The organism is Arcicella sp. BE140 (genome assembly GCF_031456255.1).
GTDB classification, from domain to species: Bacteria; Bacteroidota; Bacteroidia; order Cytophagales; family Spirosomataceae; genus Arcicella; species Arcicella aquatica.
On sequence record NZ_JAVDUE010000023.1, the window covers coordinates 1 to 57,671 of the forward strand.

Annotated in this window: 53 protein-coding genes (1 of these 53 running past the window's edge); 22 read left to right on the forward strand and 31 right to left on the reverse strand. The window is 34.9% G+C overall.

Annotated features, from left to right (window positions below):
- Positions 1-303 precede the first annotated feature (303 nt).
- Both J2Y60_RS22925 and J2Y60_RS22930 read left to right on the forward strand, forming a co-directional pair.
- On the forward strand, positions 304-3,207 hold the full coding sequence (locus J2Y60_RS22925) for a response regulator (RefSeq protein ID WP_309924115.1): 2,904 nt from the start codon (positions 304-306) through the stop codon (positions 3,205-3,207).
- Between the two features lie 98 nt (positions 3,208-3,305).
- A complete protein-coding gene (locus J2Y60_RS22930; protein WP_309924117.1) occupies positions 3,306-5,492 on the forward strand; it encodes a TonB-dependent receptor domain-containing protein in 2,187 nt (728 codons plus the stop codon).
- Positions 5,493-5,572: 80 nt separating this feature from the next.
- Here J2Y60_RS22930 and namA read toward each other — a convergent pair whose 3' ends face one another.
- Positions 5,573-6,643, reverse strand: coding sequence for an NADPH dehydrogenase NamA (gene namA / locus J2Y60_RS22935; protein ID WP_309924120.1), 1,071 nt, complete (start codon positions 6,641-6,643; stop codon positions 5,573-5,575).
- A 567-nt stretch (positions 6,644-7,210) separates the two neighbouring features.
- Here namA and J2Y60_RS22940 point away from each other — a divergent pair.
- Entirely contained in the window at positions 7,211-7,981 is a 771-nt protein-coding gene (locus J2Y60_RS22940) for a glucose 1-dehydrogenase (RefSeq protein ID WP_309924122.1), read from the forward strand.
- A 168-nt stretch (positions 7,982-8,149) separates the two neighbouring features.
- Positions 8,150-9,286, forward strand: coding sequence for a hypothetical protein (locus J2Y60_RS22945; protein WP_309924124.1), 1,137 nt, complete (start codon positions 8,150-8,152; stop codon positions 9,284-9,286).
- Positions 9,287-9,336: 50 nt separating this feature from the next.
- On the opposite strand, the gene J2Y60_RS22950 is transcribed toward J2Y60_RS22945, so the two are convergent.
- The 9 genes from J2Y60_RS22950 to yiaA form a co-directional block, all read right to left on the reverse strand.
- Positions 9,337-9,888 carry a DNA-3-methyladenine glycosylase I gene (locus J2Y60_RS22950; protein WP_309924126.1) on the reverse strand — a complete coding sequence of 184 codons (552 nt, stop codon included), beginning with the start codon at positions 9,886-9,888 and terminating at the stop codon, positions 9,337-9,339.
- A gap of 4 nt (positions 9,889-9,892) precedes the next feature.
- On the reverse strand, positions 9,893-10,810 hold the full coding sequence (locus J2Y60_RS22955) for an AraC family transcriptional regulator (RefSeq protein WP_309924127.1): 918 nt from the start codon (positions 10,808-10,810) through the stop codon (positions 9,893-9,895).
- A 127-nt stretch (positions 10,811-10,937) separates the two neighbouring features.
- Positions 10,938-11,738 (reverse strand): SDR family oxidoreductase, encoded by an 801-nt coding sequence (locus tag J2Y60_RS22960; protein ID WP_309924129.1) that lies wholly within the window; start codon positions 11,736-11,738, stop codon positions 10,938-10,940.
- A gap of 103 nt (positions 11,739-11,841) precedes the next feature.
- On the reverse strand, positions 11,842-12,723 hold the full coding sequence (locus J2Y60_RS22965) for a DMT family transporter (protein WP_309924131.1): 882 nt from the start codon (positions 12,721-12,723) through the stop codon (positions 11,842-11,844).
- Between the two features lie 4 nt (positions 12,724-12,727).
- Positions 12,728-13,231, reverse strand: coding sequence for a 2'-5' RNA ligase family protein (locus J2Y60_RS22970; protein WP_309924134.1), 504 nt, complete (start codon positions 13,229-13,231; stop codon positions 12,728-12,730).
- 8 nt (positions 13,232-13,239) lie between these two features.
- Positions 13,240-14,142 carry a class A beta-lactamase, subclass A2 gene (gene bla, locus J2Y60_RS22975; RefSeq protein ID WP_309924136.1) on the reverse strand — a complete coding sequence of 301 codons (903 nt, stop codon included), beginning with the start codon at positions 14,140-14,142 and terminating at the stop codon, positions 13,240-13,242.
- A 112-nt stretch (positions 14,143-14,254) separates the two neighbouring features.
- Positions 14,255-15,103: a prolyl oligopeptidase family serine peptidase gene (locus J2Y60_RS22980; protein ID WP_309924138.1), complete on the reverse strand. Its 849-nt coding sequence runs from the start codon at positions 15,101-15,103 to the stop codon at positions 14,255-14,257.
- A gap of 26 nt (positions 15,104-15,129) precedes the next feature.
- On the reverse strand, positions 15,130-15,744 hold the full coding sequence (locus tag J2Y60_RS22985; protein ID WP_309924140.1) for a hypothetical protein: 615 nt from the start codon (positions 15,742-15,744) through the stop codon (positions 15,130-15,132).
- Between the two features lie 84 nt (positions 15,745-15,828).
- Positions 15,829-16,227: an inner membrane protein YiaA gene (yiaA, locus tag J2Y60_RS22990; protein WP_309924142.1), complete on the reverse strand. Its 399-nt coding sequence runs from the start codon at positions 16,225-16,227 to the stop codon at positions 15,829-15,831.
- A gap of 284 nt (positions 16,228-16,511) precedes the next feature.
- Here yiaA and J2Y60_RS22995 point away from each other — a divergent pair, with 284 nt between their 5' ends.
- Positions 16,512-17,630, forward strand: a complete 1,119-nt coding sequence (locus J2Y60_RS22995) for a DUF2891 domain-containing protein (protein ID WP_309924145.1) — start codon at positions 16,512-16,514, stop codon at positions 17,628-17,630.
- A gap of 105 nt (positions 17,631-17,735) precedes the next feature.
- Here the strand turns inward: J2Y60_RS22995 and J2Y60_RS23000 are convergent, their stop codons facing one another.
- The 3 genes from J2Y60_RS23000 to J2Y60_RS23010 all read right to left on the reverse strand — a co-directional run bounded on the left by J2Y60_RS23000 (position 17,736) and on the right by J2Y60_RS23010 (position 21,865).
- Positions 17,736-18,767 carry a macro domain-containing protein gene (locus J2Y60_RS23000; RefSeq protein ID WP_309924146.1) on the reverse strand — a complete coding sequence of 344 codons (1,032 nt, stop codon included), beginning with the start codon at positions 18,765-18,767 and terminating at the stop codon, positions 17,736-17,738.
- A gap of 12 nt (positions 18,768-18,779) precedes the next feature.
- Positions 18,780-19,436 carry a DUF4433 domain-containing protein gene (locus tag J2Y60_RS23005; protein ID WP_309924148.1) on the reverse strand — a complete coding sequence of 219 codons (657 nt, stop codon included), beginning with the start codon at positions 19,434-19,436 and terminating at the stop codon, positions 18,780-18,782.
- A 104-nt stretch (positions 19,437-19,540) separates the two neighbouring features.
- Positions 19,541-21,865, reverse strand: a complete 2,325-nt coding sequence (locus tag J2Y60_RS23010) for a TonB-dependent receptor domain-containing protein (protein WP_309924151.1) — start codon at positions 21,863-21,865, stop codon at positions 19,541-19,543.
- A gap of 361 nt (positions 21,866-22,226) precedes the next feature.
- Here J2Y60_RS23010 and J2Y60_RS23015 point away from each other — a divergent pair, with 361 nt between their 5' ends.
- The 6 genes from J2Y60_RS23015 (at position 22,227) to typA (ending at position 30,112) form a co-directional block, all read left to right on the forward strand.
- Complete coding sequence (locus tag J2Y60_RS23015) at positions 22,227-22,733, forward strand: RNA polymerase sigma factor (protein WP_309924153.1); 507 nt, start codon at positions 22,227-22,229, stop codon at positions 22,731-22,733.
- Positions 22,734-22,996: 263 nt separating this feature from the next.
- Positions 22,997-24,466 carry a phytoene desaturase family protein gene (locus tag J2Y60_RS23020; RefSeq protein WP_309924155.1) on the forward strand — a complete coding sequence of 490 codons (1,470 nt, stop codon included), beginning with the start codon at positions 22,997-22,999 and terminating at the stop codon, positions 24,464-24,466.
- A 34-nt stretch (positions 24,467-24,500) separates the two neighbouring features.
- Complete coding sequence (locus J2Y60_RS23025) at positions 24,501-25,343, forward strand: phytoene/squalene synthase family protein (protein WP_309924157.1); 843 nt, start codon at positions 24,501-24,503, stop codon at positions 25,341-25,343.
- Positions 25,344-25,510: 167 nt separating this feature from the next.
- On the forward strand, positions 25,511-26,008 hold the full coding sequence (locus J2Y60_RS23030; RefSeq protein ID WP_309924159.1) for a hypothetical protein: 498 nt from the start codon (positions 25,511-25,513) through the stop codon (positions 26,006-26,008).
- A gap of 125 nt (positions 26,009-26,133) precedes the next feature.
- Positions 26,134-27,972, forward strand: coding sequence for a 7TM diverse intracellular signaling domain-containing protein (locus J2Y60_RS23035; RefSeq protein ID WP_309924162.1), 1,839 nt, complete (start codon positions 26,134-26,136; stop codon positions 27,970-27,972).
- Between the two features lie 331 nt (positions 27,973-28,303).
- Positions 28,304-30,112, forward strand: coding sequence for a translational GTPase TypA (gene typA / locus J2Y60_RS23040; RefSeq protein ID WP_309924164.1), 1,809 nt, complete (start codon positions 28,304-28,306; stop codon positions 30,110-30,112).
- Between the two features lie 491 nt (positions 30,113-30,603).
- Here typA and J2Y60_RS23045 read toward each other — a convergent pair whose 3' ends face one another.
- Positions 30,604-32,334, reverse strand: coding sequence for a hypothetical protein (locus tag J2Y60_RS23045; protein ID WP_309924166.1), 1,731 nt, complete (start codon positions 32,332-32,334; stop codon positions 30,604-30,606).
- A 362-nt stretch (positions 32,335-32,696) separates the two neighbouring features.
- Between J2Y60_RS23045 and panB the strand changes: the two genes are divergently transcribed.
- Positions 32,697-33,512 (forward strand): 3-methyl-2-oxobutanoate hydroxymethyltransferase, encoded by an 816-nt coding sequence (gene panB, locus J2Y60_RS23050; RefSeq protein ID WP_309924261.1) that lies wholly within the window; start codon positions 32,697-32,699, stop codon positions 33,510-33,512.
- Between the two features lie 51 nt (positions 33,513-33,563).
- Positions 33,564-34,289 (forward strand): RluA family pseudouridine synthase, encoded by a 726-nt coding sequence (locus J2Y60_RS23055; RefSeq protein WP_309924168.1) that lies wholly within the window; start codon positions 33,564-33,566, stop codon positions 34,287-34,289.
- On the opposite strand, the gene J2Y60_RS23060 is transcribed toward J2Y60_RS23055, so the two are convergent.
- A complete protein-coding gene (locus J2Y60_RS23060) occupies positions 34,255-34,440 on the reverse strand; it encodes a hypothetical protein (RefSeq protein ID WP_309924170.1) in 186 nt (61 codons plus the stop codon). The genes J2Y60_RS23055 and J2Y60_RS23060 overlap by 35 nt on opposite strands.
- A gap of 264 nt (positions 34,441-34,704) precedes the next feature.
- Positions 34,705-35,115, reverse strand: a complete 411-nt coding sequence (locus J2Y60_RS23065; RefSeq protein WP_309924172.1) for an Rrf2 family transcriptional regulator — start codon at positions 35,113-35,115, stop codon at positions 34,705-34,707.
- A 593-nt stretch (positions 35,116-35,708) separates the two neighbouring features.
- Between J2Y60_RS23065 and J2Y60_RS23070 the strand changes: the two genes are divergently transcribed.
- The 3 genes from J2Y60_RS23070 (at position 35,709) to J2Y60_RS23080 (ending at position 38,880) form a co-directional block, all read left to right on the forward strand.
- Entirely contained in the window at positions 35,709-36,788 is a 1,080-nt protein-coding gene (locus J2Y60_RS23070) for an LptF/LptG family permease (protein WP_309924174.1), read from the forward strand.
- A 111-nt stretch (positions 36,789-36,899) separates the two neighbouring features.
- Positions 36,900-37,790, forward strand: coding sequence for a DMT family transporter (locus tag J2Y60_RS23075; RefSeq protein WP_309924176.1), 891 nt, complete (start codon positions 36,900-36,902; stop codon positions 37,788-37,790).
- Positions 37,791-37,932: 142 nt separating this feature from the next.
- A complete protein-coding gene (locus J2Y60_RS23080; RefSeq protein WP_309924178.1) occupies positions 37,933-38,880 on the forward strand; it encodes a glycosyltransferase family 2 protein in 948 nt (315 codons plus the stop codon).
- A 50-nt stretch (positions 38,881-38,930) separates the two neighbouring features.
- On the opposite strand, the gene J2Y60_RS23085 is transcribed toward J2Y60_RS23080, so the two are convergent.
- The 3 genes from J2Y60_RS23085 to J2Y60_RS23095 form a co-directional block, all read right to left on the reverse strand.
- Positions 38,931-39,890, reverse strand: coding sequence for a MoxR family ATPase (locus tag J2Y60_RS23085; protein ID WP_309924180.1), 960 nt, complete (start codon positions 39,888-39,890; stop codon positions 38,931-38,933).
- Positions 39,891-40,203: 313 nt separating this feature from the next.
- The gene (locus J2Y60_RS23090; protein ID WP_309924182.1) at positions 40,204-41,412 is read right to left on the reverse strand and encodes a GTP-binding protein; all 1,209 of its coding nucleotides are present in this window, start codon (positions 41,410-41,412) and stop codon (positions 40,204-40,206) included.
- Positions 41,379-41,786, reverse strand: a complete 408-nt coding sequence (locus J2Y60_RS23095; protein WP_309924184.1) for a MerC domain-containing protein — start codon at positions 41,784-41,786, stop codon at positions 41,379-41,381. The genes J2Y60_RS23090 and J2Y60_RS23095 overlap by 34 nt, the downstream gene beginning before the upstream one ends.
- Before the next feature lie 117 nt (positions 41,787-41,903).
- Here J2Y60_RS23095 and J2Y60_RS23100 point away from each other — a divergent pair, with 117 nt between their 5' ends.
- The gene (locus J2Y60_RS23100; protein WP_309924186.1) at positions 41,904-42,455 is read left to right on the forward strand and encodes a hypothetical protein; all 552 of its coding nucleotides are present in this window, start codon (positions 41,904-41,906) and stop codon (positions 42,453-42,455) included.
- Between the two features lie 231 nt (positions 42,456-42,686).
- Here the strand turns inward: J2Y60_RS23100 and J2Y60_RS23105 are convergent, their stop codons facing one another.
- On the reverse strand, positions 42,687-43,196 hold the full coding sequence (locus tag J2Y60_RS23105; protein WP_309924188.1) for a DUF192 domain-containing protein: 510 nt from the start codon (positions 43,194-43,196) through the stop codon (positions 42,687-42,689).
- Between the two features lie 314 nt (positions 43,197-43,510).
- Between J2Y60_RS23105 and J2Y60_RS23110 the strand changes: the two genes are divergently transcribed.
- The 3 genes from J2Y60_RS23110 to J2Y60_RS23120 are packed head-to-tail and all read left to right on the forward strand — an operon-like array spanning position 43,511 to position 44,974.
- Positions 43,511-44,131 (forward strand): DedA family protein, encoded by a 621-nt coding sequence (locus J2Y60_RS23110; RefSeq protein ID WP_309924190.1) that lies wholly within the window; start codon positions 43,511-43,513, stop codon positions 44,129-44,131.
- Positions 44,132-44,148: 17 nt separating this feature from the next.
- Positions 44,149-44,616, forward strand: coding sequence for an NADH-quinone oxidoreductase subunit A (locus J2Y60_RS23115; protein ID WP_309924263.1), 468 nt, complete (start codon positions 44,149-44,151; stop codon positions 44,614-44,616).
- A gap of 10 nt (positions 44,617-44,626) precedes the next feature.
- Positions 44,627-44,974 carry a hypothetical protein gene (locus tag J2Y60_RS23120; protein WP_309924193.1) on the forward strand — a complete coding sequence of 116 codons (348 nt, stop codon included), beginning with the start codon at positions 44,627-44,629 and terminating at the stop codon, positions 44,972-44,974.
- A gap of 7 nt (positions 44,975-44,981) precedes the next feature.
- Here J2Y60_RS23120 and J2Y60_RS23125 read toward each other — a convergent pair whose 3' ends face one another.
- Entirely contained in the window at positions 44,982-46,013 is a 1,032-nt protein-coding gene (locus tag J2Y60_RS23125; RefSeq protein ID WP_309924194.1) for a type IX secretion system membrane protein PorP/SprF, read from the reverse strand.
- 521 nt (positions 46,014-46,534) lie between these two features.
- On the opposite strand from J2Y60_RS23125, the gene bshC reads away from it, so the two are divergent.
- Complete coding sequence (gene bshC, locus J2Y60_RS23130; RefSeq protein ID WP_309924197.1) at positions 46,535-48,082, forward strand: bacillithiol biosynthesis cysteine-adding enzyme BshC; 1,548 nt, start codon at positions 46,535-46,537, stop codon at positions 48,080-48,082.
- A gap of 84 nt (positions 48,083-48,166) precedes the next feature.
- Here bshC and J2Y60_RS23135 read toward each other — a convergent pair whose 3' ends face one another.
- Together J2Y60_RS23135 and J2Y60_RS23140 are read right to left on the reverse strand one after the other, a co-directional pair.
- A complete protein-coding gene (locus tag J2Y60_RS23135; protein WP_309924199.1) occupies positions 48,167-48,634 on the reverse strand; it encodes an Lrp/AsnC family transcriptional regulator in 468 nt (155 codons plus the stop codon).
- Positions 48,635-48,929: 295 nt separating this feature from the next.
- Positions 48,930-49,214, reverse strand: a complete 285-nt coding sequence (locus J2Y60_RS23140) for a TIGR03643 family protein (RefSeq protein ID WP_309924201.1) — start codon at positions 49,212-49,214, stop codon at positions 48,930-48,932.
- 335 nt (positions 49,215-49,549) lie between these two features.
- Between J2Y60_RS23140 and J2Y60_RS23145 the strand changes: the two genes are divergently transcribed.
- Positions 49,550-51,223 (forward strand): glutamine--tRNA ligase/YqeY domain fusion protein, encoded by a 1,674-nt coding sequence (locus J2Y60_RS23145; protein WP_309924203.1) that lies wholly within the window; start codon positions 49,550-49,552, stop codon positions 51,221-51,223.
- Between the two features lie 74 nt (positions 51,224-51,297).
- On the opposite strand, the gene J2Y60_RS23150 is transcribed toward J2Y60_RS23145, so the two are convergent.
- From J2Y60_RS23150 to J2Y60_RS23185, 8 genes are all read right to left on the reverse strand, one after another.
- Positions 51,298-51,855, reverse strand: coding sequence for a carboxypeptidase regulatory-like domain-containing protein (locus J2Y60_RS23150; RefSeq protein WP_309924205.1), 558 nt, complete (start codon positions 51,853-51,855; stop codon positions 51,298-51,300).
- A gap of 8 nt (positions 51,856-51,863) precedes the next feature.
- Complete coding sequence (ftsY, locus tag J2Y60_RS23155; RefSeq protein ID WP_309924208.1) at positions 51,864-52,835, reverse strand: signal recognition particle-docking protein FtsY; 972 nt, start codon at positions 52,833-52,835, stop codon at positions 51,864-51,866.
- A gap of 196 nt (positions 52,836-53,031) precedes the next feature.
- Positions 53,032-53,184 carry a DUF4295 domain-containing protein gene (locus J2Y60_RS23160; RefSeq protein ID WP_309924211.1) on the reverse strand — a complete coding sequence of 51 codons (153 nt, stop codon included), beginning with the start codon at positions 53,182-53,184 and terminating at the stop codon, positions 53,032-53,034.
- Between the two features lie 121 nt (positions 53,185-53,305).
- Positions 53,306-53,488, reverse strand: a complete 183-nt coding sequence (gene rpmG / locus J2Y60_RS23165; protein WP_109742450.1) for a 50S ribosomal protein L33 — start codon at positions 53,486-53,488, stop codon at positions 53,306-53,308.
- Positions 53,489-53,797: 309 nt separating this feature from the next.
- Positions 53,798-55,417 carry a carboxyl transferase domain-containing protein gene (locus J2Y60_RS23170; protein ID WP_309924213.1) on the reverse strand — a complete coding sequence of 540 codons (1,620 nt, stop codon included), beginning with the start codon at positions 55,415-55,417 and terminating at the stop codon, positions 53,798-53,800.
- Between the two features lie 304 nt (positions 55,418-55,721).
- Positions 55,722-56,189, reverse strand: coding sequence for a DUF3299 domain-containing protein (locus J2Y60_RS23175; protein ID WP_407654643.1), 468 nt, complete (start codon positions 56,187-56,189; stop codon positions 55,722-55,724).
- A gap of 170 nt (positions 56,190-56,359) precedes the next feature.
- Positions 56,360-57,619, reverse strand: coding sequence for an ABC transporter permease (locus J2Y60_RS23180; protein ID WP_309924215.1), 1,260 nt, complete (start codon positions 57,617-57,619; stop codon positions 56,360-56,362).
- Positions 57,620-57,622: 3 nt separating this feature from the next.
- Positions 57,623-57,671 carry the 3' portion of an ATP-binding cassette domain-containing protein gene (locus J2Y60_RS23185; RefSeq protein WP_309924219.1) on the reverse strand. 578 nt of this gene lie beyond the right edge of the window, so only the last 49 of its 627 coding nucleotides appear in the window; its start codon lies beyond the right edge, outside the window; its stop codon occupies positions 57,623-57,625.

Genomic DNA, 57,671 nt, shown 5'->3' on the forward strand with positions numbered 1-57,671 from the left:
CCTCTTCCCATCTCGAACAGAGAAGTTAAGCCCAGTTCCGTTGATGATACTGCAATCACATGCGGGAAAGTAAATAAACCCCAAAAATATTAGAACACCCCTTATTAATTAAATAATAAGGGGTGTTTTTGCATTTAGAGACTAGCCTGAATTATTGTGTCATTTATCAATTTTCATTATTGATTATTTATACTAATTAATAATGAAAATAACTTTGTACAAAACAATTATTTCATATTCTTTTGTAACGGAATTAAGCGCTTTGATTTTAGTTCTAATATCAATAATTAATCAAGTATTCTGATGAAAAACTTCTTTTTAGAAATTCAAAATTATCAGTACTTGCAAAAACAAAATAAAAACATGAATCAACAAATGTATTATTTTGTTTTTGAGAAATATAATGTGAAATATAGCCTCCTTGCTTTTACTACTTTCTTCCTATCTTTCATCACTTCACCTTTATTGGCAACGGAATATCATGCTAATAATGGGATTTTGGATTTAAGACAACATAACTTTAAAAAAGATAATACAGAGTTAAGAGGTCCTTGGGCATTTTATTGGAACCAACTATTAACTCCTCAGATGCTCGCTACAAAGCCTAAACCAAGTTATTATACCGATTTAACCAAAGTTTGGAATAAGCATGAGCAATTAAATATGCCTTATAAAGCTTTTGGGGTGGCTACTTATTCATTAGATTTGGTGATTGACCACAGTAGAAATCCTTCTTTAGCCTTCTTTCTGCCTGCTACTTACTGTACTTTTAACTTTTGGGTGAACGGAGAACTATTTGCTGTTAATGGAGTAGTTGCTAAAAATAAAGAACAGTATAAACCGCAATGGTTGCCCATCCTTAGGAATTACTATGCCAAAACGGATACGTTGAAGTTAGTCTTACAGATTGCTAATTTTGAACATTACAAGGGTGGAATTTCTCAAATGATTGTGTTGGGTGATTCCGAAATAATGCATGAGCAAAGAGAAAGAGAAATTGCCTCTGATTTGTTACTCGCAGGCGTATTGTTTATGGGTAGTCTGTTCTTTTTTGGACTTTACTTCATGGGGCAACGCGACCGCGAAATTCTTTATTTTGCCCTCTTTTGCTTATTTTTTATTTATAGGATTGTTGGTGTAGATAAACAATATTATTTGCATCATATCCTGCCTAACTTAAATTGGTATTTTTCAATCCATGTTGAATATTTTGCGATATTCTTCTGCATTTTTATTTTTACATTATTTCTTAAAGACTTATATCCTGACGAAACCAAAGATTGTTTTATCAAATTTGTAAGCTTTTCAAGCATATTTTATATCCTTATATTAATGCTGACGCCAATTTCTTTTTTTACGTTGGCCTCTCAGTTATTCCTTTTTATTGTATTATTCTTTATCGTATATAGTTTTTATGTAGCGATTAGGGCAGTAATTAATAAACGGGTAGGCTCGAAATATGCTTTTTTAAGTTTTTTATCGTTAGGAATTGCTATTGGACTCACCATTCTTAGTTACCTAAAAGTATTAGATGCGTCACCATTTTACTTCATTTTTGGTTTTTTAGGCTTTATATTTTTTCAAAACCTGATTCTATCTTACCGATTTGCCTTTTCTTTGCGAAAAGCTAAAGAACAAGCAGAACAAGGAGGACGAGCAAAATCTGAATTCTTGGCTAATATGAGCCATGAAATCAGAACGCCTTTGAATGGCGTAATTGGTTTTGTGGATTTATTGATGAAGACCAAACTAGACAATACACAGAAACAGTATATGTCTACGGTTTTCCAATCTGCCAACTCTCTATTAGATATTATCAATGATATTCTTGATTTCTCGAAAATTGAAGCGGGAAAACTAGAGCTGTCGATTGAACAATATGATTTATACAAACTGGGCGAACAAGTAGTGGATATTATAAGCTATCAGGCGAATGATAAAAAACTGGAAGTGTTGCTTAATATTCAGTCAGATATTCCTCGTTTTATTTGGGTAGATTCTATTCGCTTACGCCAAGTATTGGTAAATCTTTTAGGAAATGCTGTGAAATTCACAAAGGCGGGAGAGATAGAATTGAAAATTATGCTACTGAAAAGTGACTTGAGTGGTCATGCTAAATTTAGATTTTCAGTAAGAGATACAGGCGTTGGGATTGATCCTAAAAATCAAAAAAAGATATTTACAGCTTTCTCTCAAGAAGACGCTTCGACAACCCGAAAATTTGGCGGAACAGGCTTAGGCTTGACGATTTCAAATAAATTGTTGGGTTTGATGGGAAGTAAACTGCAAGTAGAAAGCCAAATGGACGTAGGTAGTACTTTTTTCTTCGATATTTCACTGAAAGCAGTAGAAGGCGATGCTGTAGAGTGGGATGCATCTTTGGAGAGTATTAAAAATGTGTTGATAGTAGATGATAATGCTAATAACCGTATCATTCTGAAAGAAATGTTGGCATTGAAATCTATTCCTTCAGAACAGGTAGTAAGTGGCCAAGAGTGTATTGACTTATTGAGTGCTGGAAATCGTTATGATGCTATTTTGATGGATTACAAAATGCCTGAGATGAATGGTATTCAAGCTGCAAGAAAAATTAGAGAACAACTAAGATTATCTCCAGAGACTCAGCCAATCATGCTATTGTATAGCTCATCAGATGATTATGAAATTACGAAGGCATGCGAAGAGTTAGGAATAAAACAGCAATTAGTAAAGCCTATTAAAATACAACAATTATACAATGCATTGCATGAATTAATTAATAGAGCAGAACCCGTAGAAGCGATTCAAATAGAAGAGCAACCCCCTGTTAAAATAGGAAATAGGCTAAATAATATAACCATCCTTATCGCAGAAGATAATCCAATAAATATGTTATTGGCTAGAACAATTTTTAGTAGATTGTTCCCTGAGGCTAAAGTAGTGGAAGCAGTTAATGGAAAAATTGCGATAGAAAAGTACAAGGAGAGTAATCCAGATATTATATTTATGGACGTTCAGATGCCAGAGATAGGTGGCTATGAAGCTACAAAAATTATAAGGGCATTGGAAAAACAAGAAAGGAGAGTACCGATTATTGCTTTAACTGCGGAAACGATTGTGGGTGAGAAAGAAAGATGTATGGAAGCAGGAATGGACGATTATATCACAAAACCTGTATTAAAAGCAACGATAGAAAAAACAGTTTTGAAATGGCTTCTAAAAGATTAAACTAGACTAATTAAAAATTGCGTTCCGTATTGTTGGATAAAATTGTAAATTTCCATAATTTTGGAAAAATTATAAGTAGATTAATTTTAGCCATCAATATGAAACATATTTTATTACCATTCTTATTACTTCCTTCGTTGGCATTTAGCCAAAAGACCACTATTGATTCAAGTAAGGTTAAGCATCTCGATGAAGTAGAAGTAAAAGCCTTTAAACGTGATGAAAATAGCTTATTGCCTTTAAACGACGTACATAATTCCTATATTTTCTCGGGTAAAAAGCATGAAGTAATTTCTGTTCAAAGTTTAAATGCAAATATATCCGAAAAAACTGGAAGACAAATTTTTGCGAAAGTAGCAGGTGCCTTTGTATATGATATGGATGGTTCAGGAAACCAGATGAATATATCAACACGTGGACTAGACCCACACCGTAGTTGGGAATATAATGTTCGTCAGAACGGAATAATGACGAATAGTGATATTTATGGCTATCCCGCAAGTCATTATAGTGCGCCAATGGAATCTATTCAAAAGATAGAAATTGTACGTGGTACTGCTTCTTTACAATATGGAGCACAGTTTGGTGGAATGATAAATTATGTAACCAAACAGGCTGATACGACTAAAAAAATATCTTTTGAAAGTATCAACTCAGTAGGTTCGTATGGGTTATTTAGTTCTTATAATGCGATTGGTGGTAAAGTCGGGAAATTGAAATATTATGGATATTTTCAGAAAAGAGTTTCAGATGGCTATCGTAAAAATGCACAATCTGATGCCCAATCGCAGTTTCTAGCCTTAGAATATGAGTTTTCATCTAAATTAAAAGCAAAAGCTGAAATCGGAAGAAGCCAATATGTTTTTCATATACCCGGCCCATTGACAGACGATATGTTTTATCAAGACCCACGTCAGTCAACCCGTAGCAGAAATTACTTTAGCCCAGACATCGTTGTCCCTTCATTATCATTTGATTGGAGAATTAATGAGAGTACGCAATTGCAATGGATAAACTCAGCCGTATTAGGAACTAGAAATAGTGTACAAATAGTAGCTTTAGCAAACGTTCCAGATGCCATTGACCCAGCGACAAACCAATATAAAAACCGTCAGGTTGATATTGACCATTTCAATAGTTATTCATCTGAATTGCGTTTAACGAAGTATTATAACATTGGCAACTTTAAAAATACTTTAGTCGGCGGGCTTCGTTATATCAATAATGATTTGAATCGTCAGCAATTAGGTAAAGGAACTACGGGTTCAGATTATGATTTAACATTGGTTGACCCAGCTTGGGGAAGAGATTTGCATTATAAAACACAAAATGTAGCGGTATTTGTAGAGAATATATTTTATGTAACACCAAAGTTTAATATTTCGCCTGCGTTTCGTTTAGAAAGTGGTACAACTAAAATGTCTGGATATATTAAATACTTGGCATCTGATAAAGTGCCTAACGAGATTAAACATTCTTTCCCTCTTTTTGGTGTTAATTCGCAATACAAGATTAACAATAATCTTAAGGTTTATGGAGGTTGGTCTCAGGCGTATAGACCTGTTATTTTCTCGGATATTATACCACCAACCGCATTGGACGTTACTGACCAAAATCTTAAAGATGCTTCGGGCTATAATGCTGAAATAGGTATCAGAGGAAATCACAAACAGATTTTGCATTTTGATATTACTTATTTCCAGATTCAGTATGATAATAGAATTGGAAGTTTGATTTTACCAGATGCGTCAGGAAATAACTTCGTCTATAAAACGAATGTAGGAAGTAGCCTGACCAAAGGGTTAGAAGTATTTGTTGAAGCAAAACCAATTAGAACAAAAGCTACTGAAGTATCTGTTTTCACGGCTACTTCGTACTTTGATGCAAGTTATATAAAAGGGTCTGTTACATTAAGTGGTGAAAACAAAAGCATTGTAGGCAATCGTTTAGAGACTGTACCAAGATGGATTAGTAGAAATGGTGTAACGGTTTCGCATAAAATTGTAAGTGCTACGTTGCAGTATAGTTATGTAGCAGATAGTTATTCAGATGCTCTTAATACTGAAAAGCCTAGTGCAGATGGTTCAAAAGGATTAGTACCATCTTATGGTATTTTAGACCTTAATACTTCTTTAAAAATAGCGCCAAGCTATACTTTAAAACTAGGTATCAACAATATTACTAACGAACAATATTTTACAAAACGCCCAACGGGTTATCCTGGTGTTGGTGTTTGGAGCTCAGATGGAAGAAGTATTGTAGCAACTTTGCAGTTTAAGATTTAGACATTGAGTTTTTAAATTAATAAGGCGGGAATTAATTCCCGCCTTATTTTATTTTGACGAGTTGAAAACTCGTTCTACTATTATCTAAATTTTCCTCTCTCATATTGTACGGGCCATTGTACATCTTTTTGTCCTAATTCAGCCGCTGCTCTTAATGGGAAATATGGGTCACGGAGTAGTTCTCGTGCTAAAAAGATTAAATCAGCTTGACCTGTTACAAGGATTGATTCTATCTGAGTCGAGCTAGTTAACAAACCTACTGCACCTGTAAGAATGCCCGTTTCTTTTTTGATATTTTCAGCAAAAGTCACTTGATAAGCAGGGCCTACTGGAATTTTAGCAGTATAGATATTTCCCCCTGTTGAGCAATCGATTAAATCAATACCCACATTTTTAAGAATAGCTGAAAGTTTAATAGCATCCTCTTGATTCCAACCTCCTTCTGCCCATTCTGTAGCCGAAATTCTTACGAATAAAGGTAAAGTATCTGGCCAAACAGTTTTTACGGCTTCAACGACTTCCAACAAAAAACGTATTCTATTCTCAAAACTTCCTCCGTATTCATCTGTACGTTGATTACTCAACGGAGATAAAAACTGATGAATCAGGTAGCCATGTGCCGCATGAATTTCAACAACGCTAAATCCTGCTTTCGAGGCTCTTTCAGCAGCGTTTTTAAAATCTATCACAATTTGTTGGATTTCAGCTTTTGTTAAAGCTTTTGGTAATCCATAAGCATCATTAAAAGGAATTTCGCTTGGTGCTACTACTTGCCAACCACCCTCGTCTATCGGCACCAATTTACTTCCTTTCCATTGCGAGGCAGTGCTTGCTTTTCTGCCAGCATGGGCTAACTGAATACCTGCTTCTGCACCATTTGCTTTGATGAAGGTCGTTATTCTCTGTAGGCCTTCTATATGTTCATCTTTCCAAATGCCTAAATCATCGGGTGAAATTCTGCCTTCTGGTGAAGTAGCGGCAGCTTCAGTAATGACTAACCCTGCTCCGCCAACGGCTCTACTTCCTAAATGGACAAAGTGCCAATCGTTTGCAAAACCATCTATGGAGGAATATTGGCACATCGGAGAAACGACGATACGATTCTTTAAAGTAAGCTCCTTAATTTTTATCGAACTAAATAATTGTGACATAAGTAATTGAACGGTTTTAGAATGATGAATGAGTATGAAACTCTTTAATCATAATGTTCAATCGTGTTTCATAGTTCAAATTATGGTTGAAATTCGACTAAAGTTTAATCTTCAAAAACTTAAACCCAATAATTATTAACCAAATCAGCCATAGCGTACTTCCGATAAATCTTGCCAACGTAACTACTGGAAAAGTAGGAATGACTGTCGCAAATAATTCTGTTTGGGCATTACCTTCATTAACTGCAAAGCAGAGGAAATAAACCCTAAGTGTTTACTTATTTTGTCTTCTTTGATAAAATATTCATCCCTTTTGAATTCTTTTAAGCAAAAAGAATTCATGATAAGCTCTAAATCTTCTTCCGAGAATCCTACGCACTGAAAATAGTGCTTTAAATTTTCCCAAATAAAATTCGTTAAATAAGTACTGATTTTATTTTATGAAAATACAAGATTAAAATTTAATCCTAGTATGGAAATATGTTTTTTAACGAAGGATTTTGACTATTTTTATGAAAATACAAGCAGTTTATTTTAAAATTATATCAACTAAACTTACAAAATACCATGTCAAGATTCTCAGGGAAAGTAGCTTTAATAACAGGTAGTAGTAAAGGGATTGGTCGGGCGATAGCCGTTCGCTTTGCAAAAGAAGGAGCAAACGTAGTAATTAATAGCAGAAATGATGATGAGCACGTAGCCGAAACCAAGCGACAAATAGAAGCCACAGGGGCAAAAGTACATTTTATACAAAGTGATATTTCGAAAGTGGAAGTAGTATATGCCATGATTAAAGAAAGTGTGGAGGTATTTGGGAAACTAGATATTTTGGTAAACAATGCAGGCGTAGAGATTAATGCACCTTTCTGGGAGGTAACCGAAAAAGACTATGATACAGTAATGAATATCAACTTGAAAGGTATGTTTTTCCTGACACAAGCTTTTGTGCGTTATATGAGAGAAAACAACGTAGTGGGTGTAATTGTGAATAATAGTTCTGTACACGAAGAGTTACCTTTCCCAAATTTCACGGCTTATTGTGCCAGCAAAGGAGCCATGCAAATGGTCATGAGGAATTTAGCGGTTGAATTAGGCCCTATGAATGTTAGAATTAACAATGTGGCTCCCGGTGCTATTCGTACACCGATAAATGCAGATTTATTGAGCAAGCCAGAATTGCTAGGAATACTACAAAACAATATTTCATTACGCCGTTTGGGTGAGCCCGAAGATGTAGCAGGAGTAGTAGCATTTTTAGCATCTGATGATGCAAAATATGTAACAGGCTCTACTTATTATGTGGATGGCGGACTTACTTTCCATTATACAGAGCAGTAAATAGATGAGTTCATTGTTATAAATAGTCTAAGCCTAAGGTTTAGACTATTTTTTTAATTAAAGCTTCCTCACAAACTAATTGATAGACACGTATGCTTCATAAGAGGAAATAAGCTATTTTTGCCAAAATTGATAGATATCATCTAAAATCCTAGAAATAAATAAAGCATGCAAGAAAACATTACAAGACTTATAGAAGAGGTGAAATCAAACACACTTCATAATAAAACAATATGGTGGATTGTATTTAGCTTTTTTTTATTTGTTTGGACAGTACAATTAAATCCGCCTATTAACACAGGAGATTTACACACAGGCTTGTGGGGAGTAATGTTGATGCAAGCAAAGGATATTACTAATAATGATTATTTAGGGAATGTGTTATATGGCTATAATAGGGCATTGAGGCTGACAGTACCTGTTATTATGAAACTTCTCTCTATCAGTAGCACTAAGCAAATGTATCTTATCCAATTACTGATAAGTTTTGTTTTTCAGCTTCTTTTTGTAAAATTAGTGTATCGAATAAACAAAGGACACATTATCAATACTGCCTTGTTTTGTATCGCTTGTACGTATTGTTATTTCAGTAATACTGCCACAGGCGATACCTTCGGTCATGCAGATACCTTTGCCTTCTTGTTTATATTAATCTCAATTTATAGCACCCAACCAATTATCGTTGCTTTTAGCTTGTTCTGTGCCATTTTTGCCAATGAACGAACATTAATTATAACCGTACCAGCCGTATGGTTTTGGTGGTTTTTAAAAGACCAAAAAAACAAAAAACTGATGATATATGGTGCCGTTCCATTGGCTGTGATTGGCTATTTTATTGGAAAATACACGCTGTTAAGTCTGCCAAACTTTAAAACAAGCTTGCCAGACGACTTTAGCCTTGGCTACTTGTTGGGTCAGCATTCTTTTTTCAGTATATTCATCTTTACATTCAAAGGACTATGGCTATTTGTTTTTCTACTAATAGTTAGATTGAAAAAGATTCCTTTTTATTTAATCGTATGCTTGGTTTTTTCTGCGGCTGCTTTTGTTGTTGCCGACCAAACAAGGGGTATTTCTTTCCTTTTCCCATTGTTTTTACTGGTATTAAGCCAGCTTAATAAATTTGTGGATAAAGAAGAAATAAGTAAAATCACTATTTATTGCCTGATTGCGTGTGTTGCTATTCCTAATATTGTATTCTATGGGCATTATGAATTAAGACCTTCATTTTTCTATATCATGCTTGAGAAAGTAATATTTATTCCCATTCAAGATATTGTAGCCAGTTTAGTCAACCATCCATAATGAGAAAGCAGGATGCAGAGATTTTTATAATAATCTCTGCGATATAATCTTTAAATCGTTTTTAACCACATTGGTTTAGACTCAATTATCTTTTGATGAATAGCACAACTTTCAGAATGTGCGCCTAATAAATAGCCTGTACTCATTAGAAATTCATTGACAATCTCGCCACCTGTGAATTTAAAGGTCTTCTTAAATATTTTTACCCATTCTTCTTTTGTTTTTGGATGGTGGTGTTCCAACCATTTTTCGAATGAACCATATTCTTTTTGAAGTACTAAAATCGTTTTGGCATTTTCTATGGCAGCATTTATTTTTAGGCGATTGCGAATAATTCCTGCATCCGCCAATAGTCTTTCGCGGTCAGCTTCTGTATAGGCTGCCACCATTTCGATATTAAAATTATCATAAGCCTTTCTGAAAGAGGCTTCTTTTTTTAAAACAGTTTCCCAACTCAATCCTGCCTGATTTATTTCAAGCACTAGTCGACAAAATAGCTCGTTATCATCGTGTATAGGGAAACCATATAGTTTGTCGTGATAGGCTTTGTGTAAAGCTTTTCTATCTTCCGACATAAATTCTATTGCATTACAATATGACATAGTATTAGTTGAATGATTGCTTAAAAGCAATCGGTGTAAGGTTAGTTTTTTGTTTGAATATTTTATTAAACGACTGTGGATGTTCAAACCCCAACTGATAGGCTACTTCCGCCACTGTCAGATTACTAGTCGATAATATCTCTTTTGCTTTTTCAATCAAATGATGGTGAATATGCTGTTGTGCATTCTGACCCGTTAATGCACGCAACATATCGCTTAAATAGCGTGAAGATACATTTAATTTTTCAGAGAGGTATTGAACAGTAGGTAAGCCATGTTCAATACCCGTTTTATGATTGAAATAATCATTCAATAAACTTTCTAATTGGGCTAGTAAGTCATTATTAACCGCCTTTCTTGTAATAAATTGCCTTTTATAAAAACGATTACTATAATTTAATAAAACTTCAATGTGGGCTATCATTACATCCTGACTAAAATCATCTATGGTAGCCGTTAATTCTTGTTCTATATTTTTAAAAACCGCTATGATTGTATGCTTTTCTTTTTCTGAAAGAAAAAGTGCTTCATTGACTGAATAGGAAAAGAAACCGAAGTTTTTAATGCTTTTTCCTAATGGATAATGCCTGATAAAATCTGGATGTATAAGCAACGTATAGCCAGCATAATCTTTCTCTGATTCATTGCCTGATATTAACTGATTGGGTGAAACAAAAGATAAACCACCTTCATCAAAATCATAATAATGTTGCCCATATTTTACTTTTCCTTGCAAGTTAGTTTTATAAGATATTTTATAGAAATTCAGTAACAAAGAAGTTGGTAATTGGTCAGGAGCTATTTTTATATCACTATAGTCAACCAAACTAATTAACGGGTGCAAAGGCTTAGGAAACCCCAAGGCTTTGTGGAGGTCAGAGATAGAATTAAACACAGCAGGTAAACCAATTTCTCTTTTCATTTTGCAAAGAATTAAAATAATACAAATGTAACGAAATGATTAAGTAGCCCTAGGTAAATAAATGACGTTTTCACGATGATTTAAATATTGTATATCAGCGATTTGTATTCACAACTTTTACCTAAGATTATAGATTTAGTAATTTTTTCATACCAATCCTAAATGCTTCCGTTCCTTGGGTTAATCGTTGTTGATAAGTTCTTTTAGCATCATTGCCAGCAAGATAGCGCAATTGGTCTTTACCATCAGTTGCAGCTTCATAAACCACCTCCGCAATGAGGGTTGCCTCTGTAAATTCCATTAAAGTACCATCGGTAAATAGTTCCGTCATTCGGTTGTTTAAACGATCATAACTTTCATCTGAAGATACCTGCATAACATTCATGAAATTACTTTTGATACCCCCTGGTGCTACTGTTTTAATGCCAATATTAAAGAGGGCTAAGTCATAAGAAATACTTTCGCTCCAACCTTCCAATGCCCATTTTGTGGCATTATACACACACGATAACGGATTGGATGATAACCCACAAATAGAAGTAGTAGTGATAAAAAGACCTTCTTTCTTTTCTTTAAAATAAGGAATAAATGCCTTAGTTACTCTAAGAACACCCACCAAATTAGTTTCAATTTGGGTAGTAATTTGTTCGTCAGAATAAGCTTCCAAAGCACCTACTAAGCCATAGCCTGCATTATTGAAAACAACATCAATGTTGGCTAATTGGATTGCTTTTTGTACAGTCGCGTTGATTTGGGTCGGATTGGTAACATCTAAAGGTAATAAGATTACGTTTTCTAATAGCGATAATTCTGTTTCTTTTTCGGGGTTTCGCATGGTGGCAATTACTTGCCATCCTTTTGCTTGAAATAGTTTGGCTGTAGCTTTTCCTAAACCTGCTGAGGCTCCTGTGATGAATATTGTCTTCATTTTCTTATGTTTAAAATTGAATACAAATTTCATCAGATGTCATTGACGGAATGTAGCCGAATTGGAAAATGATGTAGCCAAAATGGAGGGGAGGTAAAATAGCCTAATTCTCTTCTGTATCTTTAGGGGCTATATTTTCTTTCTTACCTAAATACAAACCTACAATTACTAAAATTGTCCCAATTACGGTATAAATAGTAATAGGCTCGTCAGTAAGTAGGGATGCATATAAAAAGCCAAAAATAGGGCATAAAAACAACCATAGTGAAGCCCGTGTAGGTTCAACTTTTAATAAGAATAACCAAAGTTGGATAGCTAAAATAGAAACAGGAATCACTAGCCAAAGAATGGAAATCCAAAATTTTGTGTCAATAGTATTGAGACTTGCTTCATAAAAATAAGTAGTAAAAGGAAGTAATACCAACCCTCCGAATAATACTTGCCAACCATTGATGCTTAATCGAGGTAATGTCCAGTTGATACTTTGATAGTAAACCGTTCCTACTGAATAGCACAACATACTGAATGTTAATAACATTACTCCGAAAGGGGTAGCATAGGCTTTTAATAATAAAGGATAAATAGCGATAGCTACGCCCCCTACGCCTATAAAAAGCCCTGCCCAGATATTCCAAGTGATTTTTTGTCGTAACCACACAGCATTTAAAACACTTATTATAAGTGGACAAGCTGCGCTACCTAATGTGCCAATGCCTGCTGTAACGTGTTTCATCGCAAAAACAAAGGCACTTGGATAAATAGCCATACTCAACACTCCACATATTATTAGCGGAAGCCATTCATGCTGTTTCGGGAAACGTGTTTTATTAATAAGTAATGATACTGCCAACATTATCAATGCGGCAATAAAGAAACGAGTAGTGATTAATAAAAGTGGTTGAGCAACTTTTAAACCTATTTTTGTAGCAACTGAGCCAGAGCCCCAAAGGGCTGCAAAGAATAGACCAGCTAATATTTTTTTCATTATTTTATCCTTTTAATGCAAAGGTTTTTAAGATCCTCCATGCTTGACCTTCGGTTTGTTCTATCAGACTAATTTCTTTGAATATTAATTTAGTAGGAAGCTTAGTCTTTTTTATTTCTTCAAATATACTATCGGTACAAATACCATTTCTGGGATGTATTAAAGTAATGTGAGGGTCGTGTTGCTTAGGACTATCAATTATCCCTTGTAAAACAATGCTCCTTAATTGATGGAATTGCTCATTATCACTTTTTGCAGGAATCAGAACACCTTTTGCTTGTGCAAATCTAGTGGCTGAACCAAAGGCTATAGTAACATAGTTATGATTTAGGTTGTACAAATTTTGTATTACTTTTCCAATTTCTTCGATTTCATCTTCTCTACAAAGCGTTACATGACTTTTGATTAATGCATATTGCTTTGGATTAAACGTTTTACGAATATCTTCAATAGCTTTAGCCAAAGGTTCATCAATAAAAAGTGTTAATTGTCTGCGGGTTTTGCTCATCGGGAAGCTTATTTTTTAGTTTTACCCACAAAGTAATCCCATGTCAGTTTAGAAATGTCTGCTATAATCTTTTCATTAGTTGCTTCATTCTCCCTAGAGTTTGCTACATAAAAACAAATAACAAAATGTTTGCCGTTCGGTAAAGTTACAATGCCTATATCGTTGATTGCGGAAGTTATTCCTGCTTGATTAGTGCCAGATGTTCCTGTTTTATGAGCCACTATTGTTCCTGAGGGTAACTGAGCTTTAATTCTGTTTTTACCCGTTGAAGTTTCAACCATGATTTTCCATAAAAAATCATGACTTTTCTGAGATAGCATTTTTCTTTCATAAAACTTTTTAAGCAATGCGATGGTCGCTTGTGGGGTAGTCCAGTTCAAAAACTGTACATTCCAATCTTTATGCATGGCTTCTTCGTTTGCCACGATTGCTACATCTTTTATCCCAATACTGTGGAGGTATCGATTAGCTACCTTTTCTCCCCCGATAAGTCGGAGTAATATATCACACCCATTATTATCACTTTGAGAGACAGTATAACCAAGAATTTTAGCTAAAGAAACATTTATATTGCCATTAGGATAATCTTCTCTCAGCGGACTCCATGTGTCGGGTAATAAATCACTTTTTTTGATAAAAATATTTTGGGTTAAACTGAAGCGTCCTTTATCAACTTCATTCAAAACAGCCAAAGCAATATGAAATTTAAAGACACTTTGCATCGGGAAATGCTTGGTATTATTGATGCTTAATGTATCCTTGTCTTCAAGGCCATAAACAGCTAGCCCTACAGTAGCGTTTTTTGTTTGGAGAATTTGCTCAATTTTCGTTTTTAAAGCACCTGTCTGGGCAAACACAGTATCCGTAAAAGATGAACACAAGAGTAAAGTAATCAAAAATATTTTGTTCATGATTTTGTTAAAATAAGGAGCTAAAAGAGTGTTTGATTGTTGTATAAGCCTAAAATGTAATGATTAGTTGAAGTTACGACACGACTACAACTTGTACAATATCAGAAAATTTTTATTTTTTCCTTTGTCTAAACAACCACTTAGGTATTGTTTTTCCTAAGATTTTTCTTAAAAAAATATTGTCGTGTGTAGTTTGTGGAAGTCTCCAAAATCTAGTTTTATGGTTACTGCTAATCTCCTTATAAAAGATGTCGTCGCTATCGATAGGATTTTCCGTATCATCAATACCGTGAATTAACCAAATAGGAATTTTTGATAATTCCTCATTATTATCAAACTGTGGGATTCCTGCAATACTAACGCCAGCGGCAAATAATGTTGGTCTGGCAGACAGTGCATTAATCACCGTTGAGCCTCCCATAGAAAACCCTACTACGTATATTCTAGTAGTGTCAATATTAAGACTTTGTTTTAGAGAGTCTATCAATTGCAAAGCAGTATGTAAGTTGTTCCGAGGCGTTGATGTAAGGATATTTCGATGCTTATCTAAAGCATAATCTGATGAACGGGTAGAGAACTGGGGTGCTAAAACATAAGCTGGATATTTCTTTTGAATTTCGGGAAGTACCCAAAGCTTGGCTAATACTCCGAGCTGAGCTTTATTGTCGTCACCTATGGGGCGTCCTGCACTATGGAATACAATAACTAATGGTAACTTGTCAGTAGATTTAGGGTTAAATAGACGATATTTTATGGTAATATTTTCTTTGCCAATAAATGTACTTGTATCAAAGAGTTCGTTTTCTAAACTTCTAATTCTCGCAATTTCTTGTTTTGATTGAGTAGTATCGGTGCTAATATCAATGGTACTGACTCCAAATTGTGATTTAGTTGTTGAGCAAGAAACTGCGAATAGAGCAAGGCAAATAAATAAAATAATATAGGTTTTAGTCGATGTCATAATAAGAGGATAGGTCGTTTATAATATTAAAGTAATTCTAATTCATTCGTGAGGTTTAGTTTTGCTTGTTTTTCAAATTCGTTGAAGAAATAATCAGTTTTATAAATGCTTTCCATTGCTAAAAAATGCTTTAGTACCTTTTTACGTCCAGCATTGTAAATTAAATTGGGATAATAAGAATATTCCTTTCTTACATTTTGACAATATTCAAAATAGATTTCCCAGTCTTGTCCAAGTACAGAAAGGTCAGCATCTGTGAAATAATTGGTATCAGGTTGTTGATTCACCAAATGGCTTTTTGTTGCTAAAATCTGCTGTTTACAAGCGTCAATCATCTGAGCTGGAATAGCAAGTTGTTGCATGCTATTAGCAGCTAATTCAGCACTTTTTTCTTCATTATCTGATTTTAAAGCATTGTAAATGATATCATGATAATAAAGGGAGAATAGCACAGTATCCCAATCTTGAATGTTCTTTTTTACTTTATTAAGTTGTATTAATAAGTTATCAAGATGCTGTAATGTATGGTAATATCTTTTTTTGCTTGAATAGTGCTTCTCAATTTCCAACCATAACTCATTGATAAGCTCATGGTTGTTTGAATACTTTGTCAATAATAAGATAAACGTTTCTTGAAGCATAGAATTAGAGGATTATAAAACAATAATAACACTGTGTCTCTACAGTGTTATTATTATTGAATTTATTATTATTTTAATCTTGTATTAGTCTTTCTTCTCAGCATTCAAAGAATCTCTGGTATTTTTTTGAACAGCAATGGCTCCAAAAATAGAGAGTAAAAAAGCAAAAGCATAAAAGCCTTTTTCGCTTGGTAACAAAGTAGCATTCCAAAGTCCAACGACTAAGAGGAGGATTGATAAAATAGTAGAGAACCAGCTCAGCCCATAGTAAATATCAGTAACGGGAACGCCTTCTAGTCGGTCACGAACACTTTTTTGAACAGAAATAACAGAGAAAAGTCCGTACATCAATACGGTGAAATAATATCCTATCTCATTAAGTAACATCTCCGATCTCCAAAGTCCTATAAGAAAGCCTACCATTCCTGTGCCTAAGGCAACCCATGATGCTCCGATAAAAGCAGCTGACGGTTTTTGATACATTGATTTTGTGGTTTAATTCGTTTGAAAAATCTATTTACTATTTACAAACATAAAATAAAATTCGACAAAATCTATATCAATGATGATAGAAATTATTGGGGAGCAGTATTAGTGCAAAATCTTAAGGATGATATGGTTATTGTTTTCTTATATTTTAGTCGCAATGGTTACTTTATGATTAAAATTTTTGCAAAATAGAAATAGTATCGATACCTTTCTAATAACACTTTATCAATGTTTATTCAAAAATAGTATAAACCAATCAACAATTAAAACCCTTACCCATGATTATCAAAAATGTACTACTCACCGCGTTGTTAGCTTGCGGATTATCAGTTTATGGACAACAAAATCAATATTTGACGGTATCAAAAGATGGTAGAAAAGTAGGACTAAGTGCCGAGGGAGCTTCATTTTTAGCAAACCTCCCCCTACATTGTATTCAAACAGAATATCCCAACAAACCCAATCATACGATAGAAACTGCACAAGAAGTGACACTTAGTCCGAAACAATTGCATCCAGCCTTTTATGGTTGTTTAGATTGGCATTCTTCCGTTCATGGGCATTGGATGTTGGTAAAGATATTGAAGACTTACCCCAATTTACCCGAAACACAGCAAATTATTGCGATGTTAGAAAACAGTTTTTTAGCAGAAAATCTACAAAAAGAAGCAGATTACTTTAGCCAATATAAACTTGCAAAAGGCTTTGAACGCACCTACGGTTGGGCTTGGTTGCTCAAATTAGACGAAGAATTATTGACTTGGGATACCCCAATGGCTAAACGTTGGCATAAAAGCTTACAACCATTGACGCAAGTAATTGTACAAAAATGGACGGAATACTTACCTAAACAAACCTATCCTAATCGAACAGGTGTACACCCTAATACGGCCTTTGGGATGGTTTTCGCGTTAGATTGGGCTCGTACCACTAAAAATACATCCTTTGAGCAATTATTAGTACAACGAAGCAAAGATTATTATCTCACTAATAAAGCTGTTGCAGCTACCCTTGAGCCAGACGGAACTGACTTCCTATCACCCAGTTTGGAAATTGCAGATTTGATGCGCAGAGTATTAACGCCACAAGCATTTCAAAAATGGTTCAATCAATTTTACACAGCAGAAGGGCTTAAAAATGTATTGCAATTACCCATTGTAAGCGACCGTTCTGATTATCAGATTGTACATTTAGATGGCTTGGCACTAAGCAAAGCTTGGTGTTTATTAGGCATAGCCAAGCAATTACCCACTACAGACTTACGCAAGAAACAATTTCAAGAAAAGGCTACGACATTTTTACAAAAAACCTTACCCAACATTGCAAATGGCAATTATGGAGGGGACCATTGGTTAGGGTCATTTGCTATGTATGCTTTGAGTTTGGAGGGGGAGTAATTAGGGATTGTTATAGACTACAACGTGGTGAAAATTTCGTTAAACTTATTTTAGGACAATAGGGTATTGTCCTAAAATAAAACTCAGTAAAATACAAAATACTAATTAAACAAAACCTGCATTTTGGATATGATTAATTGATAATTCTATATATTTTGGATTAGAAAACAAGCTTTGCTTTCTATCGCTCCACTCACCTAATTTATGAATAACTACTTGTTTGTTCAATGTATTGTTAACAGTAGTTATGTAGTCGATACTTGAAAGTAATTCTAACGAAAAGTCTGAATAAAAACCATTCAAAAAAGTTGTTGTCTTTTCAGCAATCTCAAAAAGTTCACTATTACTTTCAATTTGATTTTTTACAGCTTCATAACCATCAGCTACTAATGTTAATGGTTCAAATGGTTTCTTGCTCATATCGCTATAACCCATAATGTAACTACCATTCAGGGCATTTAGGACAAATCTTACTTTTCCAGAATAGGGACCGTAAAAATTAGGTTCAAATTGAAGTTTAAAATATTTTTTAGCTCCAAACCTTTGTAAAAAATAGCATACTTTTTCACTAGCGAATTCAGATACATATTCACCATTCTTTACTAAATCATATAATACGTAAAGCAACAATGCTCTAGCATCGGTTAGTTTAACCCTTTCTTGTTTTAGATATTCTATAATTTCAGCAGTTGGTTCGTAAACAAAAATGTCGGTTTCCAAATGATTGAGTTTTTGTTCAATTATTCTCTTTACTTTCTCCCATTCCAACCCTCCGTTTCCTGCACCAAGTGGGGGAATTGCAATGCTTTTAATTTGATTCGTTTCAATAACCTTAACCAAATCGTTTAGTCCCAGTTCAATAAAGCTATATTCTGATGGTTTTCGCCAGCTTTGTTTAGTAGGAAAATTGATTATTATTTTTTCACCCGAACTTATATTGCTATCCTTTGATACAAATAATTTACCAATACCTATTTCTTCTTTTTTGCAAGCCTCAGCGTAGGCTTTGAAATTATTTGGATAGGCTTTTTTAAATTGCAAAGCAATTCCCTTACCCATAACACCATCTGTGTTTACGGTATTGATTAAAGATTGTGCTTTACTTTCTAAAATATTTCCAGTGATGTACTTTATCATAATTCCTTCATTTTAAAAATAAGCCTTTGGGATAATTTTTATTTTTTCATTTTCAATCCCCAAATCAATTAATTTTTGATAGGCTTTGTCGTTGTAGCAACCGAATCCAATTATTAGTTCGGGTGATAAATTGCCTGATACCAAAAACTCTGCTTGCTTGTTTCGCTTTGTATTTAAGTTTTCTTGTCCTCCCCAATAATTAGCTTTTATAGAGTCCCAATCAATTATATTGGCTAACTCTTGAATTTTACTTTTATCATAAAAAGAAGTAAATTTATCCGTCGCATGACCATCACTAAAGTAATATTCTATTTCCAAATTGACTATCATATTTAATGAACATACAAGATAGACAATGTCTTCAGGGTGAGTTGCCTTTTCTACAAAATTTCCACCATTTTGTACTACGTATAACATTGGCATTTTTACTCCAAAATAAAATGGAATGAAATCACCCAAAATAATAGTGTTACAAATTGGATTTGAAAAATCTCCATTATCCACATTTACTTGCTTCGTACTTCTTGTATCAATTAAGCTTAAATCACCAATAGTAATAAAATTCGGATTCGCATTAAATGAATTCCTATGAGTGATGCCATGATTGAGTATATGAGGTATATTCTCAATATGCGTCATACGATATAGTTTAATATTATCTAATTCCATTTACATTGTGATTCTATCCAAAGTTACTCTTTTTGTATTCTTTCAACAATATTCAAATTATCTTTTTTCTCCTCTTGTCTATTTAAACATAAATCGTATTATTCCTAAAACCCATACTTAACCCTAACCGAAACATTCCTCCCCATATCATCCGTAAAGTACCTAAAACGATTGAGGTATTCTCGATAGGCTAAATTAAAGGCGTTGCTTACACTTAGCCCAATACTTACTTTTTTGATAGTGAAGCCTGCATCTGCTTTCCAAAGACTATAGGCAGGTGGAGGAGGTAGAAAATCGCTATTTGCTTCTACTCTGGTTTGTTTGGCTACTAATGAATTACTGATACTGATAAAGGCTCCATGCTTTTTAAAGTCGTACTTTAAAGTGCTTTCCAGACGGTCGGAAGGAATGTTTACCATGTATTGATTATTCAAAACGTCCTTGGCTCTTACCATCGAATATTTCTCGGTAATTGATATTTTCTCAGTAATCAAATAATTGGCAGAGAGGTCAATTCCTGCAAAGCGAGCGTTTACTTGAGTATAGTCAAAGGCAGGGAAAGCACCTCGTACAGTAAGCACAGTTTGCAATACGCCATTTTCAGAACGAGGTTTTAGATAAATAAAATCATCAATAAAATTCAAGTAAGGACTAAATTCCAAACTAAATTTTTCACTTGTATAATTGGCAGAGAAACTTAAATTATGCGCTACTTCGGGTTGTAGATTAATATTGCCTTTCTCATAAGCTGCCGCTCCGTGGTGAATACCATCAGAAAATAATTCATTCATATTGGGTGCTCGCCAAGCAAGCGCTGCATTGAATTTAAAATCCCATTCATTATTCAGCGTATAAGTAGTACCAGCAGTAGCTGAGAAGTTATTAAAACTAAATGAATTGTTATAAGCTTGATTGTTGAAAGTAAGTCCATAAGCCTCAGCATTTCTGAGGTCATAGCGAAAACCAGTTTCAAATTCCCAACGATTTTTCAAATAACGTTCTATCAAAAATATTCCTACGGTACTTACTTGATAATTAGGAATGAGTACGGTATTCACCAACGGCTTTTTCAATTCATAAGAGGAGGAAAGATTTTCATGATACATTCCGCTGATACCCACAGAACCTGCAATTTTATTGAAAAGCGGTTTATGGTCGAGTAATAACTCACCTGTATACGTCGTAAGCTTAAAATTTAAGGTATTTAGATTTCTGTTTCCTCTCGGAACGTCATACTCTAAACGCCAGTCATATTGACGAGCCAGTGTAAGTGTCCATTTCCCCAAATTTTCAGCAATAGCAAAGCTCTTTAGCTTTAATAAATGATGGGCTAAGTCTTGGTTAGGGCGATTGATGTTATAACTTGGTGAAGTCGGCGTATAAGCTTCGTTAGGTTGGGGGTTATTGATAGCGTTCTGTAAGTCTGTTGTGTTACCAATGTGTGAACCTGCAAAAATACCCAACTGAGTATCGAAATAACTAAAAAATAGCTCGCTACCATAATGTATTTTGTTGTAGCCAAGCGCTACGGAAAAATTCCTTTCTTGTACTCCGGTATTCGCCATATAATAATTGGCAGTTTTCAAATCACCTCCGCGTTTGTAAGTGCCTTGCACACGCCATGAGAAACCTTTCAGTTGAGCCAAGCCACCTTCTGCAATACCAGAAATCACACCCATGCGTCCATTTGAAAAACCAGCCGTATTGATTTCACCATGAATATTAACAGAATCGGGTAGAGGGGCGGGTTCTACCATGATAACGCCTGCAATAGCATCCGAGCCGTAGCGAACGCCAGCGGCTCCTTTGATAACGGTTAATTTTTTGGCCACAAATGGGTCAATCTCAGGGGCATGTTCACTACCCCATTGTTGTCCTTCTTGACGAATGCCATTATTTAAAATCAACACCCTGTTTGAATGCATTCCATGAATGATAGGTTTGGAAATAGAGCTTCCCGTTTGCAGGGTAGTTACGCCAGTAATGCCCTTGAGGGATTCACCTAGACTTTGTCCACGGGTTTGGTCTAAGGCTTGTCCTTCCAAGATACCTTTTGATTGTGTAACATCCTGTACTTTTTTGCCACTTACTACTACTTCCTGCAAATGCTCATCTTTATCTTCTAAAGAAAAATCTTCGTGGTGTTCAGCAGTGAGATTGACAGGTACTTCCACTTTCTGGAAGCCTACCGCTTGACAGATTAATACATAATTCCCTTGGCACAGATTTTTAAACGAATATACTCCCTTGGCATCTGTAAAAGTTGAGATGTTGGTGCCTTTTATATAAATAACCGCACCAGGCACTACTTGGTGAATATCTTTTTCATGGACTACTCCCTGAAGTGTGCAAAAACAATTTTGAGATTGTGCGATTGTCGAAATCCCATTTAAGATAAATATCGTAAGTATAATATATATGCTTTTCATGAACGATGATGAAGATTGAGCATGCAATTTACTGATATTTTGGCAATGGATTTCTAATATTTGCAACAATATTGCATTGAAATTTATTGCAGCTTATCATTTAACGAAAAGATATACATACCAACGAATTATTTAATGTACCTAGAAAGTTGATTTTGTTTAATTAATTTAAAATTAAATTAAACAGTATTAAATGTATGGTTATATCGCTTTATTGGCCGTTTAGGGGTGTTTTGTAGGTTAAATTAATTAAATTAAACTAACAGCTATCGTTTTGTATAAAATTAATTCAAAAAACATTTGTTTTTTTGTTTATATAATTCATATATTTGTTAAACAAAACATCAACAAGATTGAAGCTATGACGGCATTAGAATTTACATATCATATTGGAAAAGTATCAAAGTCATTAAAGCCCTTCGCTATGAAACTTACAAGAGACTATGAAGAAGCCAATGATTTACTTCAAGATACTTTATTAAAAGCCTTCACCAATCGTGATAAATATACTGAGGGTACTAACCTAAAGGCTTGGTTGTATACTATTATGAAAAATACGTTCATCACTAATTATCAAAGGATGATTAGGAAGAATACTTTCATAGATACTTCAGATAACCTTCATTATATCAATTCAATAGAAAGTAGCACTGACAATTTAGCTATTAGTAGTTTTGCTATGAATGATATTAACAGTGCTATATCAACCCTAGAGGAGTCTTATAAAACTCCTTTTATCATGTATTTCAGAGGGTTTAAATATCATGAAATTGCAGAGAAATTAAATATTCCAATCGGAACAGTTAAGAATAGAATTCACATAGCTCGTAAAGAGTTGAAAGATAGATTACATATGTACTCGTATTAGTTGATTGTTTGAGTTACGCTTCATCATTACCATGAACTCTTATCAATTAGTTAATATTATGGTTACTGCCAGTCAGCAAAACCATAATCTATAGTTTTTTGGTTAACAGAAGAATCTCACAAAAGGTCGAGCAGTAGTTCGACTTTTTTGTTATGCTGATTGTCTTAAAAAGACATTAATTATAAATCAATCAAACAAAACAAGTTTATCTTTGTTAGAAGCTAATAAGGAAATGTATAAATCTCCTTCGGGAACATTGTTCAATGAAAGTAATAGTAATAGGGTCAGGATTTTCAGGATTATCAGCTGCAACAAGTTTAGCAGATAAAGGATATGAGGTTACTATTTTGGAAAAAAATAGTATTGCGGGAGGAAGAGCAAGGGTTTTTGAGGCAGAAGGCTTTACTTTTGATATGGGACCAAGCTGGTACTGGATGCCTGATGTTTTCGATAATTACTTTGCTAAGTTTAATAAAAAACCAGCTGACTATTACGATTTAGTTCGCCTAGATCCTTCATACGCAGTGATTTTTGCCGGGAATGATACGGTAGAGCTACCAGCAAGCCTTGATGAATTAGGCAATTTGTTTGAAGGAATGGAAGCGGGAAGTAAAGAGAAATTTAAAGAATTTTTGCGTCAAGCTGAATACAAATATGATGTAGGAATGAATCAATTTGTATGGAAGCCTTCTGTGAGTATTACAGAATTTTTGAGCTTGAAATTACTATATGATGTAGTTCGCTTAGATGTATTTCAATCTTTTGCCTCGCATATTCGCAAGTTTTTTAAAGACGAGAGAATCTTGAAATTAATGGAATTCCCTATTTTGTTTTTAGGGGCTACTCCCGAAAACACTCCAGCGATGTATAGTTTAATGAACTATGCAGAAATGAAATTGGGAACTTGGTATCCGATGGGGGGTATGTTCAAAATCGTAGAAGGAATGGTTGCCTTGGCAAAGGAGAAGGGGGTGACATTGCATTTAAATCATGAGGTTCAGAAAATAGAGGTAATAAAAGGTGCTGTAAAAAAAGTAATCACTAATCAAGGTGAATTTATAGCTGACGTAGTAGTAGCCAGTTCAGACTATCATCATGTGGAGGATAAATTACTAGAAGACGAATACCAAAATTATGATGAAGATTATTGGAATTCCAGAGTGATGTCTCCTTCGTCGCTTTTATTTTATCTAGGGGTTAATAAAAAGATTCCTAAATTATTACATCATAATTTATTTTTTGACGAAGATTTCAAGGTGCATGCCCATGAGATTTATACAGCACCACAATGGCCATCAAAGCCATTATTTTATGTTTCTGCTCCTTCAAAAACAGATGATAGTGTTGCTCCTGAAGGTTGTGAAAATATATTTTTGTTGATACCTGTAGCACCAGATTTAATAGATACCGACGAAACCCGCGAGCAATATTATCATATTATCATGGAACGGCTAGAGAAATATTGTGGTGTTGCTATTCGCGATTCAGTGGTTTTCAAAAGAAGTTATGCTCACAACGACTTTAAAGCTGATTATCATGCTTTTAAAGGTAATGCCTACGGTTTGGCAAATACGTTGATGCAAACAGCACTTTTAAAGCCATCTTTGAAAAGCAAAAAAGTAAAAAATTTATTTTATACAGGACAATTAACGGTACCAGGGCCTGGTGTACCACCATCATTGATTTCGGGCATAGTAGTGGCTGAAGAAGTAAGTAAGGCATTCAAAGTTTAGTACAAACTCAGCAAATAAAATCAACTACCAGTTAATGAACCACATGGATTTATATACAAAGACAACCCTCGGATGTAGTAAGCTCATTACAGAACATTATAGCACGTCTTTTACTTTAGGTATAAAAACTTTAGATAAACGTTTTCATTTACCCATTTATGCAATTTATGGCTTTGTTCGTTATGCTGATGAAATCGTAGATACCTTTGAGGGTTTCGATAAAAAAACATTATTGAGCCGTTTTAAAGCTGAAACGTATGTGTGTATTAAAGAAGGGATTAGCCTCAATCCTGTGTTGCACTCTTTTCAATTGATTGTGAATCAATATAAAATTGACCATGAGTTGATTGAAGCTTTTTTACATTCGATGGAAATGGATTTATATTTTGCCGACTATAATCAGGAAGGATATAAGGAATATATTTATGGTTCGGCTGAAGTAGTGGGTCTGATGTGTCTAAGGGTTTTTTGTGAGGGCGATACTGCGATGTATGATGTACTGAAAAACGATGCAAGACGATTAGGCTCTGCTTTTCAGAAAGTTAATTTTTTAAGAGATATTAAGTCAGATTTTCAAGAAAGAGGAAGGACGTATTTTCCGAACGTAGATTTCAGGAATTTTACTTTAGAGGACAAAAAAACGATTGAAGATGATATTCAAGCAGACTTTGATGCTGGTCTGCAAGGAATCCTTGCATTGCCTAAAGGGGCAAAATCAGGAGTATATCTGGCATATAGGTATTATCTGAGGCTTTTTGATAAAATAAAGCTTTGTCCTGCCTCCAAAATTCAGAATGAGAGAATCAGAGTACCAGATTTTCAAAAAATTGCTTTATTAGCAAGTACGTATTTTCAAATAAGGCTCAATTCCCTTTAATTTCTTCAGTATTAATATCAAAACCACTAGATACATCATGTGTCTAGTGGTTTTGTTGTATTATACGTTTTTTGCTCAGAAATATCATAATATTTGTAATTTTGAGTTATTAGATTACCTCTAATGTATCTCTAAATTGTCATATATCTCCAAAACCTACATTTAACATGGAAAACATCTACAGAAAGTATTACTTTCTTAGTCAAAATCAATTAAAAACTATTTTTGAAAAAGGCAAACAGCCCATAACTTCCGATTTGGTTGGCTGGGAATTTATGGGAGTTAATATTGGTGTATTAACAAAGGTTTTGGGTATTAGAAAATTCTTCAAAGTATTTACCACACATGTTGAAGGAGACGCCATCATTGGCTATAATTTAAAAGCTCAGCAAAACGGACTTGATGAACCACACCTTAAAGCTTTAATGACAAATAATACCGATGGATATTATCATGTTTCGGAAGATGGGTCATCCAAAACACTGCTAATTAATTATGGTCATCATCAAGCAAATGCGAGATTTTCACCTGTAAGATTACTCCGTGATTATCTAGTGGAAGTAGAGCCTGATATATATTTAGGGAAAGCATATTTGAAGTTTTTTTCATTTTTTGTACCGTTAACATATTTTGTATTGAGAAAATACCAAAAGAGACTAGATTAGGCACAGGTTTTTTGTAAGTTAATAACGTCAATAAGCAAGGTATTCATAAAACCTTGGGTTTATTGAAAAACATTCATTGCTTTCTTTTACTACGCACATTGGTGAAAGCTGGCACAACTATTATTATGAAAGAGGTAAAAGGTTTTTGTCTAATCTTCTTATTTACACAACTGTTTTTCTTTGGAGCATTTTCTCAACGTCAGGTCGTTATTGATAACCCTAACGAGGCCCGAATCATTGGTAGAGAAATTGAAATCTTTGAAGATAAGACTGCGTCATTGACTTTTGATGACGTAAGTAAGCGACGTGATATTGATGCATATTTTACTCGGAGTTTACAAACAAATCCCAATTTTGGAATTACTTCTTCTGTCATTTGGGCAAGGGTAACTTTGCATAATAAAACATCACAAAACCTATTCTTAGAGATAGCCGAGGCAACTATTGATAGTATTATTTTTTATAAAATAGACTCCCACAAAAAAGTAACCTTGAAAAAATCGGGCACTTATGTGCCTGTTGCAGAGAGAGATTTAAAAACCAACTTCTATTTATTTGATTTAAACCTCCCTGCTGGCGAAACCTGTACTTATTATATACGTTTCCAGACATCCTTGCCTTTATTATTCCCAATGCGGGTTGCTCCGCTCAAAGTCTATTTTGAAGATAATCACCCTAAAGATTTAATGCAAGGGATTTACTTGGGCATTATGATAGTAATGGCAATCTTCAATTTCTTTATTTTTTGTACAGTTCGTACCAAGGTGTACCTCTATTATGTTATTTACGTTTCCTCATTTGCGTGTTTTTTTGCGTATAACAAAGGGATTTCGCACGAATTTATATGGCCAAATGCTGTTTGGTTTAATCGTTTTACACCCATTTTTATTTCAATGGGTATCATATTCAGTCTATTATTTGCGAATAGTTTTCTGAATGTGCAGCGTTATTTACCCATTTCCAACAAAATTTCTCGTGTTTTAATCATACTCATTTTACTCTTTCTAGTTGGGCATTGGTTGGGTTTAGGTACTACTAGCATTATATTATTAAATTCAATTGCTTTTTTAGCAGTGATTTATGTGTTGGTAATTGCCACCTACGTATGGATGAAGGGCTCAGAAGAAGCACTCTTCTTTTTAAGCGCATGGTCTATTATGTTAATAAGTGCTTTGATATTTATCATGCAGCTTTCAAATATTTTGCCTAGCGATAACTTTACAAGGAATGCCCTACAGGTAGGGTCGGCGCTAGAAGTAGTGCTTCTATCGTTTGCTTTGGCCTATAGAATCAACAAAGACAGGAAGGAAAAAGAACAATTTCAGGCGGAGGTAATTACCCAATTGAAAGCCAATGATCAAATGAGAAATAGAATAGCACGTGATTTGCACGATGACATTGGTTCTACCTTAAGTAGTATTGGAATCTTGAGTCAGGTTGTTGAAAATCAGATTGATAGAAATCCTAGTTCTGTAAAAGATTTGGTTCATAGAATTAGTGAGAGCTCACAAAAAGTACAACGGTCGCTAAGTGATATTGTCTGGACGACAAAACAAACAGAGGAAAGTCTGGATAGTGTAATCGTAAAAATGAAAGAGTTCACGGCTGAAATGTTAGAGCCCAAAAATGTTGATTATAGTTTTAATGTAGCAGATTTAAGTAAGATTCAGTTTTCTCCTTTAAAGCAATATAATATATACCTTGTTTTTAAGGAAGCCGTTAATAATAGTGTCAAATATGCACAGGCTACTCATGTTGAAATTGCTATTTATTTTAACGAAGAATATTTTACTGTGATTGTAAAAGACAATGGAATTGGCTTTGAAGAAGTAAATATCAAACAGGGAAATGGGTTAAATAATATGAAAGAAAGAGCCCTTGCCATGAACGGGAGTCTGCAAATCTTGACACAACCATCTAAAGGAACATTAATAGAACTGAAAGTGCCCCTGAATATTAAATAGGACTTAACTAAAGCACGTATTTTGATAAATTGTATTATTGCTATTTTTTCTTTTATAATTTATATTAAATCCTTCAAATTAATATTTCCAAATCTAGTTCTAGCCATTGATTTACAATCATTTAACTCTTTTATGACAAATCTGGCGCTTCAATTTATTTCTTTGTTATTTTTTCAAGCTAATAGCATTTTTCTAAGATAATATCATTACCTTTGCACCCTTAAATGTAAATTTGGAAATCAGATAGTTTGAAGAGTATAATTCTTACAATTTCATTTTCAAATTAATTCATCGCACGGGCGAGCCCGTTTCAAATTTTCAAATTGAAATCATGCAAAGTATTCGTAACATTGCCATCATTGCTCACGTTGACCACGGTAAAACTACCCTTGTTGATAAAATCATCCATGCTTCAAAGTTATTTCGTGATAACCAAGAGTTTGGAGATTTAATTCTTGACAACAACGATTTGGAGCGTGAACGTGGTATCACTATCGTTTCTAAAAACGTATCTGTTCGCTACAAAGGCGTAAAAATTAATATTATTGATACTCCGGGTCACTCTGACTTTGGAGGTGAAGTAGAAAGAGTATTGAAATTGGCTGATGGTGTTTGCCTTTTGGTGGATGCTTTTGAAGGACCAATGCCTCAAACTCGTTTTGTATTAGGTAAAGCTATCGACTTAGGTTTAAAACCTATCGTAATCATCAATAAAGTAGATAAAGAAAACTGTCGCCCTGACGAAGTACACGAGCAAGTATTTGACTTGATGTTCAACTTAGGTGCTACAGAAGACCAATTAGATTTCCCTACTTTATATGGTTCATCTAAACAAGGTTGGATGAGTACTGACTGGAAACGTAAAACTGAAGATATTACTGAATTATTAGATGTAATCATCGATACGATTCCTCCAGCACCAGAAAACGAAGGTATCCCACAAATGCAGATTACATCTTTAGATTATTCTTCATTCGTTGGTCGTATCGCTATTGGTCGTGTTCACCGTGGAACTTTCAAAGAAGGTATGCAAGTAGCTTTGATGAAGGCAGATGGTTCTGTAAAAAGAATGAAAATCAAAGAACTTCAAGTATTTGAAGGACTTGGAAGAGTAAAAGTATCGGAAGTAAGTGCTGGTGAAATCTGTGCAATGATGGGTATCGAAGATTTTGAAATCGGTGATACTGTTACTGACTACGAAACTCCTGAAGCACTACCAAGAATCTCGATTGATGAGCCAACAATGAATATGTTGTTTACCATCAATAACTCTCCATTCTTTGGTAAAGAAGGTAAATTTGTAACGTCTCGCCACTTACGTGATCGTTTATACAAAGAAACTGAGAAAAACTTAGCCTTGAAAGTTGTTGCAACTGACTCTGAAGATAAATTCTTAGTATTTGGTCGTGGTATTCTTCACTTGTCTGTATTAATTGAAACGATGCGTCGTGAAGGTTATGAATTACAAGTAGGTCAACCACAAGTAATTTTCAAAGAAGGTGAAAATGGCGAGCGTCTAGAACCAATTGAAACATTAGTAGTTGACGTTCCAGACGAATCTGCTGGTAAAGTAATCGAATTAGCTACGCAAGGTAAAGGTGAGTTGTTGATTATGGAACCAAAAGGTGACTTACAACACTTAGAATTCAACATTCCTTCACGTGGTTTGATTGGTATGCGTTCTAAAGTATTGACAGCTACTTTCGGTGAAGCTATCATGGCACACCGTTTCAAAGCTTATGAGCCTTACAAAGGAACAATCCCTGGCCGTATCAACGGTTCATTGATTTCTATGAACTCTGGTGTTGTTACTCCTTATGCTGTAGATAAATTACAAGATAGAGGTGTTTTCTTTATCGACCCTACTGAAGAAGTTTATGCAGGTATGGTAGTTGGAGAACACAACCGTCAGAATGATATTGAAGTAAACCTTCAGAATGCGAAACAATTGACTAACATGCGTGCTTCTGGTACAGACACAAACGTTAAAATTGCTCCGAAAATCCAGTTCTCTTTGGAAGAATCGATGGAATACATCCAAAAGGATGAATACCTAGAAGTAACACCAAAGTCGATTCGTATGCGTAAAATTTACTTGGATCCAAGTATGCGTAAACGTATGGAACAAAAAGCAGACTAATATAAAAAACGAAACCCCTCTGATTCATGTCGGAGGGGTTGTTTATGTTACCACTAATTGCTTTATTATTTGTACTTATATAGACAAGCCACTTTTTTTAAAGGTTGCGTGATAAGTAAAAAAAAATAAACTTTTTTTCGAAGGACAAATCCTCTACTACATTTATTGATATTCATTGCTGATTATAGTCTTCCTTACAAGTATCCTCTTTTTCTTTCCTGACTTCTTTATTCGCTAAGTGAATCTATCCTGATTTATTGATAACTAACTGTATATTAAAATGATATGAAGTGTGCTGAACAACTCATATTGATTTTTAGGGAAGTGATTATGCTTTTAATAAAGAGTAAAAACTTTTCTTATCAAGAAAACAGCATGGATTAATTAATAGGAGAAAAATAAAAAAATAAGGTTAACCTTATACAAACGAAAAAAGCATTCCGAATTGAATTCAGAATGCTTTTTTCATTTTATCTAATTTTAAATCCTAATTATTTTTTCTTCGGTTTGTCAGGAAGAATACGGATATCATCAGGATTTTTAGGGTCAATATAGAATCTATATTTTGCTACTGGACCAACAGGCTTACAATCACCAGGATTCAAGCGTTGAACTTCGTATTCATAGATTGATGGATTCTTCGGTAATGGAAGATCATCAGGCCATTTTACTTTAGGATTCTCTGTTACGTTTTCGTAGTTAACATAGTTGCTAGCAGGCTTGGTAGATTTTTTACGAGGTACCAATTTCTTAGGAACAACAGCTACAGCAGGTTTCGTTACTTTACGACGTACTTTTGGTTTCATAGAGCTTGGTGCTGTAGTTCCTCCAAATACCTTAAACATATACTGGTCAGTAGTAGGTTTAGTTGGCGTAATTGAAGCTACAGGTTTTGCTTTATAACCAAAGCTAGCAGCATCTGCTTCTGAGAAGTGTTTGTTCTGAACTACTGACTGTACAGAGTAGTAATAGAAATCACCTTCGTCACCATTAGCCAATGCAACATTGTCAGGCAATGTTAAGCTAGTGTTTTTAGTTGTCTGCTGATAGATTGGCGTATCTGAACCGTCAGCTTTGTAAAGTTTGAATAAATATTCTTCCTGATCTGGATTAGGAGAATTGCTTTTCCATTTGAATACAGGTTTTTCAGCAGATTTATAATCATACATCTTTCCGTTTTCTCCTAATATTGTTGGAGCATACACCACGATTGGTGCTGGCGGAGGAGGTAATAAAGTATAAACAGTTTTGCCGTTGTCTTCACCAAATGTATGTGATAACGCAAGGCCGAAGGTATAACCTCCATGTGTGCTTAAATCCTCTTTGGTTAAAGTTTTAGTAGATCCTTGAGAAACGTCTTGACCTACAGTAGTAAATGGAGTTTCTGTAATGAAACCTTGTGCGTTAAGCCCTAATGCCCATGTTTTACCTACTTTATAGGTTACATCTAAAGCAACAAGTCCGCCAAGTTTATTTTTTGAAGCAGAAGAGTTCATTCTAAAAATTAATGACTGCGCACCAAAATTCCCGTCTTGTAAATAAGCACCAAAACGAGGAGCAGAAGTATTGAACAAACCACCACGAGCATCAAGATTCACATTTAATTTTTTACCAACCGGAATGTCCAATGATGGTCCAATCAATAAATAAAAATCTTCCATGCTTGAAATTTTATCATATTTCAAATCATTTCTTGTAATACCAGCAGGGATTTTTCCAGATAATACTAATGCATCGTAGTTTTTATAGATACGACCATCTGGACCATTATAATCATCACCAACCTGAAAGAACTGATAACCTCCAGTTAAACCAAGACCAATAATACCCCATTGACGTGTAACAGAAAGCGAGTTAGAACCACCCGGTTTCAAGAACATCGTTATATCTTTGCCATTTACTGTGTTTCCAACAGGGATTGACACCCCTACTCTGTCAGTAAGTTTCCAGTAACGTTTGCCTTGAGTAGCTTTTAAGACATTGCTATTTTTATAAAAAGCAGAATCTAAATAATACCCGTCTGCAACCGTTTTAACGATTTGACCATTTGAGTAGGTCGTCGTCGTAATTCCATTGTCTGTGATTGTACTTACAATCGTCGGTTTTTTACTAGAGTCTTGAGCAAATGACGGATTGCTTAGTGCTAAACACGTCAATAACCCCAGGCCAATCTGAGCAGACTTGTTTTGCAATAGACTTCTTGTTGAAAAAATCTGTTTCATAACTTGATTTGATTTAGTATAAATGATAGGGACTGAAATAGATTTATTAGATAAAATGAATATAAGAATGAATATAAGATTTATCAAGTAAAAGTACCCCTTTTTTAGTAAATATTTAGTGATATTCTCTGAAAAAAGCACTTATTTTGAAAAAAAGCATATCGAAATATATTTTAACTATTTTAGATACTAATAAATCTTAAATTTGTACATTATTTAATATTACGCTGACTATATGTAAATATGCCTATTTAATTTGAAATGAAAATCGGTTTATTTTTTATGTAAAAAGAAATCATTCAGGTTAAAAGTATGTATTTATCCTATATGTTATGTGTAACGAAAAAAAAGCTCAAAAAATCATGCCAGTGAATAACGAAATCAAACGAATTACTACACATATTTTGCAAGAAATGAAAAATAGAGGTGAAAAAATCTCTTGTCTTACTGCTTACGACTATTCTATGGCTCGTATTGTTGATGCAGCAGGCGTAGATTTAATCCTCGTTGGTGACTCGGCATCGAACGTGATGGCTGGACATGAAACTACTTTGCCTATTACACTCGACCAAATGATTTATCATGCTACTTCGGTAGTGAAGGCTGTAAAAAGAGCATTGGTTGTTGTTGATATCCCCTTTGGTTCATATCAGGGAAATTCTTCTGAAGCACTTCGTTCGGCTATCAGAATCATGAAGGAGTCAGGTGGGCATGCCGTAAAAATGGAAGGTGGTTCAGAAATCAAAGAGTCGATTATTAGGGTATTGAGTGCAGGTATTCCTGTGATGGGGCATTTGGGCTTGACGCCACAATCAATTTATAAATTTGGAACGTATAATGTAAGAGCAAAAGAAGACCAAGAAGCCAACAAATTGATAGAAGATGCACAAATGTTGGACGAAATTGGTGCTTTTGGTGTTGTACTTGAGAAAATACCTTCAAGTCTTACTAAAAAAGTATCTCAGAGTATCACCATACCAACTGTAGGAATAGGAGCAGGCCCAGATGCAGATGGGCAAATCTTAGTAATTCATGATATGCTTGGCATCAATAAGGAATTTAAACCAAGATTCTTAAGAAGATATGCTGACTTGGATGGAATTATGAATGAAGCAATTACACAGTATATTCAGGATGTAAAGTCAGTTGATTTTCCGAATCAAAAAGAGAGTTATTAATCAAAAATCGAGTTTAAAGAGTAATTCAACTCGTAAAATCAAAAATAGAAAATGAAAGATTTTCACGTAGTATATGAAGACAATCATATTATTATTGTCAACAAGAGGGCTGGGATTTTAGTGCAAGGAGATTCAACAGGAGATAGAACATTGACGGACGCCGTTAAGGAATATATCAAAAAAGAATATAATAAACCAGGGGATGTATTTTTACATCCTGTTCATCGCCTAGATAGGCCTGTTAGTGGCTTGGTTATTTTTGCCAGAACGTCTAAAGGACTAGAACGCATGATGGAGCTATTTAGAAAAAGAGATATTCAAAAAACCTATTGGGCAATAGTTAGGCGTAAACCTAAAGAAGCAAAAGGAAAGTTGGTTCACTGGATTGTAAAAGACGAAGCTAAGAATGTAGTGACGGCGCATGAAACTGAAGTGAAAGGCTCGCAAAAAGCAGAACTTAATTATAAGGTATTGGGCGAAATCAACAAGCATTTCTTGATTGAGGTAGAACCCATTACTGGTCGCCCTCATCAAATCAGAGTTCAGTTAGCCTCAATGGGTTGCCCTATTCGCGGTGATTTAAAATATGGTTTTGACCGCCCCAATGCTGATGCAAGTATTAACTTACATGCCAGAAGAGTGTATTTCGTTCATCCGATAAAGAAAGAACCGATTATCTGTAAAGCTGCTGTTCCAACGAATGCTTTCTGGGAAGAGTTTCTTGAACTTGATCCAGACGATTTTAAGCAAAAGAATCTGGATTTTCTTCATGAATAATAGGATGAGAAACATCTCTTGATATCTGCTCTACGAGGTCGCTGATAGAGTGTTTAACACCATGAAGAATGCCTGAAACAATGCTTAAAGGAAGTATTAATGGCAAAAATACTAGCCATTGTAGAATCATGAATTGATTGAACTTTTTCATTTTACTAGATAGTGGTTATTGTGAATAATTATGTTGTAAAAATAATAATAATTCTCAATATAACAATATTTAATAGGTTGAAAATATTACAATTATTTAATACTTATTATGCGAAAATAATAAAAATGCTTCCTAATCTTAGAAAGAAGTGTTTTTTGAGGCTAAAACATTGAAATATGGTTTTTTAAGATAGCGTAATAATTAATCTTTCTACTTGGAAGAATAAATCAAAAAAATAGCCCTAGCATCAGCTAGGGCTATTTTTTATTTTACTAAGTCCATTAATGTATTTTCTTCTAAAACAGCAAGATTGGCATCTCTCCATTTTTCCATAACGTTTCTCAATGAACAACTTTCTTCGTCTCCGCAATCATCACATTTGCCATAGAAATGTAATGATACACACAGCGTTGGCGAAATAGGACCGTCAATGATACGAATGATTTTAGCAAAAGAAACTTGGTCAGGTGGTATTCTTAAGTAATAACCGCCACCTTTACCTTTTTGGCTTTGTAAAAGCCCATGATTGCGTAATTCAAGAAGGATTGCTTCTAAAAATTTTTTGGGAATATTTTCTGATTCAGCAATATTTGAAATAAGTAATGGCCCTTTTTCATATTCACGAGCTAGAACCTTTAGGGCTTTCAAAGCATATTTAGCTTTTTTAGAAATCATAATGATGAAGTTTTAATTTAGTTGCTTCGCCAATAAAATGGTTTTGATAAATTATCAACTGCTTGCACTTTGAATAAAATAGTAATATATCTACTAAGTTCAGGAATTCCATTCGATTGATAGACAAAAGTACATAAATTATCATAATTTATTATATTATTGATAATGCAACAAGCTCAAATAATTTTAATAAACTCTGGGAAAAAATAAATATTATCACAAAATAATGATAAATCATTGGGGCTTTTGCTGAACGATAAACTAGTAGGATATGTATAAAAGCACGTCACTATCCTTTTAATCCACATTTGCGCTACAAAACAATACTAAAATTGTAGATGTTGTATAAAAGTGGGTATTTTTTTACACATAATAGGTAAAACATAGCGGAAATATGTGCAAAACGATAATTCTGAGTAATCTTGTTTAGACATACACAATTACTTATTCTACTATAACGAAGAATATTAACTTTTAACATTTTTTAATCTTATAGAATGATTCTTCAAACCACAGACATTTATTTATTCGTAGCTTTGTAGCATATTACTATTTCAATAGCGGGAATTTAGGCTATTGTTACCTGAAAAAAAATGAAGATTCTTGATTTATACATCATTAAAAAATTTCTTAAAACTTACTTTTTTGCGGTTTTAATCATCGTTTCTATTATTATGGTGATTGACTATACCGAGAAAATTGACAACTTCATCGATAATAAAGCGTCTGTTCATGCTGTTTTGTTTGATTATTACCTGAACTTTATTCCCTATTGGGCTAATTATATTAGTCCGTTAATGGTATTTATTGCTACAGTTTTTTTTACGGCAAACTTGGCAGCACGTACAGAAATCATTGCTATTCTAAGTACGGGCGTCAGCTTCACCCGTTTTATCAGACCTTATTTTATAGCCTCGTCTATTGTAGGGATTCTAACCTTCTTTATGGTTGGGTGGATAATTCCTAATGCCAATAAAACGCGTATTGCCTTTGAACGAAAATATGTAGTAGGCTCATACTATTATAGCGATAGAGATGTGCACATCAAAATTGGTCCCCAAGATTATGCTTATATGGAAAGCTATGATACAGGTTCGCAAACTGGCTATCGTTTTTCTTTGGATAAAATAGATGGGCATGAATTAAAAATGAAATTATTAGCCGACCATATTACGTGGGATTCTACTCGTAAAAAATGGTCGATTTTCGATTATAGAGTGAGGACTTTTCTGCCTAATGGCAAACAAAAGCTAACTTATGGTACTAAAATAGACACCACGCTTAACTTACTTCCCAAAGATTTTGAAAGCAAGTATCAGATTCATGAAACGCTAACAAACTCAGAATTAGAAGATACCATTAATCAAATTAGAACACGCGGGGCAGATGGTATTGAGATTTTCTTAATTGAAAAATACTTACGATTCGCCAATCCTTTTGCCGTCATCATTCTGAGTGTAATCGGGGTAATTGTATCTGCTCGCAAAGCAAGAGGTGGTGTAGGCTTTCAGATTGCCCTAGGCTTTATGTTGGCATTTTTATACATATTATTCTTTATGATGAGCAAGGGAATTGCTCAATCCGGAGGAATGCCTCCGCTACTAGCCGTTTGGTTGCCTAATATCGTTTTTACGGTGATTGGTTTTATTTTATACTATACCGTGCCTAGATAGTGCGGAGTATCTTGTTTTCCATCATTCAGGCACTTTTTCTAACAGATAAATCAATATTTTGGCATTGCTAATTGACATACAGCTAATTGCTAACACAGACCAAACCGCTTCATGAAAACAAACAGCATAAAAGATTATTTCCAACTTCATTTTGTAGTACTCATTGCTGGGTTTACGGCTATTCTAGGAGCCTTAATTTCTGCCCATTCTTTAAGTATTGTTTTCTTTAGAACTTTTCTGGCTTCCGCAGGCCTATTCCTTTATTTATACCTTAAAAATGTACCTATTAAAATTTCTGTAAAAGCTACTTGGCAGTTATTAGCTACAGGGGGCATTATTGCGTTACATTGGTTTACATTTTTTTATGCAGCCAAAATCTCAACAGTAGCGATATGCCTTGCAGGTTTTTCTACGGGGTCGTTATGGACAAGCTTACTTGAACCTTTATGGGACAAAAGAAAAATCAGGGTCATTGAAGTAGGACTAGGTTTAATGGTAATAGTAGGTTTATATTTAATTTTCTTGTTTGAAGTAGACCACATCATGGGCTTATTGGTCGGAATATTCTCCGCCTTTTTAAGTGCGTTGTTTTCTGTCATTAATGCTCAGTTTGCTAAAAAACATAGTCCTCAAATCATTACATTTTATGAAATGCTCGGGGCCTCATTCATTACTTTCATACCTGTTCTGTATTTGTTTATTCAAGCAGATAATGATTTTATCCTTATTCCGCAGGGCTTAGATTGGCTATGGTTGTGTATCTTAGCTTTTGTCTGTACAGTTTATGCTTTTGCAGAAGGAGTAGAGCTAATTCGTAAATTTTCAGCCTTTACGTTTAACCTTACATTAAACCTTGAGCCTGTTTATGGAATTATTTTGGCTTATATATTCTTCGGCGAAAAAGAACGAATGACCGTCGGTTTCTATGCAGGAACATTTATCATTCTAATCTCAGTATTGTTGTACCCACTCCTTAAAAAAACTAAATTTTCAAACAGTTAAAGCTTTGTTTGATAGCAAAACATATAGGATTCAGGCTGACAGAAAGTTTAATCTGAATTTTTTAGGCTATATTTGAGGCTGATTATATTTTCTATTATAGAAACCCATTCATAAAGTCTTTACCTAAAAACAGTTTAATTCGTTGAATATCCCCCAAATTTCAATTATCGCCCCTCTCTATAACGAAAGTGAAACTTTCCCCTTTTTGATAGAAAGGTTAAATGCATTAATGGATTCGGCTCAAGTAAGCATTGAAATTGTTTTAGTAGATGATGGAAGCCGCGATAATACCGCAGAATTGATGCAAGCGCTGGCATTAAGCGATGAAAGATATCATTGTTTATTTTTAGCACGAAACCATGGACACCAACTAGCCCTTACAGCAGGTTTAGCCATTTCCAAAGGCTCTGAAGCTGTAATGGTCATTGATGGCGACCTCCAAGATCCTCCTGAATTACTCTTAGAGTTTTATCCTTATTTAAAACAAGGTTATGATGTTGTTTATGCTGTTCGTAAACAGCGTAAAGAAGGCTTTGTAAAACGGAGTGCATATTATCTATTCTATCGTTTATTAAAGAGTATCGCTTATGTAGATATTCCTTTGGATAGTGGAGACTTCGCTTTGATGAGCCGTAGAGTAGTGAATATCTTAAATAAAATGCCTGAGGAAAGTCGTTATTTAAGAGGAATGCGCACATGGGTAGGGTTTAAGCAGATAGGAGTAGAGTACGCTAGAGAAGAACGCCAAGCAGGAGAATCAAAATATTCTTTCAAACAGCTTTTTAAATTAGCCTATAGCGGCATCTTTAATTTTAGCGAATTCCCCATCAAATTTGTTACTAGATTGGGTTTGTTTGCCATTGTCGTTTCGTTGATATACTTTATAAGTGTATTGATAAAGAAATATTACCTTCAAGAGGTAATAGAAGGTTTTCCTGCGTTGCTTTTTATGATTATTCTTTTCAGTGGCGTGCAATTATTAGCGTTGGGAGTGCTTGGAGAATATATTTTGCGAGTCTTTTTCCAGTCTAAAAACCGTCCCCTTTTCATTATAAGAAGTGAAATTCAGAACAAAGAATTTGTAGAATAAAATACTCAATTTTGTTGTAGAAGATTGTGTGGAAAATCTTCTACAACTTTTTACCTGCCAATTGCTACTCTTCTTAAAATAGTATCGATTACTTGCATCGTAGTGATACCATCAGCCTCAGCTTCATAATTAAGCATAATTCTGTGATTCAATACATCTGGGGCTATTTCTTTGATATCTTCTGGTAATACATAATCTCGGCCATCTAAATACGCTAATACTTTGGCTGCTAAATTCAAATTGATGCTTGCACGTGGCGACGCTCCAAATTGTACATAGCGGGCTTCTTCCCTCAATCCATAATCCCCCGGCTTACGCGTGGCAAAAATAAGTTCGATAATATATCGTTCAAGCGTTTCAGAAATAGTAATATCGTTGATTTCCTTTCTGATTTTAAAAATGTCTTCCTTATTCAGGATAGGTTTGGGCTGGTAATTAAAATCCATGTTAGACATCTTCCTCATTACTTCCAATTCTTGCTCTTTATTGAGGTAGTCAACAAATACTTTGAGCATAAACCTATCTACTTGGGCTTCTGGCAAAGGGAAAGTGCCTTCTTGCTCTACAGGGTTTTGAGTTGCCAGTACTAAAAATGGTTTATCAAGCGGATAGGTAAAATCACCAATAGTCACTTGCTTTTCCTGCATGGCTTCCAAAAGGGCAGATTGTACCTTTGCTGGAGCACGGTTTACCTCATCCGCTAAAATAATATTAGCGAAAACTGGTCCTTTTTTTACTTCAAAATCATCAGATTTCCGACTATAAATCATCGTTCCGATGAGGTCGGCAGGTAATAAGTCGGGCGTAAATTGAATACGGTGAAAATCTAACTTAAGGATTTTTGATAAGGTATTTACAGATAATGTTTTGGCCAAGCCCGGTACACCTTCTAACAAAACGTGTCCGCCTGTAAATAAGCCAATAAGTAGTCGATTCGTCAGTTTTTCGTGACCCACCACTACTTTTCCCATTTCTTCAAAAACTTGATTTATTTTTTCTCGTGAAGTCATTATTGTATTGAGGTAAGATTCATTAGCCAATGTTTATCCATTTATGAAAACCTAGTAAACGTTGGCATCTACCATATAAAGCTTATATGTACGTGTTCATTGTAAAGCAATTTTACGAAAAAAAATTGGCAATCTGTATCTTACAGTTCTAAAATCGTTAGGAATCCCTTCTTTTTTAAGAGAGACTATACGCTAATATATTTTGAACAATTACAGGTTTTATTGTAAACGAAAACGCTTTCTTACATAAAAACCCATAAGCCAAAAGCCTATGGGTTTTAGTATTACACTACCTTTATTTTACTTAAGATTTTTATTGAAATACTGGAAATGGATCAATGAATGTTCCTTTCTTTTGCATTCGTACAATTTCTTCTTCTACACAAAGACATTCCTCCAACTCCTCAATAATGGCTTCTTTATCTAAATCTTGCCCAATGATTACTAGCTCATTGATTTTGTCTCCAAAGCGTTTATCCCATCGTTCCATGATGGTTTTCTTGTTTTCAAGCCAAGCGGGATAAAATGGACGTTCCCAAGAGGGAATATCAGCCCACCATGAACCAGCCCAATCTGCACGGACTGACCCGCCAGCCTGACCCCAATTAAGGGCATCTTTGGGACGAGAGGCTATCCAGAATAAACCTTTCGAGCGAATAATGCCCCCATGCCAATAGTTATTGATGTAATTCCAGAATCGTTCTGGATGAAAAGGGCGAGGGTCTCTGAATACAAATGAGCTAATGCCATACTCTTCTGTTTCGGGGGTATGTTTTGCATTGGCTAATTCTTGTATCCAGCCTGTAGTGTTAGAGGACTCCTCAAAATTAAATAAGCCAGTGTTCAGAATCTCTTTTGCTTGTACTTTCCCAAATTCGGATGAGAGTATCTTAGCATTAGGATTTAGCTTTTGAACAATAGCCTTTAATTCGCCTACTTTTTCAGGTGTTAATAAATCTGTTTTATTCAAGATAATAACATTAGCAAATTCAATTTGGTCAGTAAGCAAGTTTACGATAGTTCTAGTATCGCTTGGGTCTTCGTCGTTCATGCCACGTGTCCACACAGTATCAATAGACCCAAAGTCTTTGGCAAAATTGAAACAATCTACCACTGTCACCATAGTATCTAGTCTGGAGAATTTAGATAAATCGATGCCATTTTCTTCATCGATATAGCTAAAAGTCTGGGCAATAGGTAAGGGTTCTGAAATACCCGTCGATTCAATTAAAAGGTAATCAAAACGATTTTCTTTCGCCAGTCGCTCTACTTCAATCATCAAATCTTCCCGAAGGGTACAGCAAATACAACCGTTTGATAGCTCGACTAACTTCTCTTCGGTTCTTGATAAGGTATTTTCTTGTTTCACCAATTGGGCATCTACGTTTATTTCACTCATATCATTTACAATAACAGCCACTTTTAGGTTGTCTTTATTATGTAAAATATGATTGAGCAACGAGGTTTTTCCAGCGCCTAAAAAGCCACTTAGCACTGTAACGGGGAGTTTTTTGTTTGACATCTTCTACAATTTCTAATATTAATGATATGAGTGATGATGAGTCCAACTGAAGCAAAATAGCCCAGTAGATTAATGTATTTAAAGTCGTCTTCAAATAAAATAGCGATTGCGAAAAGCGAGAAGAATAACCAAAAAGAGCTATTTATTTTCTGTGAAGTGCCTTCTTTAGTAGTAAAAAATACTGCTACAAAGCAGGTAATCAGAAAGATATAATCCCAATATCGGATACCTTCATGGGAGCTAATACTGACTTCTGTTTTATAATAAGCTTGCACAAGCATTATTAATGGTGTTGCTAAGCAATGCACCAAGCAGATTCCTGAGCCTAAGATGCCTAGGTAATCATAACCGTATTTAGAAAATAGTTTTTTCATATTTGCAACATTGTTGCAAATATGGTAACAAGAATTTTATTTTGCAACAATAGTGCAAAAATATTGTTATCGTTCGTTATATTTGCAACGTTATTGCATTATATAAATTCAACAAATATGAAATTGACTAAGAAAACACTTTTGATGGCAACGTTAGCCTTTGTTTTGGTAGTAGGATGTAAGAAGGATGAACCTGCGCCACAGGAAGACAATGAGAACCTAACAACGGTAAGGTTGAAATTCACTGAGGGCGGTGTTACTAAAACTTTTTTATTCAAAGACCTTGATGGTATTGGAGGAAATGCCCCGACGATTGACAAGATTTCGTTAGATGCGAACAAAACGTATGCTTTGGCTGTCGAGATGCTAGATGAAACAAAAACGCCTGTTGTCAATGTAACAGAAGAGATACAAGAGCAAAAGGATGAGCATTTGTTTGAATATGTATCCACCCCAGCATCATTATTAACTGTTTCTGGAAAAGATAAAGACTCTCGTGGGTTTGATGTGGGCTTGACGGCCACTGTAAAAACGGCTGTAGCAGGAACGGGCAAATTGCAGGTGGTTTTACACCATCAACCACCAGTAAATGGCTCTCCAATCAAGAATGGTTCATTCACGGTAGGGAGTATAGATTTTGATGGAACTTTTGATGTGGAGGTTAAGTAGATTTTAGTTGGGACTAGAGGACTTTAGGACTGGAAGATTTTAGGACTAGACTAGAGGGTTTTTAGATTAGGAGATTATTGGACTGGAGGAATTTGAGATAAGACTGGGGAGTTTTGATTTATCAAAACTTAACAAATAAACCTTAAAGTCCTTTAGTCCAAGAATCCTAAAGTCTTAAAGTTTAATCCTAAAGTCCTCCAGTCCAAAATCCTAAAGTCCAAAACCTACAACTCACCACTTCAACAAATCCCCCTTTTCAATCCCCTTTCTTTGGCAAAATCCTGCGTTTACTTCTAACACATACTTCGCGTTCTCGTAAGAAGGTATCGCTTCTTCCGAAAATGGAGCTCTGTTGGCTTGTATGGTTACAACTCTTTTTTGGGTATCTAGAAAAATGATATCAAGAGCAATAAAAGTATTTTTCATCCAAAAGCTTTGAGGCTCATTTTCGGGCATGATAAACAACATCCCACAAGAGTCGGGCATTGAACGACGAAACATTAAGCCCTGTGCTGTTTCCTTATCATTATCGGCAATCTCAATCGTTAATTTTTGTTTAGTCTTCACAAATTCTAATTCCCCTTCTTTTTTAAAAACAGGTTCTGCCATCTCTGGAATCACGCTTATCGTATCTGCCTCAGCATCAGAAGATGAATTATAAAAAAACCGAATCAGGTTAGAAGAGAAAAACCCTCCGAAAAGTAGAAGAAGCACTAAAATGATAATGATTGTTTTTTTCATAGTCTTTAATTCATTTAAGTGTTTTTTAGGAAACAATGATTTGATTAATTAATGATTTTGGGATTAGAGAATTTGTCTGAAATTTAAGTAATTTTACTAATCTAACATTCAATGTTATCAGAACGCTTTGTTATGTATTTTGTTTTTGATTAGATGAAATACTCTTTAAATCAATTAATAAAATTAAAATAAACAGATTGATAGACTAATTTTGTCTTTCAACTGTTTAGTTACTAAACTAACGTTGAAAAAAACCTCTTAACAGAAATAAATATTTTATACTTCAGCCCCACAGGCATTTCATCTATTTTAAAATGGACATATCCGAAATCATTAAATACTTATCAGATTCTAAAGAAATCATTGGTGCGGGGCTTTTTGCTATTACTTTTGTAGTATATGCTGAAAACGGGTTGTTCTTTGCCTTTTTCCTTCCTGGCGACTATCTCCTTTTTTTGACTGGTGTTTTTGTAGGGACAGGCTTCCTAAAGTATACTATCGGAACGGTTTTGTTATACCTTTTTGTGGCGGCTGTAGTAGGCTCCTTAACGGGCTTTTTGTTTGGGCGGTTTTTTGGCAGTAACCTCGAAAATAAGGCCGACACTTGGTATTTTAAGCAAAAACACTTGGATTCTACCCGCGATTTTTTTGAAAAATATGGTAGCCAAGCATTAATAATTAGCCGATTTTTGCCTTACATTCGTACTTTTGCCCCAATTTTAGCAGGAATTAGCCGAATGAATTATCCTAAATACCTCTTTTTGAATATTACGGGCGGTGCAATTTGGGTTGGTTCTTTAGTAGGTGGAGGCTATTATTTCGGAGTAGAATTCCCTTGGATTATCAACTATGTTCATTACGTTATTTTATTCTTCTTGGCCATCACTACTTTTACAGTAGTAAAAGGATACTTGAATTTCAGAAAAAATAAATAATGCCAATACCTTTTAAGATGATTACTGATTTTGGTTATATATTACTCTTTATCATTGCTGCGATAGTTTTTGTAGCCGTAATATTATTTATCGCAAAACTGATTCGCCCGAACCGCCCAAATGTGGAAAAACTCACTACTTACGAGTCGGGAGAAGAGCCAGATGGGAATGCAAACGTTCGATTTAATATTCGTTTTTATGTAATTGCCTTAATTTTTATCCTTTTCGACGTCGAGATTATCTTTTTATTTCCTTGGGCAACAGTTTTTGGAAATCAGCGATTAATTGCTGATACAGATGGTCTGTGGGGATGGTTCTCGTTAGTAGAAATGTTTGTGTTTATTGGCGTATTATTAATTGGCTTAGCCTATGCTTGGATAAAAGGTCATTTAGACTGGGTACGTCCAGAAGTAAAAATCACTGAATATACATCTAAAATACCTGCTTCGCTTTATGATAAAATAAACGAAAAATATAGCAAGTAAAAGCCATAAGATGTTAGGAAATCGTAAAAAATCGTTGTTTTTTACCATCTATTGCCCTTTCCTGAATGTCGATGGTATGGCGATTTTTCCATTTGTGCTTATTAGAACCAAGTTGCCTTCTAAAATATTAATCAATCATGAGCGCATTCATTTAGCCCAACAGCTTGAGTTGCTCATTCTCCCATTTTATATTTGGTATCTATCAGAATATCTGCTGAATAGGCTCAAAGGACAAAATCATCAGGTAGCATATAGAAATATTTGTTTTGAGAAGGAAGCCTATGAAAACGAAGATAAGCTGGCATATTTGACAAATAGAAGAGCTTGGAGTTTCTTAAAGTATTTGAAAATGGTTTAGTGATACCCTACCATAGATTTTGCGGACAAAGCACTCGTTGACGATTATTCAACATAATACCAATCACTATTTCGTGTGAGCCTCTCGAGCGTTCTTTTAGTCCTGATAATGTGTAATCGTAAGAATATCCCAAGTTGATTAATGAACTAATATTTGCACCGACTAATCCCACAAAAGCATCTTTGTGTCTATAGGATGTGCCAAACCAAAATCGTTCTCTGAAAACTGTTTTTAAGTTAACATCAAAACTTATGGGTGCTTTCGCTACTCTTTTAATAAGCGTAGAAGGGATGAGCGTCCAATCTTCACTGAGTTCTTGTCTAAAACCTGCTGTGAGAAAGTAATGAGGTATGGCATCGCCACTCCAACTTTGATTAGGGTTATTAGTATTTTTATAATTAAAGCTATTAAAAATAAATTGATTGGCTGAAATACCCACAAAAAACTGCTTTGAATACAGCCAAGCACCAGCATTCAGATTGGGTTGAAGGGCTGTAAGCCTTGAGCCTGCAACAATAGCTTGGTCTGGGTTGTCTTTTACCTGAACTTTGCTGAAATCTACTGTGTATTGAGATATTCCACCAGAAAGACCGATGGCTAGTTTCATTTTCGTAGTAATAGGGACGTGTAATGAATAGCTGATATTAAAACTATTCTGAGTATTGGCTCCTGTTTTATCAGAGACTAATATAAAACCAATACCATGATGAATAGGCACTTTTGCCGAAGTATTGAATTGGTTTGATAATGGCATAGGTCGCCGAATAGATTTACTAAAATTAGGACGAGCACCCGTACTTGTTCTATCTGTCTTGCCAATAGGCATATGTGCTGACAAATAATAAGTTGTTGGAGCGCCCTCAAAATCTGTCCATTGGTTTCGATAACCCGTTTTAATATCAGTATAATCTTCAATGCCCCCAACTGCTGGATTGATTAAATAACTATTCATCATGTATTGACTATACTGAGGTTGAGTTTGGGCAAATGCCTTCAAACTCACGGTAATCATCAAAAAAACAAGTATAATTTTGGGCATAATAGCGATGAAGTTCACATTTTAATACTAAAGATAATAATAAAAGAGGTTTTTCTATTAATATTCTAATGAGTATCCAACCTTTTGAAAAAAAAATGTGTCTATTATCATGCTTACTCGTGGGTATTAGTCGATTTACTCACTTCCATCAAAATAACGGGCAAATAAGCTTGTTTGGGGAGGGTAAATATTTAGAAATCAAAGAGGTAAGTTAAAAAAAGTAAAGACCAATGAAACCTTCGTTGTTTTTATCACGTAGATAATATTAGAAAGATAATTGATTCGGGTTTGTGTAGAAATAAGATTGTACAAGTTTTCATAAAGATGCATTACTGCAAAATTTTATGGAAATAAAAGATAATTAAATAGCTTATGGAGAATATCGAAAGCCTTTAGAAAATTTCTAAAGGCTTTTTTGTTGAAATTCTTGATAGAAAAGAACAAAGTTTAAAACTTCTACGTTAAACTTGTAATCCAAACAAGACTGTTTGAATTTTAAATATCAAACGCATAAGGCAATAATGCAAATACATCAACTACCGTTAGAGGACGTCAATCAGTTTTCGTCACTTTTCTTAGACTTCATTAATCAATCCACAAAAACTAAAGATTTTTACGAAAATTATCCAGATCTTAAAGGATTTGAGCAGCAAATCGCTTTAAAACAATTTGATTCAGCCAAACGTAGTATTTTAGTAGAAACGCTAAAAAAACAGTATTCAGGTATAAGCAATAAGCCAAATGTTGATATTCTTTTAGAGGAAAATACGTTTACCGTCACTACGGGGCATCAACTCAATATTTTTACAGGGCCTCTTTATGTAATCTATAAGCTTGTTACAACGATTAACTTGGCGAAATCATTGAAAAATGCTTTCCCAGCTTACAATTTTGTACCAGTCTATTGGATGGCAACTGAAGACCATGATTTTGCTGAAATCAATCATTTTTCATTGTTCGGCAAGAAGTTAGCATGGGAAACTGTCCAAAAAGGAGCAGTGGGTAGGATGAATCCAAAGGAATTAGAGGCTTTGATAACAGAAATGGCTGAATGTCCTGCTATTTTCAAAGATGCATACCTCAACAATGAGACTTTGGCGAATGCAGCACGATGTTACGCTAACGATTTATTCGGAGACCAAGGCTTAATTTGTATCGATGCAGATGATAGAAATTTGAAAAAACTGTTTGCTCCTATTATTAAAAACGATTTACTACACCATACTGCTTTTGATGTCGTTTCAAAAACTTCTGAAAAACTAGAATCTTTGGGCTATAAAACCCAAATCTCTCCCCGTGAAATCAACTTCTTTTATTTAGAAAATGGACTTCGTGAGCGTATTGTCAAAGAAGGCGATACCTATAAAGTATTGAATACTAGTTTACAGTTTTCTGAAACGGAAATCCTTAACCTATTGGAAACTGAACCTGAAAAATTCAGTCCTAATGTGGTATTAAGACCCGTTTATGAAGAAGTGATTCTGCCAAACTTAGCCTATATCGGCGGTCCATCAGAAGTACCCTATTGGCTTCAATTAAAAGGCATTTTTGATTTCCATCAGGTAGCGTTCCCTATTTTGATGCCTCGTAACTTCTGTTTGATAGTCAATAAAGCTACTGCTAAAAGGATGGAAAAATTAGACTTAACCAGTCAGGATTTATTTTTGGATGAAATAAGCTTGAAGAAAAGCTTTATTGAAAAGCATTCTGAAAATAGCTTAAGCCTTGCTACGGAGAGTAATTCCTTTGTGCAGGTTTTTGAGGAAATTCTGACAAAAGCTGTAAAAATAGATAAAACGTTGGAAGGTGCAGTAAAAGGAGAGCAACAGAAGGTATTGAATGCCCTTGAAAACTTAGAAAAGCGTTTGAAAAAAGCAGAAGAAAGAAACCACGAAACAGAGGTAAATCAGCTGTTGGGAGTAAAACAGAAGCTTTTCCCGAATGGAACTCCCCAAGAAAGAAGCGAAAACTTTTTGAATTTCTATTTGAACAATCCTGAATTCTTAACGCAAATATCAGCAGTCTTTGACCCGCTAAACTTTAAGTTTTATATAATTATTGAAGAATAGAAAAAAGTAAAATCATAGAAAAAGGTCGGAAATGATTTAATATTTCCGACCTTTTTTATGAAAGATTATCTATCTGAATAAAGTTCAAGGGATAGGCAATACCTTACTTTCTTTAAAAGTAGAAAGAATGACCATCGTTTGTGTTCCTGCTACTTCTTCAATCTCATTGATTTTTTCAAGCATCAATTTCTGATATGAAGCGATGTCTTTAGCAATTATTTTCAATAAAAAATCTCCAGAACCTGTAACGTGGTGACATTCAATGACTTCTGGTATCGAGTTTATTTGTGAAACGAAAGATTCTGTAACTTGCTTTTTATGTCCTATCAAAGTGACAGTCACAAAAGTAGTGACTCCTAAACCCACTTTCTCGCGGTTTAATTGTGCATGATAGCTTTCAATGATTCCAGCAGTTTCTAATTTCTTAACACGTTCTAGTGTTGGGGCAGGCGATAGTCCTATTTCTTTTGATAATTGTGCATTAGTAATTTTGGCATTTTGTTGTAAAATTTCTAATACTTTATGGTCTATTTGATCTAGTTTAATACTCATTTCTTCGGAGTTTAGAATTGATGAAAGCGAAAAACGCCATTGATAATTTCAATGGTTTTTCAGAAATACATGATTGTTTATATATGAGTTATTTTTAGTGCGATAGGAAATCTATTGCAAATCTAATAGCTTTTTTGTGATTTTTGTAAGAAATTCTACAAAAAAGCTATTTTTTAGAATAATATTTTTATTATTCGGCAATTATATACCTATCTATTCATAAAATTCTGTGAAAACAGAATTTATATGCTAAAAACAGAAAAGTGCAAAACAGAATCTTATTTTGTATAAATGCTTACTTTCGCTTAGAAATTTTGTTCAGAGAAATTTTTCTTTGTCGCGTACATTTAAATCGTGTATGGTCAACAGGGCTTTTTGCAAGGTGTTTGGTCGCTCTTCCTTGTACTCTTTCACGCCACATTCGCCAAGACGACGCCTTCATTTCTCGGCGCATAAGTGCTATTACCTCTTGTTCTTTTAATCCGAATTGTATAAAAATAGCATCAAAGGGTGTTCGGTCTTCCCAAGCCATCTCTATAATTCTATCGATGTCTTGCTCATTTAATAATAAAGCTTTCATTTGTATTGTAAAGGGGAATTAGTTAGTTCTGATTGAGTGAATGATTCGATGAGTTTTTGGAAAGATTATCCAAAACTGATAACGCATTGTATAATGTAAAGACGATGAGTTGGGAAGTAGTACAATAGAAATCGGCTTGCTAAAAGTTAATGGCCCACAGCCCCACTTTATAACTTTCTGAGTTAAAAAATGTTTTTAAAATCTGATTTGCTAGAAAACTCTGATTCATTCCCTAAAAAATCCGTAATTTCGTAAGATAGTCTTGTCACGATTTTGTTAATTAGCAAAACAAGTGCTAATATGCGAGAACCAACAAATTGATAACGATTAAGCTTATGGCAGAAGAAGAAAAAAAATCACTTAATTTCCTTGAACAAATTGTAGAAGAAGATTTACAAGCGGGCAAACACGGAGGACGTGTTTTGACTCGTTTTCCACCTGAGCCTAATGGATATTTACACATTGGGCACGCTAAATCAATATGCTTGAATTTTGGCTTGGCTGCTAAATATGGTGGACAAACTAACCTTCGTTTTGATGATACAAACCCTGAAAAGGAAGAGACTGAATACGTAGATTCTATCAAAGCAGATGTTCGCTGGCTTGGGTTTGATTGGGCAGGAGAAGAATTGTATGCTTCTGATTATTTTGAAACCTTATATAATTTTGCAGTAGAGCTTATCAAAAAAGGGTTGGCTTATGTAGATGACCAAACATCTGAACAAATTGCGTCACAAAAAGGGAATCCTAATTTCGCAGGTGAAGATAGCCCATACCGTTACCGTAGCATAGACGAAAATTTAGATTTATTCAGTAGAATGCGTGCTGGTGAGTTTGAAGATGGGGCTAAAGTACTAAGAGCTAAAATTGATATGGCTCACCCGAACATGCACATGCGCGACCCGCTGATGTATCGTATCAAACATGCGCCACATCACCGCACGGGCGATGCTTGGTGTATTTATCCAATGTACGATTTTGCACATGGTCAGTCAGATTCTATCGAAGAAATTACCCATTCTATTTGTACGTTAGAATTTGATGTTCACCGTCCTTTGTACGAATGGTTTATTGAAAAACTCGGAATTTATCCTTCACATCAATACGAATTTGCAAGATTGAACCTTACTCATACAGTAATGAGTAAACGAAAATTGCTACAATTAGTCAACGAAGGTATTGTAAATGGTTGGGACGACCCGCGTATGCCAACTATTTCGGCATTGCGTCGTCGTGGCTTTACACCAGCGTCAATTCGTAATTTTTGCGAAAAAATCGGTGTGGCCAAAAGAGATAATTTGATTGATGTAGGTGTATTAGACTACTGTGTTAGAGAAGATTTGAACAAACTTGCTACCCGAGTAATGGCTGTGTTAGAGCCATTGAAGGTAGTAATTACCAATTATCCTGAAGGACAAGTAGAAGAACTACACGTAGAAAATAATCCAGAGGATGAAAATGCGGGCAGTAGAATTGTACCATTTAGTCGTGAGATTTATATCGAACAAGATGACTTTATGGAAGTTCCGATGAAGAAATTCTTCCGTTTGGGGCCAGGCTTGATGGTTCGTCTAAAAGGAGCTTATATCATCCAATGTGATGATTTTGTAAAAGACGAATTTGGCAATATTACCGAATTACATTGTAGCTATATTCCAGAAAGCCGTTCAGGTGCTGATACTTCAGGTCTTCATGTAAAAGGTACTATTCACTGGATATCTGTACAACATGCTATCAAAGCAGAAGTGCGTATATACGATAGACTATTGATTTTGGAAGATGCTTCCCAAGTAGGAGACGACTTCAAGAAATTTATCAATCCAGATTCTCTGACGGTTATTCCAGAAGTTTTTGTAGAACCAAGTTTGAAAGAAGCACAAATAGGAACGAATTACCAATTTATGCGCAAAGGCTATTTCTGTTTAGACACAGATTCAACAGCCGAACATTTGGTATTCAACAGAACAGTGGGCTTGAAAGATACTTGGGTAAAAGAAAAAGGAAAGTAGGGTTTGAGGTTTGTTAATAAAAAAGGAAAGGTGAAAACAGATGCTTATTAGCAATGTTTTCACCTTTCCTTTTTTTAATATGAAGCTTGATAGTCAATCGTAAAAACAGTGATAGATATTTTGTCTTTACTTACCTTAATGGGAAAAATGTTTCCATCTCCATCAAACAAATTTGAATACAAGCCTTTATTTCCTTCACGAATAAATAATGAGTAACGTCCTTCTTCTAAATCAACACAAAATTTCCCTTCTTCGTCAGACTTCACACTTTTAATAAATTTGGTAGCAATAGTTTGATAAAACCCATTTTCACGAGTAGTCTCAGCGGTATTCGTCAAATCGTACACTACTAATTCTCGTTGGACAGGTTTTGCTTTAGGGGTAGGTCTATCAGGCGAAGGCATCATGTTTCCAGATTTCCAGAAAATAGTGCCACAGATTCCTTGCTGAACCAAAGCAGGTTCAATAGTAATTGGTTTGGTGCCAGTAGGAGAGTCGGGATTGATAATAGCCTTTTGTACAGAAGCAGGAAGCGTATTTTTCCTTTTCAATTTTTTCTTGGTCTTCTGTCCAAAAGCACCAATCATCGAAAGGCACCCAAGAATAAGTATGAAGATTTTAACTTTGATCATATCAAAGATTATTTTCTTTTGAATAATGAATCAACAAACTCTTTTTTATTGAAAACCTGTAAATCTTCTATCTTTTCACCAACGCCAATGTATTTCACAGGAATTTTAAACTGGTCAGAAATTCCGATAACTACGCCACCTTTGGCAGTTCCATCCAACTTAGTAATAGCCAAAGCCGTTACATCAGTTGTTTTTGTAAACTCTTGTGCCTGAATAAAGGCATTTTGTCCTGTCGAGCCATCAAGCACTAATAAAATTTCGTGGGGAGCATCAGGCAAAAACTTCTGCATTACACGCTTGATTTTAGAAAGTTCGTTCATCAAGTTTACTTTATTGTGCAAGCGTCCTGCTGTATCAATGATTACTACGTCAGCATTTTGCTCTACAGCCTGCTTTACGGTGTCGTAGGCTACAGAGGCAGGGTCGCTATTCATTCCGTGGTCTATTACGGTTACGCCTACTCTTTGTCCCCATAATTTAAGCTGGTCGACAGCGGCAGCTCTAAAGGTATCTCCAGCCCCTAATATTACTTTATTACCTGCCTTGTGGAATTGTGAAGCCAACTTACCAATAGTTGTTGTTTTACCAACACCATTTACGCCCACTACCATAATTACATAAGGCTTAGTATGAGCTTTAAAGGCATCAGATACATCTTCTGACTTATTCTGTGCCAATAACTCAGCAATTTCTTCTCTCAGAAGACCATCAAGCTCAGTTGTTGTTACAAACTTGTCTCTGGCTACACGTTCTTCAATTCTACGGATAATTTTAAGGGTTGTATCAACACCTACATCCGAAGAGATTAAAATTTCTTCTAATTCATCTAATACCTCCTCATCGACTTTCGATTTGCCGACTACCGCTCTACTCAATTTAGAAAAAAGACCTTCTTTGGTTTTTTCTAATCCTTTGTCAAGTGTTTCTTTTTCTTCGGTATTTAAGGTTTCTTTTTTCTTAAAAAAATCAAATAAGCCCATGTTTGGTTATCAGTTTTCAGTTATCGTTTTGGTTTGTAGCAGTCAAGCGTTGGATGTTAAATATCATTAGCTGAAATTACCCAATTTTTTCTCTTTAAACTAATATTAAATAAGCAACAACTAGTTCCCCAAATATAAAACAAAAAAAGTCCCCTAACCTTATTTAGATAGGGGACTTTCTTTAAAGTCGAAAGAATTAACCTTTCAACGCTGCTGCTACTTCATCTTGAAGAACGATTTCTTCTTTGAATGTGTAAGCACCAGTAGCAGGGTTTTTCACTGCTTTAACGATTTTTGCGTATTTTACGCCACCTTCTTTCTTAAGGGTTGCAACTACTTTCTTTGCCATTTCTTTGTATAAGTTATTGTTATCCGTTTTGAGTTATCGACTGACTGCAACTTAACTGATGAGCAAACCCATCAATTACGATAACACAGACTTGATAACTTGTAATTGACAACTAAATGAATTACTTAATTTCTTTATGAACAGTCACTTTCTTCAAGAAAGGATTGTATTTCTTTAACTCTAAACGAGCTGTAGTGTTTTTACGGTTTTTCTTAGTGATGTAACGAGACATCCCTGGAACGCCTGAAGTTTTTTGCTCAGTACATTCCAAAATCACTTGGATTCTATTGCCTTTCTTAGCCATTGCTTTGTTTGCTTAATTGGTTATAAAAAATCGTTTTCTATTGATTATCAGTAAATTACAACCCAATCAAACTGAAAAACGAAGATGTGTCTTTGAAACAGGACTGCAAAGGTAGTAAATGTTTGAGTTTTAGACAAATATGTTTTCAAAAGTTTTTAATAAATATTGATAGAATGTGAAAAATAGCCAATTTTACCCCTTTTTAACCCAATTTATGCTTAAACCTTATCATTTTCAAGAACATAATTTTCAAGAGCTCAGGACAATATTCACCGGCAAAGCTATTTTTAATAGCTATTTGCTCGTTATCTAAACTTGTAAAAGTCCCATTTTAAAGTCCTTCGTAATTGGAGAGTGGTCAGCTGCCTGAATACTGGTTGAAATAATACTCCTTGTAGTCAGAGGGTCGATAATTTCATCAACCCACAAGCGGGCAGCAGCATAATAAGGTGTGGTTTGCGTATTATATTTATCTTTGATACCTTTCAAAATGGTCTCTTCTTCCTCTTTCATAATTACCTTGCCTTTGGCTTTCATGGATGCTACCTGAGTTTGTAATAAAGTTTGGGCTGCTTGCTCGCCACCCATTACCGCAATTTTAGCACTTGGCCAAGCATAAATAAAGCGTGGGTCAAAAGCTTTTCCACACATAGCATAATTGCCCGCACCGTAAGAATTGCCAATGATAATCGTGATTTTAGGGACAATCGAATTTGAAACAGCATTTACCATTTTGGCTCCATCTTTGATAATGCCCGAATGCTCTGAACGACTGCCCACCATAAAACCTGTTACGTCTTGTAAGAAAACCAAAGGGATTTTCTTTTGATTACAATTCATGATAAAGCGTGCTGCTTTATCTGCTGAATCGTTGTAAATAACACCCCCAATTTGTACCTCACCCTTCGTGTTTTTAATGACTAATCGTTGATTCGCCACAATGCCGACAGCCCATCCATCAATACGAGCGTAGCCACAAAGGATGGTCTTGCCGTAATCTTTTTTAAACTCATCAAACTCAGAATCATCCACCAACCGTTCAATGATTTCACGCATATCATAAGGTTTGGTTCTAAGCTCAGGGAGAATATCCAGTATTTCTTCCAAATGCTTGGTAGGGGCTTTTGGTGTACTTCTATTAAAACCCGCCTTTTCAAATTTTCCTAGTTTGCTAATAGTCCTTTTTATTTGGTCAAGACATTCTTGTTCACTGTCAAACTGATAATCAGCATTGCCCGAAATAGCATTATGCGTATTGGCTCCTCCTAAGGTCTCGGCATCGATTTCTTCACCAATAGCAGCCTTTACTAAGTAAGGGCCTGCTAAAAAAATAGAGCTTTGTCCTGTCACCATCAAGGTTTCATCTGACATAATGGGTAAATATGCTCCACCAGCCACACAACTACCTAAGACAGCAGATATTTGCGTGATTCCCATGGCACTCATCACAGAATTGTTAAAGAATACTTTTCCAAAATGTTCTTTGTCTGGAAAAATTTCATCTTGCATGGGTAAAAATACACCTGCACTATCTACCAAATAAATAATCGGTAATTGATTTTGCATAGCGATTTCTTGGAAGCGAAGATTCTTTTTACCTGTAATGGGAAAATATGCACCAGCTTTTACAGTTTGGTCATTGGCTACAATTACACATAATTGACCAGCAATATAGCCTAGTCCGCCAACTGTTCCTCCTGCTGGACAACCACCATATTCTTCGTACATTTCGTAGCCCACAAATGCACCAATTTCCTGAAATTCAGTGTCAGTATCTATTAAATAATTAATGCGTTCTCGGGCTACTAATTTACCTCGTTCATGTTGTTTTTGTACATTTTTTAGTCCTCCTCCTTCTTTTATTTTATCCAATCGTTGCTTCATTTCTGTAAGCAATTGTTGATGAAATTCCTTATTGTTTACAGCCATAGTATGATGATGATTTGAGATTATTGATGAATGTAAATAGTACTATTTTTTGATAATTTACAATTATTTTTTGATAATGTAATTTTTGAGAAAAGTATGGATTTGATAAAATATTTGGTTATTAGCTGTAAATGTGGATGTGTTATGTTGATAAAACACTATTTAAACCTTAATGTGATGGAGATTGATTTACTCGTCCAAATATTCTTTGGTTAAATAAAAAACAAAAAACTTTTGTGGAGTAGGTTAGGCATAAAAAAAGCCAGAGAAATAGCTTCCTCTGGCTTCTGTATAGTAGATTATGTTATTCTTCTAAATCTGCTTCTTCTAAAATGTAATTCATTTCATAGATATCATCAGCATTCAATTTTAGCTTACCCTTAAAAGTATGCATCTCGTCAGTTTTATATTTATGCGAAGCTCCCTTTTTAGGCTTTAACGACATTACTGACTCTGGTCCTGCACCTCCACAGAAAAAACACTGACTGTAAGGAAATGCTGAAAGCACATACATATTAGTAGCAGCATCTACTGGAATTACATAGCCTTTGATGATAACCTCCTTGTTTTCTAATTTCTTTACAGCTGGTCCAAAAGTAGGGTATAGCATAAAAATAGATTCTTGCGGATACCATTTTTTCTTAAATACCACGTCTTTCAAAATATCCCAAGTAAGTTTCTCCGAAGGCAGAGCAACTGGTTTTTTCATAGGAGTTGCCGACATCAAAGTCAACAACAAAGCACTGAATGTGATTAAAGTCTTGATTTTCATTTTAGTTGTATGCTATCAGGTTTGAACTGTTAGCTTTTTTTGTTGATTTTTATGTTAGTTTTTCCCGCAGATTTTAGAGATTTTTAATCGCTGATTCTCGCGGATTAATCTGCGCCATCAGCGTATTTTTTCTGCATAAATCAGCGGGAATATTTTATTATATCTGATAATTACTCATCCGCCAATGTTCTTGAAATATCTATTTTGTAGATTCCTAATGAAGGAATAGCTGCCGCCAACAACCCAATTACTAATGCGCCGATGAACAACCATAATTCTTCTGTTAGCAAAGATAAAACGTTGAAGTCATAATGAAAATTTTGTTCGACGTTTTTCGACATTAACCACAATCCCAGTCTACTTAAAGCAATACCAATCACAAATCCGATTGAGCTGATAATCAAGCCTTCTAGTAATAACAAAAAGAATAGTTTGGTTCTGCTAGCACCCATTGAAAGCATCAACGCCATTTCATATTTTCGCTCTTTGAGCGAATTATAAAGCGATACAAATACACTTAAACCAGAAACGATGATGATAACCAAGGCAATGATTTTGAGGGTATCGATTCCAAAGCCCATCAAAGCAAACAAGCGATTGATTTCAATAGCAGGCGAAGCCGTTTGCATCGTGGTATTTTGATTGATACTTCTTGCCATCATCATACCCATTGCAGGATTTCTGAATTTTATCAACATCGAGGTTATCTCTTTAGATTCTTCTTCATGGTGATGTCCGTCATCGGTAGTAGGAGAAGTGTCTTCTTCTAATAATTTCAATGCATTTGCTCCTTTACCCACTTCTTCTTCATGATGCTCGTCATGAACTGCCCAAACACTCTCAAGTGGCGTAACCATTAATTGGTCGAGAACAGAATTAGTATTTTTTAGAATACCCACTACTTTAAACTTCTTTTCTTCATGCACATCGCCTTCTTTGTCATAGCCGTGTTGCGAAGCAAAAGTATCACCAACCTTTAATTCTAAATTTTTAGCCACTTTCGCACCTAATACCATTTCCATGGGTTCAGAAAAAACTTTGCCTGATTCATATTCAGCTTCAAAATGTTGAAGGTATTTTTCGTTAGAACCTACTATTCTATACCCTTGATAGCTATCGCCCATTGATAATGGAATGGCTGATTTTACTAAAGGATTACGGGTTAGCCTATTGGTTTCGTCTAAAGAAATATTTCCCGTCGGCGCATCAATTTGGTAAATACTAGCTAAAATCAATTGTAGTGGGCTACCCTTTGCACCCACCACCATATCTATCCCAGCTACATTGCGGGTAAATTTTTCTTCTAATTGCTTCCCTGCCAAGAGTAATAACGAAATAATAGCAATACCCAGTGCCATCAATAAGATACTTAAAAAGCTAGTAAGGGGTTTGTCTTTTAGGTTACTCCAAGATATTTTTAGTAAGTTCATCTGCTATAAGTTTATACGTTTTTCAACCACATCTTTCAAGCGTTGGTCATGG

Bases quoted from the DNA above. Each gene is read 5' to 3' on its own strand.
- J2Y60_RS22925 (WP_309924115.1), top strand. From the start codon at position 304: ATGAAAAACTTCTTTTTAGAAATTCAAAATTATCAGTACTTGCAAAAA.
- J2Y60_RS22930 (WP_309924117.1), top strand. From the start codon at position 3,306: ATGAAACATATTTTATTACCATTCTTATTACTTCCTTCGTTGGCATTT.
- namA (WP_309924120.1), bottom strand. From the start codon at position 6,643: ATGTCACAATTATTTAGTTCGATAAAAATTAAGGAGCTTACTTTAAAG.
- J2Y60_RS22940 (WP_309924122.1), top strand. From the start codon at position 7,211: ATGTCAAGATTCTCAGGGAAAGTAGCTTTAATAACAGGTAGTAGTAAA.
- J2Y60_RS22945 (WP_309924124.1), top strand. From the start codon at position 8,150: ATGCAAGAAAACATTACAAGACTTATAGAAGAGGTGAAATCAAACACA.
- J2Y60_RS22950 (WP_309924126.1), bottom strand. From the start codon at position 9,888: ATGTCATATTGTAATGCAATAGAATTTATGTCGGAAGATAGAAAAGCT.
- J2Y60_RS22955 (WP_309924127.1), bottom strand. From the start codon at position 10,810: ATGAAAAGAGAAATTGGTTTACCTGCTGTGTTTAATTCTATCTCTGAC.
- J2Y60_RS22960 (WP_309924129.1), bottom strand. From the start codon at position 11,738: ATGAAGACAATATTCATCACAGGAGCCTCAGCAGGTTTAGGAAAAGCT.
- J2Y60_RS22965 (WP_309924131.1), bottom strand. From the start codon at position 12,723: ATGAAAAAAATATTAGCTGGTCTATTCTTTGCAGCCCTTTGGGGCTCT.
- J2Y60_RS22970 (WP_309924134.1), bottom strand. From the start codon at position 13,231: ATGAGCAAAACCCGCAGACAATTAACACTTTTTATTGATGAACCTTTG.
- bla (WP_309924136.1), bottom strand. From the start codon at position 14,142: ATGAACAAAATATTTTTGATTACTTTACTCTTGTGTTCATCTTTTACG.
- J2Y60_RS22980 (WP_309924138.1), bottom strand. From the start codon at position 15,103: ATGACATCGACTAAAACCTATATTATTTTATTTATTTGCCTTGCTCTA.
- J2Y60_RS22985 (WP_309924140.1), bottom strand. From the start codon at position 15,744: ATGCTTCAAGAAACGTTTATCTTATTATTGACAAAGTATTCAAACAAC.
- yiaA (WP_309924142.1), bottom strand. From the start codon at position 16,227: ATGTATCAAAAACCGTCAGCTGCTTTTATCGGAGCATCATGGGTTGCC.
- J2Y60_RS22995 (WP_309924145.1), top strand. From the start codon at position 16,512: ATGATTATCAAAAATGTACTACTCACCGCGTTGTTAGCTTGCGGATTA.
- J2Y60_RS23000 (WP_309924146.1), bottom strand. From the start codon at position 18,767: ATGATAAAGTACATCACTGGAAATATTTTAGAAAGTAAAGCACAATCT.
- J2Y60_RS23005 (WP_309924148.1), bottom strand. From the start codon at position 19,436: ATGGAATTAGATAATATTAAACTATATCGTATGACGCATATTGAGAAT.
- J2Y60_RS23010 (WP_309924151.1), bottom strand. From the start codon at position 21,865: ATGAAAAGCATATATATTATACTTACGATATTTATCTTAAATGGGATT.
- J2Y60_RS23015 (WP_309924153.1), top strand. From the start codon at position 22,227: ATGACGGCATTAGAATTTACATATCATATTGGAAAAGTATCAAAGTCA.
- J2Y60_RS23020 (WP_309924155.1), top strand. From the start codon at position 22,997: ATGAAAGTAATAGTAATAGGGTCAGGATTTTCAGGATTATCAGCTGCA.
- J2Y60_RS23025 (WP_309924157.1), top strand. From the start codon at position 24,501: ATGAACCACATGGATTTATATACAAAGACAACCCTCGGATGTAGTAAG.
- J2Y60_RS23030 (WP_309924159.1), top strand. From the start codon at position 25,511: ATGGAAAACATCTACAGAAAGTATTACTTTCTTAGTCAAAATCAATTA.
- J2Y60_RS23035 (WP_309924162.1), top strand. From the start codon at position 26,134: ATGAAAGAGGTAAAAGGTTTTTGTCTAATCTTCTTATTTACACAACTG.
- typA (WP_309924164.1), top strand. From the start codon at position 28,304: ATGCAAAGTATTCGTAACATTGCCATCATTGCTCACGTTGACCACGGT.
- J2Y60_RS23045 (WP_309924166.1), bottom strand. From the start codon at position 32,334: ATGAAACAGATTTTTTCAACAAGAAGTCTATTGCAAAACAAGTCTGCT.
- panB (WP_309924261.1), top strand. From the start codon at position 32,697: ATGCCAGTGAATAACGAAATCAAACGAATTACTACACATATTTTGCAA.
- J2Y60_RS23055 (WP_309924168.1), top strand. From the start codon at position 33,564: ATGAAAGATTTTCACGTAGTATATGAAGACAATCATATTATTATTGTC.
- J2Y60_RS23060 (WP_309924170.1), bottom strand. From the start codon at position 34,440: ATGAAAAAGTTCAATCAATTCATGATTCTACAATGGCTAGTATTTTTG.
- J2Y60_RS23065 (WP_309924172.1), bottom strand. From the start codon at position 35,115: ATGATTTCTAAAAAAGCTAAATATGCTTTGAAAGCCCTAAAGGTTCTA.
- J2Y60_RS23070 (WP_309924174.1), top strand. From the start codon at position 35,709: ATGAAGATTCTTGATTTATACATCATTAAAAAATTTCTTAAAACTTAC.
- J2Y60_RS23075 (WP_309924176.1), top strand. From the start codon at position 36,900: ATGAAAACAAACAGCATAAAAGATTATTTCCAACTTCATTTTGTAGTA.
- J2Y60_RS23085 (WP_309924180.1), bottom strand. From the start codon at position 39,890: ATGACTTCACGAGAAAAAATAAATCAAGTTTTTGAAGAAATGGGAAAA.
- J2Y60_RS23090 (WP_309924182.1), bottom strand. From the start codon at position 41,412: ATGTCAAACAAAAAACTCCCCGTTACAGTGCTAAGTGGCTTTTTAGGC.
- J2Y60_RS23095 (WP_309924184.1), bottom strand. From the start codon at position 41,786: ATGAAAAAACTATTTTCTAAATACGGTTATGATTACCTAGGCATCTTA.
- J2Y60_RS23100 (WP_309924186.1), top strand. From the start codon at position 41,904: ATGAAATTGACTAAGAAAACACTTTTGATGGCAACGTTAGCCTTTGTT.
- J2Y60_RS23105 (WP_309924188.1), bottom strand. From the start codon at position 43,196: ATGAAAAAAACAATCATTATCATTTTAGTGCTTCTTCTACTTTTCGGA.
- J2Y60_RS23110 (WP_309924190.1), top strand. From the start codon at position 43,511: ATGGACATATCCGAAATCATTAAATACTTATCAGATTCTAAAGAAATC.
- J2Y60_RS23115 (WP_309924263.1), top strand. From the start codon at position 44,149: ATGATTACTGATTTTGGTTATATATTACTCTTTATCATTGCTGCGATA.
- J2Y60_RS23120 (WP_309924193.1), top strand. From the start codon at position 44,627: ATGTTAGGAAATCGTAAAAAATCGTTGTTTTTTACCATCTATTGCCCT.
- J2Y60_RS23125 (WP_309924194.1), bottom strand. From the start codon at position 46,013: ATGCCCAAAATTATACTTGTTTTTTTGATGATTACCGTGAGTTTGAAG.
- bshC (WP_309924197.1), top strand. From the start codon at position 46,535: ATGCAAATACATCAACTACCGTTAGAGGACGTCAATCAGTTTTCGTCA.
- J2Y60_RS23135 (WP_309924199.1), bottom strand. From the start codon at position 48,634: ATGAGTATTAAACTAGATCAAATAGACCATAAAGTATTAGAAATTTTA.
- J2Y60_RS23140 (WP_309924201.1), bottom strand. From the start codon at position 49,214: ATGAAAGCTTTATTATTAAATGAGCAAGACATCGATAGAATTATAGAG.
- J2Y60_RS23145 (WP_309924203.1), top strand. From the start codon at position 49,550: ATGGCAGAAGAAGAAAAAAAATCACTTAATTTCCTTGAACAAATTGTA.
- J2Y60_RS23150 (WP_309924205.1), bottom strand. From the start codon at position 51,855: ATGATCAAAGTTAAAATCTTCATACTTATTCTTGGGTGCCTTTCGATG.
- ftsY (WP_309924208.1), bottom strand. From the start codon at position 52,835: ATGGGCTTATTTGATTTTTTTAAGAAAAAAGAAACCTTAAATACCGAA.
- J2Y60_RS23160 (WP_309924211.1), bottom strand. From the start codon at position 53,184: ATGGCAAAGAAAGTAGTTGCAACCCTTAAGAAAGAAGGTGGCGTAAAA.
- rpmG (WP_109742450.1), bottom strand. From the start codon at position 53,488: ATGGCTAAGAAAGGCAATAGAATCCAAGTGATTTTGGAATGTACTGAG.
- J2Y60_RS23170 (WP_309924213.1), bottom strand. From the start codon at position 55,417: ATGGCTGTAAACAATAAGGAATTTCATCAACAATTGCTTACAGAAATG.
- J2Y60_RS23175 (WP_407654643.1), bottom strand. From the start codon at position 56,189: ATGAAAATCAAGACTTTAATCACATTCAGTGCTTTGTTGTTGACTTTG.
- J2Y60_RS23180 (WP_309924215.1), bottom strand. From the start codon at position 57,619: ATGAACTTACTAAAAATATCTTGGAGTAACCTAAAAGACAAACCCCTT.